The organism is Bacillus sp. KICET-3, assembly GCF_033261025.1.
Classification (GTDB): Bacteria; Bacillota; Bacilli; order Bacillales; family Bacillaceae; genus Bacillus; species Bacillus sonorensis.
Genome location: NZ_CP137345.1, coordinates 403,700 through 461,370, shown reverse-complemented (window position 1 = coordinate 461,370; position 57,671 = coordinate 403,700). Strand labels below are relative to the sequence as shown.

General features: G+C 48.3%; 33 protein-coding genes, 2 pseudogenes and 1 riboswitch (2 of these 36 running past the window's edge). Of the genes and pseudogenes, 8 read left to right on the top strand and 27 right to left on the bottom strand.

The features are described 5' to 3' along the window. The 11 genes and pseudogenes from R5H20_RS02325 to R5H20_RS02275 all read right to left on the bottom strand — a co-directional run. Positions 1-3,456, bottom strand: the 5' portion of a protein-coding gene (locus R5H20_RS02325; RefSeq protein ID WP_006638624.1) for a non-ribosomal peptide synthetase. The gene continues 390 nt to the left of window position 1, outside the view; only the first 3,456 of its 3,846 coding nucleotides appear in the window; it begins with the start codon at positions 3,454-3,456; its stop codon lies beyond the left edge, outside the window. Positions 3,457-3,516: 60 nt separating this feature from the next. Then, entirely contained in the window at positions 3,517-14,283 is a 10,767-nt protein-coding gene (locus R5H20_RS02320) for a non-ribosomal peptide synthetase (protein WP_224254452.1), read from the bottom strand. A 20-nt stretch (positions 14,284-14,303) separates the two neighbouring features. Then, positions 14,304-25,055, bottom strand: coding sequence for a non-ribosomal peptide synthetase (locus R5H20_RS02315; RefSeq protein ID WP_088273096.1), 10,752 nt, complete (start codon positions 25,053-25,055; stop codon positions 14,304-14,306). A 183-nt stretch (positions 25,056-25,238) separates the two neighbouring features. Beyond that, positions 25,239-25,325: riboswitch (cyclic di-GMP riboswitch) on the bottom strand. A 367-nt stretch (positions 25,326-25,692) separates the two neighbouring features. Continuing rightward, positions 25,693-26,877, bottom strand: a complete 1,185-nt coding sequence (locus tag R5H20_RS02310) for an MFS transporter (RefSeq protein WP_006640177.1) — start codon at positions 26,875-26,877, stop codon at positions 25,693-25,695. Between the two features lie 11 nt (positions 26,878-26,888). Next, positions 26,889-27,689 (bottom strand): TrmB family transcriptional regulator, encoded by an 801-nt coding sequence (locus R5H20_RS02305; RefSeq protein WP_029419411.1) that lies wholly within the window; start codon positions 27,687-27,689, stop codon positions 26,889-26,891. 142 nt (positions 27,690-27,831) lie between these two features. Then, positions 27,832-28,647, bottom strand: coding sequence for an ABC transporter permease (locus R5H20_RS02300; protein WP_006640175.1), 816 nt, complete (start codon positions 28,645-28,647; stop codon positions 27,832-27,834). Then, the gene (locus R5H20_RS02295; RefSeq protein ID WP_006640174.1) at positions 28,634-29,506 is read right to left on the bottom strand and encodes an ABC transporter permease; all 873 of its coding nucleotides are present in this window, start codon (positions 29,504-29,506) and stop codon (positions 28,634-28,636) included. Before R5H20_RS02295 ends, R5H20_RS02300 begins: the two co-directional genes overlap by 14 nt. Beyond that, positions 29,493-30,620, bottom strand: a pseudogene (locus tag R5H20_RS02290) (ABC transporter ATP-binding protein). The gene R5H20_RS02295 and the pseudogene R5H20_RS02290 overlap by 14 nt, the downstream one beginning before the upstream one ends. A gap of 9 nt (positions 30,621-30,629) precedes the next feature. Further along, positions 30,630-31,551 (bottom strand): annotated as a pseudogene (locus R5H20_RS02285) (extracellular solute-binding protein). Between the two features lie 2 nt (positions 31,552-31,553). Then, the gene (locus tag R5H20_RS02280) at positions 31,554-33,548 is read right to left on the bottom strand and encodes a hydantoinase B/oxoprolinase family protein (protein ID WP_224254449.1); all 1,995 of its coding nucleotides are present in this window, start codon (positions 33,546-33,548) and stop codon (positions 31,554-31,556) included. Beyond that, on the bottom strand, positions 33,548-35,608 hold the full coding sequence (locus R5H20_RS02275; RefSeq protein WP_006640171.1) for a hydantoinase/oxoprolinase family protein: 2,061 nt from the start codon (positions 35,606-35,608) through the stop codon (positions 33,548-33,550). Before R5H20_RS02275 ends, R5H20_RS02280 begins: the two co-directional genes overlap by 1 nt. A 416-nt stretch (positions 35,609-36,024) precedes the next feature. On the opposite strand from R5H20_RS02275, the gene R5H20_RS02270 reads away from it, so the two are divergent. Beyond that, positions 36,025-36,789, top strand: coding sequence for a T7SS effector LXG polymorphic toxin (locus tag R5H20_RS02270; RefSeq protein WP_006640170.1), 765 nt, complete (start codon positions 36,025-36,027; stop codon positions 36,787-36,789). A 171-nt stretch (positions 36,790-36,960) separates the two neighbouring features. Here the strand turns inward: R5H20_RS02270 and R5H20_RS02265 are convergent, their stop codons facing one another. The 10 genes from R5H20_RS02265 to R5H20_RS02220 all read right to left on the bottom strand — a co-directional run bounded on the left by R5H20_RS02265 (position 36,961) and on the right by R5H20_RS02220 (position 46,668). Further along, positions 36,961-38,475, bottom strand: a complete 1,515-nt coding sequence (locus R5H20_RS02265) for an FAD-dependent monooxygenase (RefSeq protein WP_006640169.1) — start codon at positions 38,473-38,475, stop codon at positions 36,961-36,963. Positions 38,476-38,494: 19 nt separating this feature from the next. Beyond that, on the bottom strand, positions 38,495-39,307 hold the full coding sequence (locus R5H20_RS02260; protein WP_006640168.1) for a serine/threonine protein kinase: 813 nt from the start codon (positions 39,305-39,307) through the stop codon (positions 38,495-38,497). Positions 39,308-39,313: 6 nt separating this feature from the next. Continuing rightward, positions 39,314-39,481, bottom strand: a complete 168-nt coding sequence (locus tag R5H20_RS02255; protein WP_167373806.1) for a hypothetical protein — start codon at positions 39,479-39,481, stop codon at positions 39,314-39,316. 319 nt (positions 39,482-39,800) lie between these two features. Next, positions 39,801-41,237, bottom strand: a complete 1,437-nt coding sequence (locus R5H20_RS02250) for a glycoside hydrolase family 1 protein (RefSeq protein ID WP_006640166.1) — start codon at positions 41,235-41,237, stop codon at positions 39,801-39,803. Positions 41,238-41,298: 61 nt separating this feature from the next. After that, on the bottom strand, positions 41,299-42,021 hold the full coding sequence (locus tag R5H20_RS02245; protein ID WP_006640165.1) for an AAA family ATPase: 723 nt from the start codon (positions 42,019-42,021) through the stop codon (positions 41,299-41,301). A gap of 89 nt (positions 42,022-42,110) precedes the next feature. Next, positions 42,111-42,935, bottom strand: coding sequence for an ABC transporter ATP-binding protein (locus R5H20_RS02240; RefSeq protein ID WP_034326611.1), 825 nt, complete (start codon positions 42,933-42,935; stop codon positions 42,111-42,113). A 10-nt stretch (positions 42,936-42,945) separates the two neighbouring features. Continuing rightward, positions 42,946-43,944 (bottom strand): FecCD family ABC transporter permease, encoded by a 999-nt coding sequence (locus R5H20_RS02235; protein WP_006640163.1) that lies wholly within the window; start codon positions 43,942-43,944, stop codon positions 42,946-42,948. Continuing rightward, the gene (locus R5H20_RS02230; protein ID WP_034326564.1) at positions 43,941-44,939 is read right to left on the bottom strand and encodes a FecCD family ABC transporter permease; all 999 of its coding nucleotides are present in this window, start codon (positions 44,937-44,939) and stop codon (positions 43,941-43,943) included. The genes R5H20_RS02235 and R5H20_RS02230 overlap by 4 nt, the downstream gene beginning before the upstream one ends. Positions 44,940-45,005: 66 nt before the next feature. Beyond that, positions 45,006-45,947, bottom strand: a complete 942-nt coding sequence (locus R5H20_RS02225) for an ABC transporter substrate-binding protein (RefSeq protein ID WP_006640161.1) — start codon at positions 45,945-45,947, stop codon at positions 45,006-45,008. Positions 45,948-46,116: 169 nt separating this feature from the next. Continuing rightward, positions 46,117-46,668 (bottom strand): NAD(P)H-dependent oxidoreductase, encoded by a 552-nt coding sequence (locus R5H20_RS02220; protein ID WP_006640160.1) that lies wholly within the window; start codon positions 46,666-46,668, stop codon positions 46,117-46,119. 243 nt (positions 46,669-46,911) lie between these two features. Between R5H20_RS02220 and R5H20_RS02215 the strand changes: the two genes are divergently transcribed. The 4 genes from R5H20_RS02215 (at position 46,912) to R5H20_RS02200 (ending at position 49,829) form a co-directional block, all read left to right on the top strand. Then, complete coding sequence (locus R5H20_RS02215) at positions 46,912-47,745, top strand: transporter substrate-binding domain-containing protein (protein ID WP_051056709.1); 834 nt, start codon at positions 46,912-46,914, stop codon at positions 47,743-47,745. A 12-nt stretch (positions 47,746-47,757) separates the two neighbouring features. Next, on the top strand, positions 47,758-48,441 hold the full coding sequence (locus tag R5H20_RS02210) for an amino acid ABC transporter permease (RefSeq protein WP_006640158.1): 684 nt from the start codon (positions 47,758-47,760) through the stop codon (positions 48,439-48,441). 100 nt (positions 48,442-48,541) lie between these two features. Beyond that, entirely contained in the window at positions 48,542-49,312 is a 771-nt protein-coding gene (locus tag R5H20_RS02205; RefSeq protein WP_006640157.1) for a hypothetical protein, read from the top strand. Positions 49,313-49,397: 85 nt separating this feature from the next. Beyond that, complete coding sequence (locus tag R5H20_RS02200; RefSeq protein WP_006640156.1) at positions 49,398-49,829, top strand: hypothetical protein; 432 nt, start codon at positions 49,398-49,400, stop codon at positions 49,827-49,829. Here R5H20_RS02200 and R5H20_RS02195 read toward each other — a convergent pair. The 3 genes from R5H20_RS02195 to R5H20_RS02185 form a co-directional block, all read right to left on the bottom strand. Then, the gene (locus R5H20_RS02195; protein ID WP_006640155.1) at positions 49,816-50,145 is read right to left on the bottom strand and encodes a DUF3147 family protein; all 330 of its coding nucleotides are present in this window, start codon (positions 50,143-50,145) and stop codon (positions 49,816-49,818) included. The two genes, R5H20_RS02200 and R5H20_RS02195, sit on opposite strands and share 14 nt — an antisense overlap. Further along, positions 50,136-50,558 (bottom strand): MarR family winged helix-turn-helix transcriptional regulator, encoded by a 423-nt coding sequence (locus tag R5H20_RS02190; protein ID WP_006640154.1) that lies wholly within the window; start codon positions 50,556-50,558, stop codon positions 50,136-50,138. Before R5H20_RS02190 ends, R5H20_RS02195 begins: the two co-directional genes overlap by 10 nt. Before the next feature lie 103 nt (positions 50,559-50,661). Further along, positions 50,662-51,618, bottom strand: coding sequence for an acetylxylan esterase (locus R5H20_RS02185; protein WP_006640153.1), 957 nt, complete (start codon positions 51,616-51,618; stop codon positions 50,662-50,664). 101 nt (positions 51,619-51,719) lie between these two features. Here R5H20_RS02185 and R5H20_RS02180 point away from each other — a divergent pair, with 101 nt between their 5' ends. From R5H20_RS02180 to R5H20_RS02170, 3 genes are all read left to right on the top strand, one after another. Next, a complete protein-coding gene (locus R5H20_RS02180) occupies positions 51,720-52,340 on the top strand; it encodes a flavin reductase family protein (RefSeq protein ID WP_006640152.1) in 621 nt (206 codons plus the stop codon). A gap of 123 nt (positions 52,341-52,463) precedes the next feature. Next, positions 52,464-53,351, top strand: a complete 888-nt coding sequence (locus R5H20_RS02175; protein ID WP_006640151.1) for a permease — start codon at positions 52,464-52,466, stop codon at positions 53,349-53,351. Positions 53,352-53,355: 4 nt separating this feature from the next. Next, on the top strand, positions 53,356-54,201 hold the full coding sequence (locus tag R5H20_RS02170) for a TIGR03943 family putative permease subunit (protein ID WP_006640150.1): 846 nt from the start codon (positions 53,356-53,358) through the stop codon (positions 54,199-54,201). A 77-nt stretch (positions 54,202-54,278) separates the two neighbouring features. Here the strand turns inward: R5H20_RS02170 and R5H20_RS02165 are convergent, their stop codons facing one another. From R5H20_RS02165 to pruA, 3 genes are all read right to left on the bottom strand, one after another. Next, the gene (locus R5H20_RS02165; RefSeq protein ID WP_006640149.1) at positions 54,279-55,523 is read right to left on the bottom strand and encodes a PucR family transcriptional regulator; all 1,245 of its coding nucleotides are present in this window, start codon (positions 55,521-55,523) and stop codon (positions 54,279-54,281) included. A 122-nt stretch (positions 55,524-55,645) separates the two neighbouring features. Further along, entirely contained in the window at positions 55,646-57,055 is a 1,410-nt protein-coding gene (putP, locus tag R5H20_RS02160; RefSeq protein WP_236836449.1) for a sodium/proline symporter PutP, read from the bottom strand. 151 nt (positions 57,056-57,206) lie between these two features. Next, positions 57,207-57,671, bottom strand: the 3' portion of a protein-coding gene (gene pruA / locus R5H20_RS02155; RefSeq protein WP_006640147.1) for an L-glutamate gamma-semialdehyde dehydrogenase. It continues 1,083 nt past the right edge of the window; the window shows 465 of its 1,548 coding nt (coding positions 1,084-1,548); its start codon lies beyond the right edge, outside the window; it ends in the stop codon at positions 57,207-57,209.

Below are 57,671 nucleotides of genomic sequence, written 5' to 3'. Positions count from 1 at the left end.
GTACGAATCGATCATGATCAGCTTGCCGACTTTACGGCCGCTTCTTTCAAGCTGCTGGGCCACTTCAAAGGCAAGACCGCATCCCGCGGAATACCCGAGCAATGTCAGCGGCCCTTCAGGCTGAAGCGTCATGATCGTTTCCGCAAAACGTCCGATCCGATCTTCGCTTTCGATAAAATCAAAAGCATACAGCTTGTATTCGCGCAGCTGTTCGGCCAGTTTGCCGTACATGATCCCGTACCCGAGAACGGGCGGGAAAGCAAATACATTTTGGCTGCCTTCCGGATTAAACACGGTTTTTCCCGCTTTATTCGCCATGCCGCCGTCTATATAAGCGGCGATTGCCGCTATCGTCGGAGATTCAAACATGACGTTCACCGGAACTTCCACGCCGAGCTCCTTCAAGATCCGGGAAGTGACGGCCATCGCCTTCAATGAATGTCCCCCGATTTCGAAAAAGTTCTCATCTATGCCGATATGGGCCCGGCCCAGCACCTCTGACCACATTTTTCCAAGCTTTGCTTCCGTTTCATTTCGCGGCTTCTTGAGCTCTGTTCCTGCTGACGCTTCCTCCCCTGCTTCCGGAAGAAGGCGGCGGTTCACTTTTCCGTTCGGTGTCAGCGGCAGCTCATCCAGCATGATATATACCGGTGGAACCATGTAAGCCGGAAGCTTTTCAGCCAAACGGCCGCGAAGCGATTCTTCCGTGACGGCGGCTTTCGCCATAGGGACGACATAAGCGGCGAGGGCGGCATCACCGCTCCCGTTCCGTCTGGCAAGGACAACGGCTTCTTTCACGCCGGCGCACTGGAGAAGCTGTTCTTCAATCTCGCCGAGCTCGATCCGGTGTCCGCGAATTTTCACCTGATCATCAACGCGTCCGATAAAATCGATATTGCCGTCAGGCAGCCAGCGGGCCAGATCGCCCGTGCGGTACATATTTTCTCCCGGAATAAACGGATGCCGGACAAACTTTTCCGCTGTCAGATCAGGCTTGTTCAAGTATCCGCGCGATACCCCGGCTCCGCTCAGGCACAGTTCGCCGACCGCTCCCAGCGGCTGAAGCTGGTCATGTTCTGTCAGAATGAAAGCCGAAGTCTGATTCAATGGCTTGCCAATCGGTATGGAAACGGCTGTGCCGCTTACATTGTCAACAGGATAAAATGTCGCAAACACGGTCGTTTCCGTCGGACCGTACACATGGATGAGCTTGCCCGGCCCCATCTCAGCGAGCGCCTTTCTGACATGGCTGACGGAAGAACGCTCACCTCCGAACAGCACTTTGCGCAGACCTTTCATCCAACTTGTCCCGGCATCGACGAGAAGATTAAACAGCGCCGTTGTCACAAACATGACCGTAATCTTTTCTTTCTCAATCGTTTCGGTGAGCTTTCCAATATGAAGAATGGTTTCCTTGGCGGCAATCACCAGTTTTCCCCCGTTCAGGAGCGCACCGTATAAATCAAACGTAAATCCGTCAAAAGCGTAGTTTGAGAGAGACAGCAAGGTGTCCTCCGGGGAAATATCAATATAATTCGTCTGTTTGACGACCCTTGTAATGTTGGCGTGGGTTGTCAGATTGCCCTTCGGTTTTCCGGTCGTGCCCGATGTATACATGACATACGCGAGATCATCAGGGTGAACGTCCGTCTCAAGGTTTTCCCCGCTTTCATCGGAAACGGCGGGATCATTGATCAACACCGTTTCTTTTGAAAAAGACGCACCCTGTCCGGCGAGCTTCTCCTCGGTCAGCAGGCACACGGCACCGCTGTCTTCAAGCATATATCGAATGCGGTCCTCCGGATATTCCGGGTCAATCGGCAAATATGCCCCTCCCGCTTTTAAAACGGCGAGAATGGCGATCACCATATCCGGAGAGCGGCGGAACAAGAGTGCGGCGACATCGCCCCGGCCAAACTGTTTTTTCCGCAGGACACGGGCCAGTCTGTTGGCCTGTTCATTCAATCTGCGATATGTAAGCGTGCTGCCTTCGGCTGACACGGCCGGTTTATCCGGCATTGATAAGGCATAGTGCTCAAACCATTGCGGAATGGCCAGTCCTGCTTTTGCTCCATCCGCCTGGGGATTAAAGTCAAACAGCAGACGCTTTCTTTCTTTTTCCGGAACGATGGAAATCTCGTCAAGCGGCTGGTCCGGATGTTTGACAATTTGGCTGATCGCTTCAATGAGCTGCTCTTTTAAGCGGCCGATGAATTCCGGATCATAGACATTCCGATTGTACGCCAGCTTGAACAGCATTTCTTCACCGGGTGATGCAAGCAGATTCAAATCATAATTCGATTTTTCAAAAACGCTGACATCGCCCATTGAAAAGCCGGGATTCTCTTCCTCCTGCTGTTTGTTCGCCTCCTGAAGCGGATAATTTTCAAACACGATGATATGATCGATTAAATCCGGCGATGCAGTTTTGCTTTGTATGTCGTACAGCGGTACATACTGATGCGGTTCGGATTCGAGCGATTGCTTCTGCAGGCCGGCGATCAGCTCCGTAAAGCTCGTTTGCCCGTCAATTGTGACCCGTTTGGGAACAACATTGATAAATAAGCCGACCATATGCTCCACACCTTTAATGGCAGCCGGACGCCCTGAGACAACCGTTCCGAAGATTAAATCCCTGGAGCGCTGATAGCGGCTTAAAAGCACCGACCATACTGCCTGAAGCGCCGTGCTCAGCGTGGTATGGTGCGTTTTTGCGAGCTGTGCGAAAGCTGCTGTTTCCTCTTTTGGCAATGTAAACAGCAGCTCTTCGGGCCGATGCCCGTTTTGATTTGTTCTGTTGCGCTGTTCGCTGAATGTCGTCTGTCCTTCAAAGCCGTCTAAATATTCTTCCCAATATGCCAGTGATTTTTGTTTATCCTGTTTTTCGAGCCATTTGATATATTCTTTATAAGGCTTGACCGGGTTTAGCTGGTACGGCTTGTTTTCTCGGAGTGCATTGTAGACTTGAAACAGTTCCTGAACGACAACGCCGAAACACCATCCGTCAAGGAGGATGTGGTGATAGCTCCACACCCATTCATACGTATCCGCTCCCGTTTTGAAAATGGCGGTTCGCATCGGGATGTCTTTTGATAGGTTAAAACCTTTTATTTTATCCTTTTGTTTATAATCTTCGATATGTTTTTTCTGCTGTAGTTCGGGAAGCCCCGATAAATCGGCCTCCTCTACTTGAAAAGACCTTTCTTTTAAGACGACTTGCACCGGCCGTTTCATTTTTTCATGAACGAAAACGGTCCTGAAGATGTCATACCTGTCAATGATCACGTTCATGCTTTTTTCTAATAGATCTTTTTGAAAAGAGCCTTTCACCTGCATGCTGATCTGTTCGATATAAAAGCTTTGTCCCGGATGAAGAAGGGTATGGAACAGCATCCCTTCCTGCATCGGAGATAAATAATAAATATCCTGCACATGCTCTTTCTTAAACTGGCTCATGGCTGGTTCCCCCTTTCAAGAGGTTCACCCGCTTGATCAGCGGGTGAATCCTGCAGATGCTTATTTCAAATTTTCTTCTAGTACGTCAAACAGGTCTCCCATCTCTTCCATTTCCAGATCGCCGGCGCTGAAGTCGCTTGGCGTGAATTCACGTTCTTCTTTAGCCGTGCAATGGTCAATCAATACAAGCAGATAATGCTTAAACCGTTCGATTCTTTCCTGCACGGTCTGTCTGTCAAACTCCCTCGTATTAAAGGAGCATGACATGATCAGCTTTTCTTTGCTGATGATGCCGCTGAAGCTTAGGGCGTAAAGGGCTTCCGACTCTACTGAAACCTGTCGTCCCATATCATATGGGGACAGACCGAAACATTCCGTCTGTATGTCACTGTCAATCTGCCCAAGGTAGTTAAAGCTGATCTCAGGCTTGATTGAGAAATCAATAGCGGCTGTTTGCCGGTTTGTTAAATAGCGAAGGATGCCGTAGCCGATTCCCTTATCAGGAATTTGGCGGAGGCTTTCCTTGACGGTTTTAATCGTTTCAGGCAAGCCTCCCGTTTCAGCGCCTTTTAGAACAACCGGATATTGCGCGGTAAACCATCCCACTGTTCTCGAAATATTCATATGCGGCATGATTTCTTCCCTTCCGTGCCCTTCCATATTGATGCAGACCTCCGGATCATTCGTCCATTCCCTGATCATCAGACTGAGGGCGGACAGCAGAATATCATTGATATCCGTTCCATATGGCTTATGGACATCCGTCAAAAGCAGCCGCGTTTCAGCTTCACTCAGTTCGAACGAAACAGCAGCCGAGTCTTTGATTTTTCTTTCAGCGACGGCGCGGTCTTTCGGCAATTCAGGCACAAGCTCTTTTTCAAGCTCGCGCCAATAGGTGCATGTCTTAAGGAACGGTTCGGATTGGGCATAAGATTCAAGCTCCCGGGCCCAATCTTTAAACGAATTGGTTTTGTCAGGGAAGACAATCTCCTTCTGCTGTCCGGCTTGCTGATAACCGGATGCAAAATCTTCGAGCAATATCCTCCATGACACACCGTCGATGACTAAATGGTGAATGACGATCAGCAAATGATCCCCTTCGGCTGTCCGATACTGCTCCGCCTTTATTAACGGCCCTGCTCCGATATCAAGGCTTGCCTGTAATCGCTCCGCTTGGGCGGCGATTTCCGTTTCAATGTCGGCGACATATTGAAGATTGACAATTCTGAAGGCAAAAGCCTTTTCATTCACGCCGCGGTTATATTGAATCACGCGGCCGTTTTCCCGCCTGTACACCATGCGCAATGCATCATGATGCCGAGTTAATTGTTCCAGCGTTTGTTCAACAAGATCAGGATCAAATCCTGACGGCGCATGAAGCATGACCGACTGGTTCCAGTGATGCTCGTTTGTAAAGCGGCGTTCGAAGAACCAGCGCTGGATCGGCGTCAGCTCGACTTCACCTTCGACAGGTCCTTGATCAATCGGTTGGCCGTCCGTCCATTCGATATATGAACTGATGTGCTCGATCGTCGGGTGCTGGAACAGATCTTTCATTTCAAGCTTCCAGCCGTGCTGCTGAAGGCGGCTCGCCATTTGAATCCCTTTGATCGAGTCCCCGCCGAGCGCAAAGAAATTGTCGCTGATTCCGATTCGGCCAATGCCGAGAACCTCCTGCCAAATATCGGCAAGCAGCTGTTCAATATCCGTTCTCGGCGCTTTGTATTCAGCTGTCTGCGCTTTTAGGTCAGGCTGCGGAAGCGCCCGTTTATCGACTTTTCCGTTCGCCGTCATCGGCAGCTCATCGAGCTGCACCCAATAGGCGGGCACCATGTAGTCCGGCAGCTTCTTCGCCAACTGGCCGGCGAGGCTTTCTGTGTCAAGCCTTTCAGCTGATGTGACATAGCCGCAAAGCGCTTTGTTGCCGGAGGCGTCCTCAATGTCAGTGACGACCGCTTCCTGTACGCCCGGAAGCTTGGCCAGCTGGACTTCGATTTCTGAAAGCTCGATCCGGAAGCCGCGGATGTTGACCTGCTGGTCGATCCGGCCGATATATTCGATCCGGCCGTCCGGAAGCCACCTGACCGCATCACCCGTCCTGTACATCCGCTCGCCCGGTGCGAACGGGTCCTCTGTAAAACGCTTCTCCGTTTCCTCCGGTTTGTTGAGGTAGCCGCGCGCAAGCCCCCGTCCGGCGATGCACAGTTCACCCGTCACACCGGCAGGCTGGACTTGATTGTGCTCTCCGAGCACATAGACGCGCGTGTTGGCAATCGGCTTGCCGATCGAAAGCATTCCTTCATCAGGATCAATCGCACCGCTTGTGGCGACGACCGTGTTTTCCGTCGGACCGTAGTTGTTGACGAGCGTATAGCCGCGCTTTTCCACCCGTTTCAGCCTGTCACCGCCCGTCAGAAGCACGCGCAGTGACCGGTTGTCCAGCTCCATAAACTGCTCGCACAGCTGTGTCGGCAGGAATGTGATCGTGATGCCGTGCTCTTCGAAATATCGATTCAGGCGGACGATGTCCTTCCGAATCGCTTCATCGATGATATGCAGCTCGGCTCCGGCTATCCAATACGGGAACATTTCCCACACAGATGCGTCAAAGCCGAAGCCGGCGTATTTCGCGCTCTTGTCGTGTTCTGTGACGTTGAACGCGTCATTGTGCCAATAGCACAAATTTACGAGCGACTGGTGCTCGACCATGACGCCTTTCGGCTGGCCCGTCGTGCCTGATGTGTAGATTAAGTACGCGAGATTGTGAGGCTCAGCTCCGGACTGAGGGTTGACATCGTCTTCAGGCGATATATCCCCGCTCAGTACAGAATCGAGTAGAATCGCTTCCCCGCAGAAGCCGTCAGGCACGGCTACACCCGTTTGCGTCAGCAGGAGCTCCGCCCCGCTGTCTTCCAAAACATATTTGATTCTTTGTTCCGGATAGCCAGGGTCGATCGGCACATATGCCGCTCCCGCTTTTAAAACCGCCAGCACGCCGGACGCCATGTCAAGGGACGGCTTAAGCATGATGCCGATCCGCTGTTCCGGACGCGCACCTTTTTCGATGAGCAGGCGGGCCAGGCGGTTCGCGCGGGCGTTGAGCTCCCTGTACGTCCAGCGGCGGCCGTTGTACACCGCTGCCCCGTGGTCAGGAGTGCGGTTTACCTGCGCTTCAAACAGCTCATGAATCGTTTTGTCCGCCGGCACTTCCAGCTCCGTCTCATTCCACACTTCAACGATGCGGCGTTTTTCCGCTTCATTGAGCAGGGAAAGGTCTGAAAGGGGGACATTCGGGTTTTGCGCAACCGCTTCGAGCAGATTGAGCAAATACCGGCTCCAGCGCTGTATCGTTTCTTTCTTAAATAAATCTGTTGCATATTCGAATTGGAGACCGATTTCGTCCTCTTTCTCAAATGCCCCCAATGTCAGATCGAATTTAGCGGCGGCATGTGTGATGTCATACGGCCTGATCGTTACATCATCCAAATCAAGCGTCTCTTTATCAGGATCTTCCACTGTTAGCATGACATTGAACAGCGGATTCCGGCTCATATCACGGGGCAAATCAAGCTTTGCGATCAGCTCTTCAAACGGATAATCCTGCTGATCGAGTGCTGCCAGGCTTGTGTTTTTGACGCTCTCAAGAAACTCGCTGAATGTCGCCTTATGCGAGACATGGTTTTTAAGAGCCAATGTGTTGACGAACATGCCCGGCATGTTTTTCAATTCGGCCTTTGTTCTGCCGGCTGTCACCGTGCCGATGACAATCTCCTTCTGACCGGTGAGGCGGCTTAAGAAGATGTTGAATACAGCCAGCATGACGATGTTCAATGTTGTTTGCGTTTTCGCCGTTAATCCGCGGATTTTCAGCGCCGTGTTTTTCGATGTTGCAAAGCGGATTTGATCACCTGTAAAGCTTTGCACCGGAGACCGCGGGAAGTCCAGCGGAAGGTCGAGTTCCGGAATGGTTTCCTTGAACTGGTTCAGCCAGAATTCTTCCTGTCTCCGAATGTTTTCCTGCTGTGTGAGCCCTCTTTGCCAAACGGCGTAGTCTTTGTAATGAAGCCTTGGCTCAGGCAATGCTTCACCACGGTAAAGCATCGCGATTTCTTTGATGAAAAGGCTCCTTGATACGCCATCGGCAATAATATGATGCGTATCAATCAACAGCAGGTGGCGCTGTTTGCTGAACGAAAGCAGCTCAGCCCGGATGAGCGGTGCGCTGCCTAAATTGAACGGCCTGATAAAGCGGCTGATTTCTTTTTCTGCTTCATCTTCGCGAATCGCCGTAACCTTTAGCTCGATGTCCGCATTTTCATGGATTTTTTGGACAGGACTTCCGTCGATGTCCGCAAATGATGTGCGCAGCGCTTCATGGCGGTCTACCAGCGTCTGAAGCGCCCGTTTTAAGCGATCGACATGAAGATCCCCTTCCATCATGAACGCGGACGGCATATTGTAGCCGGTCCCGTTTTTTTCGATCTGGTGAAGAACGTACATCCGTTTTTGGGCGGATGATACAGGATACCAGTCGCTTTTTTCGGCTGGCTGCATCTCGCTTTCAATGGATTGTTTTTCAGACGACTCGATATAACGGGCGAGCCGGCTGACCGTAGGACAGTCAAAGAGAGCTTTTAACGGTACTTTTTTCTTCAGTGCTGATTGAATATCGGCGATCAGCATCATCCCTTTCAAAGAATGTCCGCCCAAGTCAAAGAAATTGTCTTCAACACCGATCGGCCTGATGCCAAGAACGTCTTCCCACATGAAGCAAAGCGTTTTTTCCAGCTCTGTTGACGGAGCCTGATAAGAATCGCTTTTTTCGTTTACAGCCCCGGGCTGCGGCAGCGCATTACGATCCAGTTTGCCGTTGGCCGTAAGGGGAATCTCATCCACCGTGATAAAGTACGACGGCACCATGTATGATGGCAGCCTTTCAGAAAGATGCTCCCTCAGTACTGAAGAAGCGGCTTTGCTTTTCGACTGGATATAAGCGCACAGCTCCTCCATTCCGGAAGCCGCCGTAAAGGCGAGGACGACCGCTCTTTCAACATCCCCATGCTCTTTGAGGGCGTCTTCGATTTCCTTCAACTCAACCCTGTATCCGCGGATTTTCACCTGATCATCTGTGCGGCCTACAAATTCAATTTCCCCATTGGGAAGCCGGCGCACAAGATCACCCGTCTGATACATGAGTGCGCCCGGCGCATAAGGATTTTCGATAAACCTTTCGGCCGTCAGCTCCCTCTTGTTTACATATCCTCTCGCAAGCCCTTTTCCCGTAATATAAAGCTCTCCTGGGGCCCCGACCGGGACGAGGCGGCGTGAAGCATCCAATACTAAGGCTCCCGCGCCTGGAATCGGCCGCCCGATCGTCGGACGTTTGATAAATTCGGCCATCTCCTCCGCGACAATCTGCTTGGCGATTGTGCCGATCGTTGTTTCCGTCGGTCCGTAATGATTGATGAACCGGGCATCCGGATAGCGGGAATGGAACCGCTCCACGTCATCCGGATTGATTTTCTCGCCGCCGAGTACGATCAGCCTCAGCCGCTCAAGCTCCTTTGTAAAAGCAGAGCTTTGCGGCTGTACAATCGTATGGAACAGCGACGGCGTCAGCTTGATGTATGTGATTCCTTGTTCATATATATATGTGCATAACCGGGCAGGTTCTGTGTATGTTTCCTTTGGGACGAGATGAAGCTCCCCTCCTGCAAGAAGGATCGGGAAAAGGCTTGTGTACCCGAGATCAAACGCATAAGATGACAGGAGCATCGTCTTATCAGACGCCGTCAGCCTCGTTTCATCCCTGAACCAGGAAACATAGTTCACGAGATTGCGATGCTCCAGCTGAACACCTTTCGGCTGGCCGGTCGTTCCGGATGTGTAAATGATATAAGCGAGACTTTCCCCATCATTGATCGAATCCGGGCGGGCCGTGGATATATTCGGGTCTATATCTTTCTCGATATCTATGACTGTGCCCTTGTATATGTCAGAAAGAAAAGCTTGCCGTGCCGATTCGGCCACCAGCCAGCGGGCTCCGCTGTCTTCAAGCATGTATTGAATCCTTGCCGCCGGCATCTCGGGATCTATTGGCAAATAAGCGCCCCCGGCTTTCATGACACCGAGAATAGAGACGATGACATCTGCAGAACGATCGAACATAATACCGATGATATCGTCTTTGCCGACCCCTTTCCGTCGAAGAACATATGCAAGCTGATTTGCTTTTTGATCAAGCTCCCGGTATGTGAGCTTCGTATGTCCGTATACAACGGCGGCCCGATCAGGCGTTTTTTCGGCCTGCTCTTCAAACAGCTCATGAAACGGCACATCTTTCTGCTGAACTGTCCGGCGGTATTCTGTTTCAGCCAGCAGCAGCTGCCGTTCGGATTCAGAAAGCATGTCAATGTCCGCCAGCTTGACGTCAGGGTGTCTACAGATCGTTTTGATCACGTTCAGAAGGTGGCCGCTCCAGCGTCTGACCGTTTCTTCCTTAAATACAGCAGCAGCATAGTCAAAGCTCAAGCCGATTTCTCCATCATGTTCAACAGCTTCAAGAGACAGGTCGAACTTTGCCGTACGGTGGCGCACAGAATAGGAGGAAATCTGCAAATCTCCCAATCTCAAAGAAGGAACGTCCATATTCTGCATGTTGAAAAACACGCTGAACAGCGGGTTTCGACTCGTATCTCTCGCCAAAGGCAGCTTTTCAATCAGCTCTTCAAGCGGATAGCTTTGCTTGCTAAACGCCTGCAGGCTCGTTTCTTTCACTTCCTGTAAAAATTGCCTGAATGTTTTTTGCCCTTCAGGCCGATTGCGGAGCGCAAGCGTGTTGACAAACATGCCCGGAATGTCATTCAGATCCGAATGGGTTCTTCCCGCAACCGGCGAGCCGACGATGATATCATCCTGTGCCGCATACTTTGATACAAAGATATTGAAGGCCGCCAATAGAAACATATAAAGCGTTGTATCAGATGCAGAGAGCAGTTTTTGAATCTCGCCCGCCAGCTTCTTGTCTATCCCAAAGACGACCCGCTCACCTTCAAAGCTCCGTTTTGCCGGACGAGGAAAGTCGTACGGCAGATCAAGCACAGGCAGCTCTCCTTTGAACACATCAAGCCAATATTGCTCCTGTTCTTTCAATGCTCCTTTTTGCTCTCTGTCGTTTTGCCAGACGGCAAAATCTTTATAGTGCAGCCGTGGAGCGGCTAAACCTGCGCCTTGGTACAGCTGTGCGAGATCGCGAATAAAAATGCCCGTCGAGCTTCCGTCGGTAATAATGTGGTGCATATCGATCAGAAGCAGATGGCGCTTTTCTTCCAATTGAACGAGTTCCGCCCGGACGAGCGGCGCCTGATCCAATTGAAACGGCCTGATAAACCCGCTGATTTTCGCTTCGGCTTCAGCCTCTTCCGCTTGGGATACCGTTAACGCAAACGGCACATCCTCATGAATGTGTTGGACAATTTCCCCGTCTATTAATTCAAATGAGGTCCGGAGTGTTTCATGGCGGCAGATTAAAGCCTGAAACGCAGTTTCGAGACGATTTTTATCCAGCTCTCCTTCCAGATGCAGCACCGCCGGCACATTATAGCTTGTGCTTGCTTCTTCTAGCTGATTAAGAATGTACATGCGCCTTTGCGCCGAGGATACCGGATAATAAGGCTTTGACGGCGCAGGTTCTATCGGCTGTACGTCCTCTCTTGACTCCCCTTGGAGAAATTCGGCAAGCCCCCTGATCGTCGGCTTTTCAAACAGTACTTTGATCGGAACGTCTTTTTGCAGCTGCTCCTGAATTTTTGCCGTAAGCATCATCGCTTTCAGCGAATGCCCGCCGACAGAGAAGAAATTGTCATCGATTCCCGGACGCTTGATGCCGAGAACCTCTTCCCAGATCGCGGCCAGGATTTCTTCCGTTTCGTTTTCAGGCGCTTTGTATGCGGCGTGCGTTTCCTCTGCGGCCGGTACCGGGAGCTTGCGTTTATCCACTTTTCCGTTTGCCGTAAGCGGCATTGCCTCAAGCTGAATGAAATGAGACGGAATCATATACTCCGGCAGCACCTTTGAAAGCTCTGTCCTGAGCTCTGATGCTGTTCTCTCCCTGGCGCTCGTATAATAGGCGCAGATTTCGTTTTCGCCCGCACTGTTTTCTCTTATGATGGCGGCTGCTTCAATCATGCCGTCTAGCTGAGCGATCCGGGATTCAATTTCACCCAATTCGACCCGGAACCCGCGCACCTTCACCTGATGATCGATCCGTCCAAGAAATTCGATGGTTCCATCTGGAAGCCATCTTGCCAAATCGCCTGTCCGATAGATTCGTTCCCCTTCGGCAAGTGGAGAGCTGATGAATTTTTCCGCAGTCAGCTCAGGCTGGTTCAAATAGCCTCGTGCCACGCCGTCTCCGCCGACGCACAGTTCACCGGGGACGCCGATTGGCAAAAGCTGATCTTGGCTGTCAAGAATATAGGCCGTTGAATTGCCGATCGGTTTCCCGATAGGTATCGCATGTTCATATTCTTTGTCGATTAAAAAGCATGTTGAAAAAGTCGTGTTTTCCGTCGGGCCGTAGCCGTTCCAAAGGGAAAGGCCCGGGCACGCGCGCCTCACCTTGTTGACGATGGCGGGAACGAGAGCATCTCCGCCGATAATAACGTCTTTTATGCTTTGAAACATGGACGGATCCTGATGGGCCAGCTGGTTGAAGAGAGGCGATGTCAGCCACATCGTCGTAATCCCGTTTTTTTTCAAAAATGATTCGAATTTTCTGCCATCGAGAAGCGTTTCTTTCGGCACAGGATAGAGAGTCGCCCCATTCAATAACGCGCCAAACACTTCGAACGTGCTGGCATCAAAGCTGACTGCCCCCGTCTGCGCCATGTTCACTTCCTTGTGAAGCGGAATGTAGCCGGCGTTTTTGACGAGGCGGACGATATTGCGGTGCTCGACCATCACGCCTTTTGGTCTGCCTGTTGAGCCTGATGTATATATGCAGTACGCGAGATCATCCGGCTTCAGGGTGTGCTTAAGATTGGCGGAATCCTCATGTTCAAGCGACTCCGCGTCGAAAGCAACCACTTCAACCCCTTCCAAAGAACGCTTTGCACCTTGTTTGATGATGACGATTTCCGAACCGCTGTCTTTCAGCAAAAAGCGGATTCGCTCTTCAGGGTAGTCTGGATCAATCGGCACGTATGCACCGCCCGCTTTCAGCACCGCCAGCATGCTGACGGCCGATTCAAGCGACCGCTCCATCATGATCGCGGCAGCACCGCCGTGTGCCAGTCCTTTTTTCTTTAATGTTCGCGCAAGCTGATTCGCTTTTTCATTCAGCCTGCGATACGTGATGCTCGACCCGCCATATACGACAGCCGTTTTTTCAGGCGTCCGTTCCGCCTGTTCTTCAAACAGCTCAGGGATCGTTTTTTCCCGCGGATATACCGTCTTTGTATCGTTAAAGGCAAGCAGGGCTTGTTGTTCCCGTGTTGATAAAAGTCCGGTCCTGGTTGCCGGCGACTCCGGATTGGAAACGGCGATCCGGGCAATTCTTGTCAGGTGCTCCGCCGCCTTTTCAATAAAGGCTGCGTCATAAACCGCGCTGTTGTATTTCAGTTTGATCGTCCATTCCGTCCCCGGATACACAATCAGATTAAAATCGTAGTTCGTTTGTTCAAAGGCGCCCGCCGCTTTGATGGAAAAACCGAGACGCTCTGTCATCGCACCGCTTTCCAGCTCTTTATCCAATGGATAATTTTCAAACGCAACCAGATGGCTGATAAGGCGCCCATCTAAAGCGGAGCTCTTTTGAATCTCATAAAGCGGCAGATAATCGTATTGTTCCGCTTCGATCGCATGCTGCTGCGCCTGCTTGAACAGTTCGGCAAAAGATATCTGATCTCCGATTTTCAAACGGACCGGGATCGTATTGATAAACAATCCCGCCATATGTTCAATACCGTTGATGTCCGACGGGCGTCCGGACACAACCGTGCCGAACACCACATCATCAGCGGCGTTATATTTAGATAAAACCGTTGCCCAAATCGCCTGAAACAGATTAGGCGCTGTGACATGATAGCGGTTCGCCGCCCTTTGGACGGCATCCACCATTTCTTGATCCCAGACCAGAGCGAACTCTTTGTTTTCGTAAGGCTCTCCTTCCGCCGATGCTTTCCGCCCAGGAATGACGCTCGGTTTTTCCAGGTCGGCAAGACGCTTTTCCCAATAAGCGGCCGCTTCGTCCTTATCCTGGCGGCCGAGCCATTTGATATAGTCCGCATACGGCCTTCCCTGATCAAGCGGAACCGGGCGGTTTGAACGGTACGCTTCGTAGTTTTGAAACAGCCGTTTCATCAATATGCCCATGCTCCAGCCATCCATCACGATGTGATGATTGCTCCAAATCAGGTGGTATTTTTGATGGGCGAGCCTGAATACCGCCACTTTAAAGAGCATGTCTTTCGCCAGGTTAAATCCGGCTGCTTGAACGTCCCGCTTATATTGGCTGATCCGCATCTTTTGCCGGAGTTCATCCCATGCGGAGATATCCTCAACATGAACCTTCGCCTCCCGCTCAGCCAGGACGACCTGGCGCGGCTTCTGCAACTGCTGATGAACGAAAACCGTTCTGAGAATATCATAAGAACGTACAAGCTGATTCACGCTTCTTTCAAAGATCTCTAAATCAAAATCCCCTTCTATGAAAAGCTCAAGCTGTGTGAAATAAGAGGACGATTCGGGATCAAGCATGGCATGATACAGCATTCCTTCCTGCATTGGTGTCAAAGGATATACCTTTTGGATTTTTTGTTTCCCCATAAGCCACCTCGTATATTTTGTTAGAAAATTTCCATCAATTTATCAAGTTCTTCGAGTGTCAGATCATCATCACCAAGATCGCTCGGGGTTAATTCGTCTCCGTCTTGGGTCAGACAATGATCAATCAATTGCAGCAAATAAGCTTTAAAGCTTTTGGCGACATTTGAGATTGTGCTTTCTTTGTATTCCAATGAATGATAAGCGATCGACATCGTCAGTGCGCCGTCTTCAATAAAGCCGACAATATCAAGGTCGTTCGGCTTCTCGGTCTCAGGGCTCAGCGGATCGCCGGACGGCATCTGCGATCTCGTAAACAGACCCGATTCCGACATCTCCGTGAACTGGCCTAAATAGTTGAAGCTGATCTCCGGTTTGACCTGCTTGTGTTTCTTGCCTTCCTCTGTTAAATAACGATAGATGCCATAGCCGACCCCTTTATTCGGAATATGGCGCACATCTTCTTTGATCTGTTTGATTTGATAGCCCATATCATCGGAATGGCGCATCTGGATCAGGGCCGGGAACTGGCTTGTAAACCAGCCGACGGTCCTTGAAATGTTCAAGCCCTCGATGATGTCTTCGCGTCCATGCCCTTCCAAGGCCACGAGAATGTCATCTTGGCCTGTCCATTCTTTTATCGCAAAGCCCAATGCCGTCAGTAAAATATCATTCATCTCCGTGTTGTATGCTTCATGGACTTTTGTCGTCAGCTGTTCTGTTTCTTCTTTCGAAAGGGAGAATTCCGCCGTTTTTGTATGACGCATCCGCTTATCGTCTGCTTCCATATCTTTCGGCAGCGGCGCTGTCACCGTCTTCTCTATTTCCTCCCAATAGCCGATTTCCTTTGCAAAGGACTTGGAAGCGGCATACGCTTTAAGACGCGCAGCATATTCCGCAAAGGAATGAGATTTTTCCGGAAGGACGATAGATTCCCCTTTTTCAGCCTGAAGGTATCCAGATGCAAAGTCTTCAAGCAGAATCCTCCATGATACCCCGTCAATAACGAGATGGTGGATAACGATCAGCAAATGGTCGCCTTGGCCGGTTTTAAAGATCGCCGCTTTCAGCAAATGTCCGTGTGCCAAATCGATGCTGCCTTGAATTCGATTGGATTCTTGCAAAATAGCAGCTTTCAATTCGTCTCCTGATTGATTGAGGTGAATGACCTCCGGATAAACCGCGGTATCCTCAAGTCCCCTGTTGTACTGAACAATTCGTTCCCCATCTTGTTTATAAACCATACGCAGGGCGTCATGATGCTCGATTAATTTGCTTAAAGCCTGTCCGGCAAGCTCAGGGTCAAATCCTGACAGCGCATGAAGCATAACTGACTGGTTCCAGTGATGCTCGTTTGTAAAGCGGCGTTCGAAGAACCAGCGCTGGATCGGCGTAAGCTCGACTTCACCTTCGACAGGTCCTTGATCGATTGTGGTTTCATCAGCTGCCTGTACATATGAGCTGACCTGCTCGATCGTCGGGTGCTGGAACAGGTCTTTCATTTCAAGCTTCCAGCCGTGCTGCTGAAGGCGGCTCGCCATTTGAATCCCTTTGATCGAGTCCCCGCCGAGCGCAAAGAAATTGTCGCTGATTCCGATTCGGCCAATGCCGAGAACCTCCTGCCAAATATCGGCAAGCAGCTGTTCAATATCCGTTCTCGGCGCTTTATATTCAGCTGTCCGCGCTTTTAGGTCAGGCTGCGGAAGCGCCCGTTTATCGACTTTTCCGTTCGCCGTCATCGGCAGCTCATCGAGCTGCACCCAATAAGCGGGCACCATGTAGTCCGGCAGCGTCTTCGCCACCTGGCCGGCAAGGCTTTCTGTGTCAAGCCTTTCAGCTGATGTGACATAGCCGCAAAGCGCTTTGTTGCCGGAGGCGTCCTCAATGTCAGTGACGACCGCTTCCTGTACGCCCGGAAGCTTGGCCAGCTGGACTTCGATTTCTGAAAGCTCGATCCGGAAGCCGCGGATGTTGACCTGCTGGTCGATCCGGCCGATATATTCGATCCGGCCGTCCGGAAGCCACCTGACCGCATCACCCGTCCTGTACATCCGCTCGCCCGGTGCGAACGGGTCCTCTGTAAAACGCTTCTCCGTTTCCTCCGGTTTGTTGAGGTAGCCGCGCGCAAGCCCCCGTCCGGCGATGCACAGTTCACCCGTCACACCGGCAGGCTGGACTTGATTGTGCTCTCCGAGCACATAAACGCGCGTGTTGGCAATCGGCTTGCCGATCGAAAGCATTCCTTCATCAGGATCAATCGCACCGCTTGTGGCGACGACCGTGTTTTCCGTCGGACCGTAGTTGTTGACGAGCGAATAGCCGCGCTTTTCCACCCGTTTCAGCCTGTCACCGCCCGTCAGAAGCACGCGCAGTGACCGGTTGTCCAGCTCCATAAACTGCTCGCACAGCTGTGTCGGCAGGAATGTGATCGTGATGCCGTGCTCTTCGAAATATCGATTCAGGCGGACGATGTCCTTCCGAATCGCTTCATCGATGATATGCAGCTCGGCTCCGGCTATCCAATACGGGAACATTTCCCACACAGATGCGTCAAAGCCGAAGCCGGCGTATTTCGCGCTCTTGTCGTGTTCTGTGACGTTGAACGCGTCATTGTGCCAATAGCACAAATTTACGAGCGACTGGTGCTCGACCATGACGCCTTTCGGCTGGCCCGTCGTGCCTGATGTGTAGATTAAGTACGCGAGATTGTGAGGCTCAGCTCCGGACTGAGGGTTGACATCGTCTGCAGGCGATGCATCCCCGCTCAGTACAGAATCGAGTAGAATCGCTTCCCCGCAGAAGCCGTCAGGCACGGCTACACCCGTTTGCGTCAGCAGGAGCTCCGCCCCGCTGTCTTCCAAAACATATTTGATTCTTTGTTCCGGATAGCCAGGGTCGATCGGCACATATGCCGCTCCCGCTTTTAAAACCGCCAGCACGCCGGACGCCATGTCAAGGGACGGCTTAACCATGATGCCGATCCGCTGTTCCGGACGCGCACCTTTTTCGATGAGCAGGCGGGCCAGGCGGTTCGCGCGGGCGTTGAGCTCCCTGTACGTCCAGCGGCGGCCGTTGTACACCGCTGCCCCGTGGTCAGGAGTGCGGTTTACCTGCGCTTCAAACAGCTCATGAATCGTTTTGTCCGCCGGCACTTCCAGCTCCGTCTCATTCCACACTTCAACGATGCGGCGTTTTTCCGCTTCATTGAGCAGGGAAAGGTCTGAAAGGGGGACATTCGGGTTTTGCGCAACCGCTTCGAGCAGATTGAGCCAGTACGCGCTCCAGCGTCTGATCGTTTCATGCTTGAAAAGAGCTGTATTAAATTCCATTTCAAATCGCATAAGGTCGTCCTCTTCTGCTGCGGTCAGCGTCAAATCAAACTTTGCCGTCTTGTGGGCAAATTCATGCGGTTTGAGGGTGATGCCTTCCATTGTCAATGCCCGCAGATCGGCGTTCTGCATGGAGAAAACGGCATCAAATAATGGATTTCGGCTCATATCTCGCTGGACACCCAACTGTTCAATCAATTCTTCAAACGGATAATTCTGATGCTCAAACGCTTCAAGCACTGTTTCCTTGACTTCCTGCAAAAAGGCGGCAAATGTTTTTTCTCCTTGCGGATACGTTCTCATTGCCAATGTATTGACAAACATCCCGATGATCTTGCTTACATCGGCATGAGGTCTTCCCGCAACCGGAGAACCGACCACAATGTCGCGCTGTCCGCTGAGTTTGGCCAAAAACGCGCTGTAGGACGCGAGCAGAACCATGTATAATGTTGTTCCCGTTTCCTGGGCAAGCTTTCTCAAGGATCGCAAAAGCTTAGGCGACATCGCAAAGGCGAGGCGGTCCCCTTCAAACGTCTGAACAGCCGGACGGGTGTCGTCAGTCGGCAGCGTGAGAACCGGCAGTTCGCCGCTCAGCTTCTTGAGCCAATACTCTTCATGCTTTTTATCATGTTCCGTTTGAAGCGATTTCTGCTGCCAAACCGTGTAATCTTTATACTGAATCCGAAGCGGCGCAAGCGTCTCCCCGGCATAAAGCCGTGTCAGTTCATCGATCAAAACGCTGACGGATGCTCCGTCTGAAATGATATGGTGCATATCGACAAGCAAAAGATGCTTCTCTTCTGCAAGCCGGATGAGATTCATCCGGAAAAGCGGCGCTTTTGTTAAATCAAACGGCCTGATGAAATCATCAATCAGCTGTTCGGTTTCACGTTCCCCGGCGTCTATCACATCAACCGTAAAGCCGACGTCCTTCCAAATCCGCTGTACAGGCTCGCCATCCTTCATTTCAAATGAGGTCCGGAAAGCTTCATGGCGGTTGATGAGCCGGCGTGCGGATTCTTTCAGCCGTTCCACATCAAGCTTGCCTTCAAGGTGAAGTACAGACGGCATGTTATAGCTTTTCTCGGCGCCTTCAAGCTGCTGAAGGACATACAGCCGTTTTTGAGCTGATGATACGGGATATGTCTCTTGTTCTTCGGCGGCTTCAATATAGACGGATGATTTTCTCTCCGCCTGCGCCGCAGCCTGGGCCAGGCTTTCAATTGTCGGCGATTTGAACAAGTCTTTCAGCTGAAGATCGACATTCAGCTCTTTCTGAATCCGGGCGGTGAGCGTCATCCCGATCAAGGAATGTCCGCCAAGTTCAAAGAAATTGTCATGGACGCCGACCTTCGGAATATTGAGGACTTCCCGCCAGAGCTCAGCAAGCTTTGCTTCTGTCTGATTTCTTGGCGCCGTATATTCCGTTTGGCCGATTTGCGTGACATCAGGCTCAGGCAATGCCCTTTTGTCAACCTTTCCATTTCCAGTTAGTGGAAGCTCATTCAATTGCATAAACACGGACGGAATCATATAGCCTGGCAGCCCCTCCGCTGCATGCTCGCGAAGCTCGCGGTTTGACAGCTCTCGATCTGCAACAATGTACGCACAGATCATGTTGTCGCCCGCTGCCGTGTCGGTTGCTAAAACCGCGGCTTCCTGAATCATGTTATGTGTCAGCAGATGATGCTCAATTTCGCCAAGCTCGATTCTTTGCCCGCGAATTTTCACCTGATGATCGATCCGGCCGATAAATTCGAGCCGTCCGTCAGAAAGCCATCTTGCCAGATCGCCCGTGCGGTACATCTTTTGATCCTTTTTAAATGGATGGGCGACAAATTTTTCAGCCGTCAGCTCAGGACGATTAAAATAACCGCGGACAAGGCCGTCTCCTGAGACGCAGAGTTCTCCTGCAACACCTCTCGGCTGGACGTTTCCAAACGAGTCAAGAATCAAGACTTCCGTATTGCTGACAGGCTTTCCGATCGGCACGGACTGCGCATCGTCCGGCAGCTCATTGACCGGATGGCAGGTCGTGAATACTGTGCTCTCAGACGGCCCGTACATGTGAAGAAGCTTTCCTTTTCCGACGGCTTTCAGCGCTCTTCTGACATGGCCAACCGATGCGCGTTCACCGCCGAACAGCACTCCGCGAAGGTTCTTCATGCTGTCGGGACGCATATCTGTAAGCAGATTGAACAAGGCCGTCGTGATCATTAATACCGAGACTTTTTCTTTTTCAATTTCATTGGCAAGCCGCCCCATGTCAAGTATCGTCTCCTTAGGAGCGATCACCAGCTTGGCTCCGTTTAACAGGGAACCGAACAGATCAAACATGAACGCGTCAAATACATAGTTGGATATGGAAAACACGATATCCGTTCCCATGATCTTCATATAGTTCGGATTTTTCACAGTACGCAAGATGTTTCGATGGGTTACCATGTTGCCTTTCGGCATGCCTGTCGTGCCTGAAGTGTACGTCAGGTTCGCCAGCGTTTCCGGAGAAATTGGAACATTCAAGTTGTCCGCATCTCCCTGATAGAGCTGTTCATCATCAAGGATGATCACCTCGCCCGCAAATCCTGCTGTTTCGGCAAGCGGCTTCATCGACATTTGCGTTAATAGCACGGAAGCACCGCTGTCTTCGAAAAAGTGTTTGATCCGCTGTTTTGGATGATCGGGATCGATCGGTACATATGCAGCTCCGGCTTTTAACACAGCAAGAATTCCGACGACCATTTCAGCCGATCTGGCGGTGAGAATAGCGGCTGTCGCACCTGTTTCAACCCCGCATTCACGCAGTCGCCTTGCCAGTTGGTTCACTTTAGTGTTGAGCTCCCCATAAGTGAATACATTGCCTTCAAATTGAAGGGCAGGACGGTCTTTTGCTTGTTCCGCCTGTTCTTCAAATTGCTGCACAATCGTCCGCTCTCTTGGATAGTCGCTTTCTCCAGGATTGAACGCAACAATCTGCCGATTCATCTCTTCCTCTGTCAACAGGCTGTACTCCCCCAGCCTTTGAAAAGGGTCGGCTGTTATTTCCTCAAGCAGATGGATATAATGCTTCAGCATTTGTTCAGCCGTTTCTTTTCTGAACAGCTTTGTACTGTAATCCAAATCGATGATGATTTCTTCCCGCTCTTCTTTTGCCTGAAGCGTCAGGTCAAATTTGGCGATCTTGACATTCGTCTCTTGAACTGAAAGGCGCAAATCGCCGATCAGCGGAATCTCTTCTAGTGAATTTTGCAGAATGAACACCGTGTCAAATATCGGATGGCGGCTTAAATCACGCGGAACATTCAGCTTTTCGGCAAGCCATTCAAACGGGTAGTTCTGATGTTCAAATGCATCAAGCACCGTTTTCCGCACATGATCAAGCAACTCGGTGAAAGTCTGCTCAAGCTCCACCTTTGAACGGATCGCCAGCGTATTGACAAACATCCCGACGATGCCTTCCAGGTCAGAGTGGCTGCGGCCCGCCGTCGGCGTCCCGACAATGATGTCTTCTTGTCCGGTGTATTTAGCAAGCATTGTATTGTAAGCGGCAAGCATCACCATGTACAGGGTCGCCCCGTTTTTCTCCGCAAGTCTGTTCAGTCTGTCCTTCATCGCTTTTGGCAGGACGGCTGACACCCTGTCTCCTTCAAAACTTTGGACGGCTGGTCTCGGCTGATCCGTCAGCAGCTGCAATACCGGCAATTCTCCGGAAAAAACGTTCTTCCAGTAGCGCTCTTCTTTTTGATATCCGCCTTCAGCCTGAATTCTTTGCCAAGAAGCGTAATCTTTATAGTGCAAACGCAAAGCCGGCAGGTCTTCGCCTTTATACAGGCTTGCCAGCTCATGTAAAATAATCGAAATCGACACTCCGTCAGAAATCAGATGGTGCATGTCAAACAAAAGCATATGCCTGCTGTCATCAAGGCGGACGAGCCCGACTCTCATCAGCGGAGCTTTTCCGATGTCAAAGCGGCGGACGAAGGATGTCAAAATCTGATCTTCAGCCATGCTTCCGGCCTCGATCAGTTCAATATTGAACTGAACCTTTTGATGAACTTTTTGCCTCGGTTCACCATTGACTGACACAAAGGAAGTGCGCAGCGCCTCATGTCTGGCGATCAGCTTGTGAAAAGCGGTTTCCAGCCGCGGAAGATCAAGCGCCCCCTCAAGCATTGCGGCGGCCGGCATATTGTAGCCGATCCCGGCGTCCTCAAGCTGGCTGACGATATAGATCCGCTGCTGAGCCAGTGACAACGGATAGTCTGGACTTTCTGCCGCCGGCATGATTTCGCTGAACTCTTTCCGCCCGGCTTCAGATACATACTGGCTAAGCGCGGCCACAGTCGGCTTTTCAAACAGGACCTGCAGCGGAACTTCGACGCCGAACGCTTTGTGAATTTTCGTCAGCATCGTCATGGCTTTCAGCGAATGGCCTCCCATTTCAAAGAACTGATCATATATTCCGACCTGCCCGGCACCGAGCACATCCTGCCAAATATGCGCGATTTTTTCTTCGCACTCGTTTCTCGGCGCGGTATATTCGGCTCCGCCTATGGCCGGCACTTCATGGCAAAGCAGTGCTTTTCGATCCACTTTGCCGCTCGGTGACAGCGGCATATCATCAATCTCGACAAAGTAAGAAGGCATCATATAATCAGGCAGCCGCTTTGACAGGTGCTCCCTTAATGCCGGAACTGACACCGTTCCGGCTTTTTTCGGCACGACATAGGCGCAAAGCTCAAGACTGTTGTTTTCTCCAGGACGGGCGAGCACAGCCGCTTTTCCGATATTCGTCGCTCCCTGCAGAATCGTCTCGATTTCGCCGAGCTCAACCCGATAACCGCGGACTTTTACCTGGTCATCTTTACGGCCGATAAAATCAACCGTGCCATCCGGGAGCCATTTGGCAGCATCACCTGTTCGATATATCATTTCTCCTGGTACAAACGGGTTCGCTGAAAATTTTTCGCCGGTCAGCTCCGGAAGATTCAAATATCCCCGGCCAACACCGGCGCCAGCTATGTACAATTCGCCTTCCGCACCGTCCGGCAAGAGGGCCCCGTTTTCGTCCAAAATGTAAAAACGGTTGTTGCCGAGAGGCTTGCCGATCGGGACATAGGCTGTTTCATACCGTCGTGGCCCGTCGCCTGGAATTGTAAATGCCGAAGCATCGACACAGGTTTCTGTCGGTCCGTAAACATTTGTGATCAGCGGCGCCGGCGCACCCGTTTTTGCAAATAATTGAAACAGCTTCTCCACCACGACCCACGAGAGCGCTTCTCCGCCGACGAGGATATGCTTCAGGCTGATTCCGCGGAGATCATCAGCCGCAATCAAAAGCTGTAAATGAGACGGTGTACAGTCTGTCATGTCAATGCGGTGACGGCGATAATAGGCAGCCAAAGCATATCCGTCGGAAACGGTCTTTTTTGGAACGATATACAGCGATTGGCCAAGTACGAGAGATGTGAAAATCTGCTGCACTGAAGCATCGAAATGAAACGGAGCCAAAAGCGCCAGCTTCAAATCCCCGTGCTTCAATGTATCCACCGCCTGCCGAAGCCCCCTCACAAGATGGTGAACCTGTCTGTGCTCAATCATCACTCCTTTTGGGCGGCCGGTTGTTCCGGATGTATAAATGATATATGCGAGATGTTCCGCTCCGGCCAAAGAAGGCAGATTTCCGCTCTCTTCCGTTTCGGCGACCGCTTCGTCAAACCGCAGTGTTTCAGCCGTATCAATATGAAACGCGCTGTCGGTAATGACCACTTTGGCATTTGAATCCTTCAGCATAAATCGAATTCTCTCTTCCGGAAAAGCCGGATCGATCGGAACATAAGCTCCTCCTGCTTTGAGGATGCCCAAAATGGCCGTCAGCGTCCGTTCTGACCGCTCCATCAACACGGCAGCCGGGATGTCGGGACCGATCCCCCTTTTGCGGAGCGCCCTTGCCAGTCGATTGGCCTGCTGATTTAACTCCCGGTATGACAGCTTTTTCCCTTCATAGAACAGCGCTGTTTTATCAGGAATCTCAGCTGCTGTTGATTCGAACAATCCGTGCAGCGTCATCTCCTGTTCAGCTTTTAAAGAAGAGGCGGATGCCCTGTTTAACAGCTGTTGTTTTTCTTCATTCGACATTACATCAAGATCAATGATTCGTTTATGGGGCGTTGTCAAGGCATCTTCCAGCAGTGTCATCAGCCGCCCGGAGAAGATGACCATTTCCTCGCGGCTGAATAATTCGCTTCTGTAATCAAAGTCGATGGCAAGTGTCCCCGTATCCCATCTTTCCTTTATATGAATGGAAATATCGTTAACCTCGCATCCGCTGAAAATCGGCTCGGTTAAAAATGAAACCGTTTCTTTTTGCTGCCATTGCATGACCTGGTATTCAAGAGAGACGGCAAACAGCTTATTTAGATTCGGCTGCCTGTCCCGCAAATCATTGATCAGGAGATTATACGGATATTTTTGATGCCTGATGACTTTCAGCTGATCTTTCATCCTTTCCTGCACAAATGCAGTAAAGTCTTGATGCGGATCAAGGTGCGCTTTCATCGGAATCGTCGAAACAAACATTCCGAGCATGTGCTTTTCCTTTGCATTTGTCCTGTTCCCCATAAATGTGCCGAGCACGACATCTTTATGGCCTGTTACTCTATGCATATAAATGTGCAAGATTGATAGAAACAAGGAGAGTGCACTTACATTGTTTTCCTGACAATACGCTTGAATTTTTTGATAAAGGGAAGGAGAAATCTCTTTTGAAAGGCGAGCAGCCTCTAAACGGATTTGATATGAATCGCTTTGCTTTAGAGATACGGGTTCCGGAATCGATTCAAATTGGGCATTCCAATATGCTTTATCTTTTTGGAACCGTTTGGAATGTTCATACTCCAATTCGCTCTGAATATGCTCCGTAAATGAAGCCTGTACGTCAGGGACATGTTCTCCTTTAGCCAGTTTCAAGTAGATGTCTGTGATGCGGTTGCCCAGAAGCGTCATAGAAATACCGTCAGCGATGATATGATGAACCTTTGCGAAAAACCAGCTTTCAAAAGGATTGATGCGAATGACGGCAAAGGTAAACAACGGGCTTTCATAAAGCGGCAAAGGCTGCTGCGCCTCAGCTTGTCCCCATTCAAGAACCCGGTTTATATCACCGGTCTCTGCAGCATCCATATATTTGATATCGAAAGGTTCATACTCGGCTATATACTGTTTTGGTTCGTCCCATTCACCAAGCTTCAGTCTAAAACGCATTGTTTCATTCGTGCGCACAAATTGCCGGATCGCCTCAGCCACTAAGTCTGTATCTATTCTTGACTCCGATTTCAGCTTTCCAAAACCGCTCAAATTTGAAACGCTTGTACCGGGATAAAATGTCTCTGTATACCAAATTCGTTTTTGAGCATGTGTCAGCGGATAATAAGTAGTGTTGTCCATTATCTTATGTTCCTCCTTCGTATGTTTGATTTGTGATGGCCTTACGCTTATCCGCAATACAGAATTGCGGCTTTGCAATGAATGAAACAGCGCTGTCACAGATTTGTCATTTCCAATAAAAAGTTATACTGTAAAAAAATTAAAAAGTCCACCCGAATAAAAACCGGGTGGACTCCCTGTCTATTCGGCAACCTGTCAACCGTAGCACTATCCGTGCCTTAGGCCATGGCTTTGCGTCCCTGCGTTTCCGCAGGTTTGCCTTTATCGTTTTTACTGAAATAAATTCATTTTCTGTCCATAGTTCACTTTAAATGAAAAAATTGTTTTTTTCACCGAAAAATAGGTGAAAAGATTCATGCGGGATGCCGAAATCCAGACGGGAATAATATGCGCGATTCCGAAATTTCAAAAAAAATATGCGGAAAAACGAAAAAATATCGTTTACATCCGCAATTTTTTAAGTGGAAAGTTAATAGTTTATTAACATTTTATAAATTTTTTAGAGGGATTATGATTTTAATATATTTTATAAAAATTTTATTTCAAAAAAATATAAAGATTGTTTACATTTTTTCATAAATCCTCAACATACTTCATCAAAAAATAAATTATTTCGATATAATCAAAAATATGCCGCTTAGCTTGCCGTTTGTACGGCTTTTGATTTCATATTGATGAGAAAGGACAGAACAATACTGAAGCATAGCACCAGGCTTAAAACAAGGAAAAGCAGTGATGCTGCGGCCGTTTTCAACAGAACGGCTGTAAAAATCGGTCCCAGGCTTGCTCCGATAAATAAGATAAAGGTATATATGGAGACGGCAAGCCCTCTGACTTCCCCGCCAAGCTGTCCGATCAAAGAAATCAATGACGGCGTAGCAACGGCGATTCCAAGCACAAATACGATGCTCATGACGATGAGAAGCGCCAATCCGCTGCTGAAACTCATCAAAAGCAGCCCGGCCGCGGCCGTGATTAAACCGAAGCGCAGAACAGGAAGACTCCCATATTTGCCGATGAACCGCCCCGCTATCGGCGAACAGATCATTCCGAGAATGCCGGCTGAACGAACCGCTAACAGCTGGTTGCCGGAAAGATGATACGATGAATGGGTCAAATAATGCCCAAGCGCTGAATACATACCGACGAATGTAAAGAGGATGGTAACCGTGATCACATAGCCGAACATTAAGGAGCGGCTGCCAAGCACGTCACCTATTCGACTGAAAGAAGAAAACATATGCCCGTCATGCCGCTTGACATCCCCTTTCGGCAAAAGAAACATGTTCAAAAACAAAGTCAGTACATAGACGGCGGACATTAGCAAAAAGATGGCATTCCAATTCCAAACCTCGCTGATATAGCTTGAAACGACCTGACCGCCAATCCCGGCCATTAAAAATCCGGTGCTAATAAACCCGATGGCCGTTCCCCGTTTTTCCTGAGGGAACATTTCCCCGGCATAAGCCAGGGCAACCGGCGAAAATGATGCGGCTGCTGCGCCTTGCAAAGCGCGAAATAGAATAAGCGCAGACAAGTTCTCTGCAAAACTGATCATCAGCGTAAAAACGGCTAAAAAACCAAGGCCGATGACAATGACGTTTTTACGGCCAAATCGATCAGAAACAGGCCCGTATATTAAACAGCCGAGTGCAAAAAAGATTGAAAAAATGCTGCCCGTCCAAGCCGCCTGATCCGATGACACCGCAAACTGATTCATGAATACCGTTGTCAACGGTATGGTGATGTATAAGCTCGACATCACGGCAAACCCCGCCCAAAAAAGCAGCAGCGTCATCAATCCATATTTTTGTTTGGTCATGTTTTCCCCTCCTAAATATCCCAGCCTTTTTCTTTGGCATAATAATCCATTAATTGTTCATAATCCTTGCCGTATTTTTCGGCAATCTTATCACCGAAATCTTTTTCGATATGCATCATCACGAGATCATCGAAAAATGCATTTTTCAGCAGCTCAATCACTGAAGGATGATTCGTCTCTACGCCCGACGGCTTTAATAGGCCGTCAAGGCTGCAGACAATCGCATTCCTGCTGTCCGCCAGCACGGAAACCTTTTTCGCCCCATACCGCGGCCAAGACTTCTCTAAATCTTTGCGCCGGTGAACAAAAACATGTTGCAGCGGTGTTTCACATTCTCCTAATGTAATGACAATAACCGTGACTCCGCGTTGCTCCGCGGCTAACAGCTCATCTTCAACCTTGTGCAGATTTTCTGCCCAAATATCGACGACAAGCGTTTTTTCCGCATTGGCAATCATCCTTTTAATCGCCGTATTCAGATGCTTTTCACCTTCCCAATGATAAAAAGACGGCGCCGGCTCGGGCGGCGTGTTCAATTTATCAACCAAAACGCTTGAGGTTTTTTCAAACTCCCTCTGCAAATATTTGACCACTTGCCTGATCGGAACAGCAGCATACTTATCGGTATCTCCCTTCGTCACCCGGCAAATTCCTTTGTCAACAAGCGCCCGCAGTGCGGCATACACGTTCGACCTGGATGTTGAAACCCGTTTGGCCACTTCATACCCCGTCATATCAGGCTGCTCGTGCAATGTCATATAACAGCGGGCTTCTAAATCTGACAGCCCGAGTTTTTTCAATTCTTCCATAATGTCCGCTCCCTTCTTAGTAGTTCTAAAAAACACTACTAGTATTTAAAAATACTACTACTGTTCATGCGAGATTGTCAACACTTAATTAACAAAAAAAGACAAGCAGGCTAAAAAAAGCCTGCTTGTCTTATAACATAACATCCTACATCGTTTTTGACAGCCCGATCGTCCGCTCAATGATGACGAGGGCGATCACAGATACCGCAATAAATATGACAGAAATGGCATTGACGCTCGGATCAAATGTCTGTTCAATATAGCTGAACGTCCTGACCGGAATGGGTGTGACCATTGGAGAAGATACAAATAGACTGATGGAAATCTCTCCAAATGACGTTACGGCGGAAAACACGGCCCCGGCAATCATTCCCGGTTTAATCAGCGGGAGAGTCACCTTAAAAAAGGTATGCACGGGACCTGCGCCAAGGTTCATTGATGCAAGCTCAAGCTTTGGGTCCAAATTTGCCACACTGACGCCGACCGTGCGAACGACATACGGAAGACTGATCAGCATATGTCCGATTACCAATCCCGTTATCGTTCCGTTGATCCCCATCATTGTGAATAAATAGAGCAGCGCCACTCCCAGCACAATTTGGGGAATCATCAGCGGCGAGAGAATAAAAGATTGGACAGCGTTTTTCCCCGGAAACTGCAGTCTTGCCAAAGCATATGATGCCGCTGTTCCGAGTATGACTGTCAGCGGCGTCACGATCACCAGCAATACCCCGCTGATCCAAATCGATTCCATCCATTCCGGACTGTTGAAAATCCCCTCAAACCAGCGAATCGAAAACTCTGTCGGAGGAAACTTTGGATATGCTGTCGGGCTGAACGCCGACAGAACAATCACACAAACGGGCAGCGTCAAAAAGAGGTAAACAAAAAGACCGGTCGTCCAAACGCACATATCAATCCACTTACCGGAAGATGTTCGGCGGAATTTATGACCACCCATTCATCCTCGCCTCCCAGCGTTTAAGAATGATTCCGAGAATACCGACAATCAAAAATACTGCGGCCAATAAAGTAAAGGACATGGCGGCGGCAAGCGGTAAATTAAACACTTGCAGCACCTGCTGATAGATCGACAACGGCAGCAGAGGCTGCATCCGTCCCCCGACTAAAAGTGGGGTGATATAACTTCCGGCGGCAAGCGAAAATACAATGACCGCACCGGTGGCCGTTCCGGGGATTGTCAGCGGCAGCGTAATAGAGAAAAACGTCCGCAGCCTTCCCGCCCCAAGGCTCATGGAAGCATGCTTCAAATTCGGTTTGATATCGTTCAAAGAAGTGGCAATCGGCAAAACAGCAAATGGAAGCATAACCTGGACGTACGCTATAATGACCGCATTCATATTCCATAAAAGCGGCAGCGGCTTTTCGATCAATCTCATACTGATCAGCGCCTCATTGATCAGCCCGTTTTGCGAAAGCAGCACAATCCAGGAAAACGTCCTGATGACGACGCTGGTCAAAAGAGGCGATACGAGCAAAATGTAGAATAATGCACGCCATTTCCGGTTTGGTGCTTTAACCAGCAAATAAGCGGCAGGATACGCCATCAAGAGGCATAAGACGGTGGTTTTTAATGCCGTCCACAGCGTTGTCCCGATCGTTTTCAAGTAAACGTCTGACGCAAATACCTCGATATATTGGGAAAAGCTGTACGAATCCAGCGTATTCATCATCCCGTCAACATCCTTGAAACTTAATATCAGTAAAAGAACGAACGGAAGTACGAGAAAAACCCCAAAAAACAACAGAGCCGGAATCAGCAAAAACCAATAAAACCGCTTCTGACTATCGACAGCCATGTTTATCCTCCTTTATCTCAAGAGGAACAAGGTCTTCCGGCTCCCATGCTATATACATCTCGTCTCCCGGCTTCGGCAGCTTCGGAAAGTGCGGATCAGGCACCTGAATGATCAGCTCTCCCTTTGCAAAAGCCGCCTTTAGTCTAATGGCATTTCCGATATAGCTGACATCTGTCAATGTTACGCGTCTTCTATTCTCCGAACCTTCCGGAGGATGATTAAGCCAAATCGAAATTCGTTCGGGACGCAGCATAAATAATACAGAGGAATAAGGCTTCTTCAGAATATTCCGGCTGACCTCAAAAGAAAGCGGAACACCTTCCCGCACTTCAAAACCGGGAACCTCATAACGATATGCGCCTGTTGAATCCTGCCTTTCTTCCGCCCGGGCCTCGAGGAGATTGACCTGTCCGATAAACTCTGCGACAAACCGGTTGGCAGGCTTGCGGTATACGTCCAAAGGAGCTCCAAGCTGCTGAAGCCTGCCATTGCCAAGCACCCCGATCCTGTCTGATAAGCTTAACGCTTCCTCTTGATCATGTGTCACCAGAATCGTTGTTATGCCGACGCGTTTTTGAATGCGGCGCAGCTCAAACTGCATTTCTTTTCGAAGTTTTGCATCCAGATTGCTTAACGGCTCATCAAGCAGCAATACCGAAGGCTGTACCGCCAAAGCGCGTGCGATCGCCACCCGCTGCCGCTAGCCGCCGCTAAGCTGATGGGGCATGCGTTTTGCGTATTTTTCAAGGTGGACCAATGAAAGGCTTTCCACCACCCGCTCTTTGAGCTTTTGCCGAGGCATTTTTTGAATTTTTAAACCGTATGCTACATTTTCAAAAACATTCAAATGCGGAAATAAAGCATAATCTTGAAAAACCATTCCGCAGTTTCGATGATAAGGCGGCAAATCAGTTACATCCTGTCCCCCTATAGATATAAAGCCTGAAGTCGGTTTAAGAAATCCGGCTATAATATTAAGGAGCGTAGACTTTCCGCAGCCGCTCAGGCCAAGGAGCGAGAAAAACTCTCCTTCCCTGACTTCAAGCTGTACGTCTTCTAATGCGATGTTATTCCCGAAATGCCGGCTGACATGCTGAATCTGAATTGCGCTCATGATTGCCACCTATTTTCCGCCAAGTACTTGATTCCAGCGATTTGTCCAATCGCTTATTTTTGTCGTTGCAATTTCATAATCAACCCATTTTAAATTGCTGTAATAAGCCGGCCCAGCTTGCGAGGGCTGCAACCGCGCCTTCCTCAGGGTAGGCAAAACCTACGTCCAGACCGGCATCCTCAAGAGAATAGGCCCGGCCGTCCCAAAAAGGAACAACCCACGCGTCCCCGCGCTCTAGAAGCGTTTGAATCGAACCGGGGTTATCAGGATATGCCGTCACATTTTTCTTCAAATCCGCTAAACTATTGAACGCTTTATCCACATCTTTTTTATTCGATTCCAAGCCGCCTTGCGCATTAATTAAACCGGCAAAAAATTGGAGGCCGGCCGAATAAGTCGGGGAAGAAACGGCGACATGCCCCTGATAGCTGCTGTTCCAAAGGTCGGTCCATCGTTTCGGCTCTTGCGGAACAAGATCCTTTCGGTACGCAATACCGAGCTGCCCCATGCTGAACCCTGCCGCATATTGCTTACCGTCAACAGTGAATCGCTTTTGAACGGAATGATACAAATCTTTTATATTCGGAACTTTCTTCTGGTCAATCGGCTGCAGCAGCCCTGCTGACTGTGCCCGCTGAATTGAATCCGGCTGCAAAATCAAAAGATCATATGGAGCATTTTGTCCATTCGACGCTTTAAGCTTTGTGAGCCACTCAGAGTCTGTCCCGGAAACAACTTTGACTTTCAGCCCCGTATCTTTCTCAAATCCTTCAATGCTCGGCTTGATATGTTTTTCCCAATCACCGCCATATACGCCGATTACAACGGTATCGGATTTTTTATTCCCCTGGCCGCCGCTGCCGCCACATGCCGAAAGAAGCAGCATACTGATAAGAGACAGAATAAACAAAGCAGATATTTTTCTTTTCATTGTTATCTCTCCATTTTCGCATTATTTTTTACTCCCAGTTTCTCAAAAACAGCTGCAACAGCCTCTTTGCTGACCGGGCTGCGGCCTTTTTTCAAAACATAATCATGGACCAGATGTTTAACATGGGATCTTTGATTCGCCGGAAGCTTTCGCAACATTCTGGCCAGAGCTGTACTGGCCTCTTCGGTCCAGCGCTGTTCGTATTCCTCCCTTGCCCTGCCAAAATCCCAATGCTTCCTTGCTCTTCCTGCTTTCTCTCTTCTGATTTGATTCGTTTTTTCATCATCTATGCTGAGACGGCCGCTTTCATTTTTCCTCAGTGCCACGCCGTAGCGCTGTAAAGCGGCCTCCTCACTCAGCAGTTCTTCTTCAACTTCTTTCAACACCAGTTCGGCCTTCCGGATGAACGGATCACCCCATCCGCCGCCCCCGGGAGATTGAAGATTGACGATGTCCCCTTGTTCCAGCTTCAATACATCAATCTTCGGCATCATTTTTTCATCGGACTGACCCGGGTGAAGCCGGACGCGGCCCAGAGACCCTGCCTTTCCTCCGGCAAGTCCCCAAGGCTGAAAACGCAGGCGCTCCATTCCTCTGGCGGTTACGATCGATTCGGGTGCAACCGCTTCAAACTCCAGTCCAATCGCATGGCCGCCGCGGTGCAGGCCCGCTCCGGCAGTGTCTTTGACGAGCTCATAACGGTGAACATAAATATCAATATGCTGTTCCAAGCTTTCTATCGGCGTGTTTTTTAAAAATCCAGACGCATGGTCGATTCCGTCGGCTCCGTCCATATCATGCTGTCCGCCTCCTCCGCCGCCCATCGGTTCGACGACAGACATCTTTCTGCCGCCTGAAGATTCATCAGGCACAGACAGAACAACAATGGCCGACTGGCCGGCACCGGCTGCGGGCACCGCTTCAGGAAGCGCTTTTGCCAGCGCGCCAAGAACAGCATTATACAATCTCATCGTGATGGAGTGACGGATCCCTACCGCTGCCGGATATTCCGGATGAACCAATGTTCCTTTCGGAGCGATGACCTCAATCGGTCTCGTAAGTCCGCCGTTAACCGGAATATAAGGGTCTTCACTAATGATATAATTAATCAAACCTTGGTATAAAAACGAATGTTTTGTTCCGTTTGTTACAAGATTAAAAGCGGTTTGCACCTGCGGGTCGCAGTCAGAAAAATCAAGGGCGATTTTTTCAGCGGCGACTTTTGCCGAAACAGCAAGCCGAATCGGAACGTCCGAGATCATGTCATCATCAAGATAATCTGAAAAGCTGTACGTTCCATCTGGAATGCGGCCGATGACTTTGCCGGCTCTCATTGACGCCTGTTCAAGCAAATCATCCATTCCCTGACGGACGGCATCTTTTCCAAATTTGCCGATCATCGCCTTCAAACGGCTTTCGGCTGTCTTGACCGCCGCAATCATGGCGTTGATGTCTCCTTCATTTAAGTCCGGAACCCTGCTGTTGGCCCGAAGGATTTGCAATACTTCACGATTTTCCTTACCCGCCTTGTAAATTTTCACCGGGGGTATTCTCAAACCTTCCTGGTGAATATCAGTTGCAGTAGGCGAAATGCTGGCCGGAACCATCCCCCCCACATCGCTGCAATGGACGAATGCCCATGCATAGCTGATAATCTCCCCATCGATAAAAATAGGCTTAAAAACGTGAATATCAGGCAGATGAGTCGCCAATCCGTCGGTTGTATAGGGGTCATTCGTGATGACGATGTCCCCGGGTTCAAACGGGCCGCTTTCTTCAATTGCACGCTTTAACGACAACCCCAAAAAGATCGTCACACCCACTGTCTTCGGATACACGAAAAATTCTCCATCAGGTGTAGCCAAAGCAGTCGCAAAATCGGCAGATTCATTTACAAATGTTGTAAAAGAGGTCCGTTCGATGACATGGCCCATTCCCGAGGCTATAGCGTTGAAATAGCTTCTCATCATTTCCAAACGTGCAGGATCTGTACGCATTATCGTCCGCTCTCCTTCCGTTCAATGATAAGGTTTCCCGCTTGATCAGCAGTAACCTGCCAATTTGGCAGAATCAGCGTCGTTGAATCATCCTGCTCAATAATGGCGGGGCCATCGATGCTCTGCCCGTTTGCAAGGGCGCGTCGGTCATAAACATCAGCCTGATATGTTCGGCCTTTTAACATGATCGTCCTTCTGCATGCCGGCTCCGCATTTGAGCCCGTGCAGCGGCTGATTTCTTTTAGTGGCGGTTTTGGCGTTTTTCCTATGATCCTCACGCGCATATTCATCAGTTCAATGCTCGTTTTTTCGTCGCTGTGTCCGTATTGGCGTTCATGGATCAAATGGAAGGATTCTGCAATTTCCGCCTGACTGCTGCTTTCAAGCCATTCCGGTGAAACCGGAAGCTCTATCTCATACGCCTGTCCTTTATAACGGGCGTCAAGCAAGAATAGGAGGGACGTGCCCGCCAAAGACTGTACACGCTGTTCATCAAGCCACTTTTCGGCTTGCTTCGTCAGCTTTGCAAATTCCTCTTTCAATTCGCTCATGGTCATATCTTCAAGCAGCACCTGTCTTGAATAAACAGCATCATAGACAAAGTCTGCAGTCAAAGCCCCCAAAGCCGATAATGTACCGGGGCTCGGAGGAATGAGCACGTTTTTCGCCTGAATTTCCTCCGCCAGAAAATTTGCCGTCACAGGTCCGGCTCCTCCGAATGCCAACAGGCTGAATTCTCTCGGATCAAATCCCCGCTGTTCCATCACATTGCTTAACTCCGTATACATATTGGCAACAGCCACCTGAATCATTTGATCCGCTGCTCCCCGCACATCCGTACCTAAATAAGCGGCGATCGGCCGGAGCGCCTCCTCTGATTTTTCGCAGTAAAGCTTCATTTTCCCGGAAGCAAACCGGGCGGGATTTAAATAGCCGCAAACGAGAAACGCATCGGTAAGAGCGGCCTTTTCCCCTTTTCCATAACAGGCCGGCCCAGGGTCTGATCCGACCGATTCCGGTCCAACTTTCAAAAGTCCCCCTTTATCGATCCAGGCAAAGGAACCGCCGCCCGCTCCAATCGAATACATTGCAACGGACGGAATGGCCACCGGGAAACCGGAGATTTGGTTGGACTGTGTAAGCGCAGCTTTTCCTTCTTCAACGATTGAAATATCTGCGCTTGTCCCCCCGACATCAAACGTGATCACATTGCGTATTCCGGCAGATTCGGCAGCCCGAATCGCCCCGATGACTCCTGCGGCCGGCCCGGAAAAAAGCGTTTTGACAGGCGCCTTTGCAGCCGATTCAATATCCATTAAGCCCCCGTTTGACTGGGTAATAAATGGGGTCGCCGGAATTCCCGCTGTGGCGAGCCTCTCTTTCAGCGTGTCGAAATAGTGCCGTACATTTGATTTTATATATAAATTGGCGACAGACATGACCGTACGTTCATATTCTCTCATTTGCGCCCAAAGCTCTGAAGATGTCACTACCTCCAATTCCGGCGCTTTCTGCCTGATTCGCTCTGCAGCTTGATGTTCGTGCAAAGGGCTGCGGTAGCTGTGCAGGAAGGATATGACGATGCCTTCAAGGCCTTCTTCCAAAACTTTGTCGACTGCTTCATCAACCTCTTTCAAATGGAGCGGAATTTTTTCAGATCCATCATAAAGCATTCTCTCTTTAATCGGAAAAACGTATTTGCGGGGAATAAGCGGCTCAGGCATTCGCGATCTGAAATCATACGGAATCGGAAGGCGCAAACGCTGAAGAGAAAGAATGTCGCGAAAACCTTCGGTCACAAAAAGGGCGATTCTTGCCCCCTTCCGTTGCAGCAGCGTATTCAAGCCAATCGTCATGCCATGCACAAAATAATGAATGTTCGAAGGGTGAATCTCCTTCTCCTTTAACAGAGCTAAACCATTTATAATGCCCCGTGCCGGATCATCCGGAACTGTCGGCGTCTTTACCGCGGTCAGGCTCCCATCTTCCGGATTCAGCAACGAAAGGTCGGTAAAAGTTCCTCCAATATCGATTCCAAGGCGGTATCTATCTGCACTCAAAGCCCGTCTCCTCCCTCTACAAGACAAATTTCGACAAAAATCCCTTATTTTCTAAAATATGTGACTATAATATTAATAAAGTGAAACAAAGTAGTCAAATTTATTTCCTTCATTTTCCCAGTCTTTTTCTCTATCATTTTTTGATTTTAAGATAGCATAAAACACCAATTCTATTATGGTTGTTCACAGTATTTCACATTTTTAACGAATAAAGATACTCTTTCCTAAAACCTGTTTCGGAAAATTGGCCTTCAAAATAACCAGTCTGATAGCTCTCCGGCCAAACAACAGGACAATCGAACCTGTAATTCCTGATCTAAAGGATTCATTTTCATAAAATTTTAGGATTTATTCACCATCTCCCTTTTACAAAGTGGTAAACTCTTCACTAAAAAGATGAGGGAAGGGGATGAAGAATGAAAGTTTATGAAGCAAACTCCCTATTAGCAGCGATGAAGGAGCGGCTGGAAGAGTACAAAAGGTTTAGAGAAGATCTTGTCAGCCTAAAAAAAGCTTTTCAGGGCATAGCCGATTTGGACGACGACTTTCAGGGAAGAGGCGCGGACAACATTAAAGCGTTTTACAAGGATCAAGCCGGTATTGTCGACGACTGGCTCAATCTGGCCGATATGCAGATTCAGTTTTTGAACGGGGTCTCAGGCATGATGGCCGATGCCAATCTTTCGGGCGACACGTTTGTGGACATGGAGTTTCTTGAAAATCAGCTGGCTCACGCCTATCTGAATTCGAAAACGATGGTTTCTGAACAGAAAAAGGAACTCAAAAGCATATTAGAGGAAATCAATGACTTAATTTCCTTAGAGACATTTTCAGCCGCTGAATTCAAACATTATTTAGATGCCGCAAACAAAGTGCTTACAGACACCATTCAAGCGGTCAATGATCTTGACCACTTACTCAAGAGAGAATACGAAGCATCAGAAATCGCACAGCAATTAGCCGCCGCAGACTACTCTGCTTTAATCAGCGCAACCGGCCGGGGAAAAAGCGCCGCTCCCATTCGCTACAATGCCAAAGCTTATCAGGGCAGTGAAGCCTATCAACTGAAACAAAACATACATAAACGGGTTGAAGTCTATATCAAATTAAAAAAAGACCAGGCCGAAGCCCGGAAAATGGCAAACATACATAAAGAACAGGCAAGTCAGACAATCGTTTGAAAAAGACTTGAAAAGATGACTAAATGGCAAATTGAAACCGCAAGTCGCAGGCCTGCCAGAGGAACAGTTTGCCGCAATGGAGGTGACAGCCTCCGCAGTAAGCATGTAGAAATAGCCGATCATCTGCATCGGATCATTTAAATAAAAAGCTGCCGTTATCCCGGCAGCTTTTCATTTTTGTCCGATTCCAAATGATGATAAATAATTGGACAGCTTAGGAATATCCTGTCTGCTGTCTGCAAGTCCTATGTGTCCATCCGGCCGTACAAGGTAGAGGGTATTGCGCAGAAATCCCGCCTTCCCGCAGGCCGGGTTCCATTTAAACTCATACAGTGCAAGGTTGTGTTTTCCCGCAGTTTCACGCATCTCCTCGGTTGCCTCACCATAGATGTGAATCTGCCAATCAGCGGATATGAGCGGCGCGAAGTTATCAATCCCATCACCGCTGACCCAAGGGAGACGGTCCCCACCTTGAAGCTTCCCGGCCTTTCCCACGCTCAGCGCACTGTCTCGATAATGGATGCGAATTTGTGAGACAGTGTTGAATGCGGCCTTTTTCACCGTTGAAAAACCCAGGAGAAACGGCGCGACATGAGGAATAAGAACGGTCCTGACGAGCCTTCCCGTAAGGTTTTGACCGATGATGGCATGAAAAGCCTTGTCTGTCGTATTGACAAGCTGCCGGGCAAAAGCACGCCGTTCCGTTTCATAGCTGTCCAAAACCGCTTCATTGGCCCGCCCATGAAGAACCGCCGCCAGCTTCCATGCTAAATTAACGGCATCACCGATGCCCGTATTCATCCCTTGGCCGCCCACCGGACTATGAATATGTCCGGCGTCTCCTAAAATAAAAACCCGCCCTTTGCGGAATTTACCGGCCACACGATGATGAACGCGATACGTCGAAAACCAGTTCACACCGTGAATTTTGACGTGGAGCAGATTTTCTATAAATGGAGCAACATCTTCGAACGCCGGCTTCCCGCGGTCTTCCAAGGCCGGGGGGAGAATGCCGATGAATCGGTTTAAACCCGTGCTCCTTACTGGGAACACAATACAAAATCCGTCTTCACCAAGGCACATATTCAGATCATGTTTTGAAGCGGCGTCACCTGATGCTTCCGCATCAGCGACATAAAAGGTGTGCTCATACGTGCCTCCGTGAAAATCGAGGCCCAAACCGCGCCGTACGGTGCTGTGGGCGCCGTCGCACCCGCATAGAAAAGCGGCCTTGACCGTTTCCGTTTTGCCGTTTTTCTTTAGCTCAGCCGCTACATATCCGCCTTCATCAATAAATGAGCTGAGCTCTGTTTCCCATTCAACCTCGATCCCGGACTCCTTTAACTTTTCAAGCAAAAACTGCTCATGTTCATCCTGGGCAAAGCTAAGAACAAAAGGATAAGGGCTTAGTCCTCCTCCCATATCCCCAAGTTCGGCGCGTCCCTTTTCTTTACTGCCTCCGCGAATATGAAGCTCATTGACCTTAATCCCTTTTGCAACGGCTTCATCGGCGATGTCAAGCTGCCGGTAAAATTCAAGTGTACGGGCATGAACCGCCATTGCCCGGGATGTCCGGCCCGGGCCTGAATTTTTGTCAATGATGCGAAGCGGCACCCCGCGCCTTGCAAGATAAAGCGCAAGCACCAATCCTGTCGGTCCCGCCCCGGTGATCAAAATTGAATTCATTCATGACCATCCCTTTTGATTACATATTTTCTTTTATTGCCTGCCCGGAGGTTAAACAGAAGGACTTCAGGTCGGCGATGATATCTTGGGCACTTTCATACGGAGGATCAATCTGCAGCATTTTTCGTAAAACGGCTTTTAGCCCGGGAGATACAGAAAGCTCTTCTTCCCAGCTTTTTTCATCTTTTGTTATAGGTGTATATCCTGAATACAAAAGAAACAGCGTAAAATGCCCCAATGCATAAAAATCGCTTTTCACAGAAACGGACCGCATCAGCCTTTTTTCCGGGTGCCTGTAAACTATCCTTTCACGGTCTGCCAGACTGCAGGCAAGCCCGTAATCGATAATGCGAATGCTTCCTCCCGCGTCAAGAATATTGGGTATTCTCAAATCGCGGTGAATCAACCCGCAGCCATGAATCGAAGAGACGATTTGAAGAACCTCAAGCAATCTTAAAACAGTTTGCCGTTCGTCAAAAATACGGCCTTCATAAAAAATCAAATCTTCGAACGTTTTTCCGTCAATATATTCCATCACGATAAAGCGGTTCCGCCCGATTTTCAATACATCATACAGGCGGGGCGCTGCAGGAGGGGCCAATTTGCTTAAAATCCCCGCTTCCCGGGCAAAAGACTTCCGGCCGCCTTGTGTCCATCCTTTTGTTTTTCGCAGCTGTTTGACGACACAAGGGCCTCCGCCGTCAAGCCGTTCGGCTAAATATGTGATGCCGTAGCTCCCCATCCCCAGAACACGTTTGATGTGATATCGTCCGGCAATTTCTGTTCCCTTTTTTAACGGGCGGTCAAATACCCATCTTAGAACCGTTTTCACAGGAAATCAGCTGCTGTAAAATTTCTTATGTTTTCTTTTGTAATGATGATGACCATAGCCTTTTTTTCTATAATCGCTGCTGCTGTACTTTTTGTTCGGGCGCCTTCCATAGTCGCTGCTGCTGTATTTGCGGTAACTGCTGTTTTTTAACGATTTCAAAAGTTTGCGTAGCACATCCATCCACTCCTTGTCAGGTTATTTTATAACATTCGTTGGGTAAGCTCCTGTATAGGGGTTCCCAGAGGTATAACATTTTTCTTTGTTATGGGAAAATTAGATTTTTCATCTTAAAAACCTTCTTTTCACCCAAAGAAATTTTCAAATCCTCAGCAAATTACATTAGCTATTCTATTTTTTACAAGGGAAAACAAGATTGTCTTCACTTTATATATCGGATCATCTGTAATATCCTCATCTTGTGTTTGATTCGAGTTGCTGCGCCCCAAAATAATGAAGGCGCTGATGCTGTTCAGCGCCTTGCTTTCTCTTTGCTTTAAAGGTTATCTCCGTTCGTCTTAATCACGTCCTGATACCAATAAAAGCTTTTCTTTTTGATCCTCTTTAAGTCTCTTACATGTTCTTCATCTCTGTTCACATAGACAAATCCGTATCTCTTTTGATATCCATTAAGCCAGCTCAATAAATCCGTAAACGACCAGCTGCAGTAGCCGATTAAATCTACTCCGTCGCTCACAGCCTGTTTGCATTGTTCCAGATGGGCGCGCAAATATGCGATTCTGTAATCATCCTGAATCGTGCCGTCTTGTTCAACTTTATCAAATTCTCCCAATCCGTTTTCCGTAATAAATACAGGAAGGTGGTAGCGGCTTGAAATTCTGCGCAGACCGATTCTGAGGCCGATTGGATCAATGGCCCAGTCCCAGTTTGACGTTTCTAAATGAGGGTTCCTTTTCGTTTTATACAAACCCGGCATTCCTGTTTCCTGATTGCTTCCTTTTTGGCCGGTTGTGTTCATTTTCCCTTCTGAAACACCGTCCAGCGGATTCATTTCATAGGTGATGGTCTGATAGTAATTCACTCCCACAAAATCAGGTTTCCCTTTTGCCAACAAATCCATATCTCCATCCGCTATCGTCGGTGCCCAGCCTTTTTCCTGCAAATACTGAAAAGGAATAGCCGGATATGTTCCCCGGCAGTATACATCAAGCCACCAGTGATTTGTGAATTCCTCGGCGTTTTCGAAAGCGAGGATGTCGTTCGGATGGCTGGATAGCGGATAGGCCGGCGAATAAGCAAAGCTTGGCCCGATTTTTCCGTCCGGAACATACCGGCGAAACGAATCTATCGCCTTGGCATTGGCTAAAAATGCGATATGATTGGCTTCATAAAACCGTTTTCTGTCCTTTACTCCCGGAGGATGCATGGCCGTAATAAATCCGTGGTTAAAGTTGTAGTTTTGCTCATTAAGGGATACCCAATGTTTCACCCTGTCTCCATACCGCTTGTAGAGCGCCACGCAGTATCTGTCAAAATCCTCGATGATCCGCCTTGATTCAAATCCCCCGTACTCTTCCATTAAAGCTTGGGGAAGGTCCCAATGATAAAGCGTTAAAACAGGTTCGATGTCATGCGCCAGCAATTCATCAATCAAGCTGTCATAAAATCTTAAACCGGCTTCATTCACCTCTCCCCTGCCTTTTGGAAAAATCCGCGGCCAGCTTACTGAAAAGCGGTATGCCTTCAATCCCATTTCAGCCATCAAAGCGACATCTTCTTTAAAACGGTGATAATGGTCGACTGCAATATCTCCGTTGCTGCCCTTAAACGTTTTACCCGGAATTTTTGTGAATACGTCCCAGACCGAGGCGCCTTTCCCATCCTCGTCCCAAGCTCCTTCCACTTGGTAGGCGGCAGAGGCAGAGCCCCACAAAAAATGTTCGTGAAATGATCGCAAATCCTGATGAATCATATGGTTTCACTCCTATTTGAATTGTTTGCATCTTATCATATCCTATGAAACGCGTTTCACATCAAACATCTTCTGAAAACAGATCGGCAAGAAGCTTTTCGCGATGCTGAAGGAAATATTTTGTCAGCATATAGTGATCGGTATTCTCATAGCTCACTTCAGCAATGTTTTCACCGTCAAAGCTGAAAATCTGCGCTTCCGGATATCCGAGCAAAATCGGGGAGTGGGAAGCAATGATGAACTGGGCTTTCCTGCTGCGGGTCAAATCATGGATGATTTTCAAAAAAGTCAGCTGCCTTGCCGGAGATAATGCAGCTTCAGGCTCATCGAGAAGATAGATCCCTTTTTCGTCAAAACGGTGTTTGAAAAGCGATAAAAATGATTCGCCATGTGACTGTTGATGGAGGGACCGGCCACCATAGCCCCTTAATCCCGGATTTACTTTCTCAATATAAGTCGCAAAATGATAGAAGGATTCAGCACGCAGGAAAAAGCCGTTTGTTGCTTTTGGAAGCCAGGAAAGCCTGATATAGTCTCCCAAGGAAGAGCCTGATGCATGCACTTTATATGTATGATTCCTTCCACCGCCTGCCGTGTTGAATCCGGATTTATCAGCGATTGCTTCAAGCAGGGTCGATTTCCCGGAGCCGTTTTCCCCGACAAAAAACGCAACATTTTGTTCAAAGGTTAATTCATTCAAGTGTCTGATAGCCGGAATTGAAAAGGGATATGTTGAATCATCAGAAATGTTTTCTTGCAGCAAAGTCAGTTTTTTTAAAAACATATGGCATCACCCGCTTAGGCTTTTACTTTTACTGTAACACGACTCTTCTGTTAAAACGAAAAAAGAGGTTTGGCCTGTAAGCTCAAACCTCATCCGTTCATATTTCGCGTTGTTTTTACAAGCGCTCTGCCGCATAATCCGGTCGGCAGACACATCGGCTTTTGGTCGACCGGGCTTTTCATAATGCAGCATTCAAGGCCAAAAACGTCTCGGAACAGCGCTGGTGTAAATACTTCAACAGGAGCTCCGGCGCTGTATACTTTCCCGTCCAATATGCTGATTAAATAATCGGCGTACTGTGACGCCTGATTCAAATCGTGCAGTACCATGACAATTGTACGGCCATGCTCCCGATTCAGTTGTTTTAACAGCTCCAATACTTCGATCTGATGCGCGATATCCAAAAAAGTTGTAGGTTCGTCAAGCAGAAGCAGATCCGTGCCTTGCGCCAAAGACATGGAAATCCAGGCTCTCTGCCTTTGTCCGCCGGAAAGGGCATCAAGCGTCCGATTGCGCAGCTCCTCCATTCCCGTAGCTTGTAAAGCCCAGTCAACCATGTCATGATCTTCTTTTGTATGCTTGGAAAGCAGTTTTTTATGAGGATGTCTTCCGAAGTAGCAAAGCTCCTCCACGGTAAGCCCTTCCGGCGCCTGGGGCGATTGGGGCAAAATCGCCATTTTTTTCGCGATTTCTTTTGACGGCTGCCTGTGAATTTCTTTTCCGTCCAGATACACAGAACCCCTTTCAGGCGTCATGATCCTTGCCAAGGCTTTCAATATCGTTGATTTCCCGCAGCCGTTTGAGCCGATCAGAACGCTGATCTTGCCCTCTGGTATTTCCAAATCAATCTCGTTGATGATTGTCGATGTGTCATAAGAAAGAGTCAGCTTTTCCGCCGCTAGTTTCACCGTCATCATCCTCCTCTCACTTTTTTCCCGCTTCCTGTTTTAGTAAATAAAGAAAATAAGGAGCGCCTATAATCGCAGTCAATATACCGGCCGGTATTTCTACAGGCGGCATCAGCCCTCTTCCAAGGCTGTCAGAGGCCAGCAGTATGATCGAACCCGCAAGCCCTGAAGCAGGGAGCAGATGCTTCGATTTTGTTCCGACAAGCCTTCTGGCAATATGCGGAGCTATTAAACCGATAAATCCGATTGAACCGACGACTGCCACACAGCTGCCGGCAAGGCCGACAGCTGCAAATATTAAAATAAACCTGAGACGGGCCGACCGCTCTCCCAAACCGTCGACAAGCTCATCCCCAAGGGACATTAAATCAAGCTTGGACGCCAAAAGGAAGAGAATCGGCAAAAATATCATCAGCCATGGAGCAAGGAGCTTGATCTCATCCCAGTTCCTTCCCCACAAGCTCCCGGTTACCCAAATCAAAGCGGCATTGACATCCCCCGGAAACTTGACCATCATATATTGCATGCCCGCGTGGCAAACCGCGCCCAAGGCGATTCCAACCAACGCGATCGTTGAAGGCCTGGCATTTTTTTTACGTACGAATATCATTAACAATACAGCAACCAGACCGGCTCCGGCAAATGCAGACAACGGCAAAACGATAAGAGGCGCAGCGGGGAAAATCAGGATGACGATCATCGCCGCCAGGCTGGCGCCCTTCGTTATTCCAATAACATCGGGGGATGCAAGCGGATTTCTGATCACCCCCTGCAAAATCGCACCAGAAACGCCAAGACCGGCTCCGGCCAGAACCGCCAAAACCACCCTTGCAAGCCGGTATTTTTGAATAATAAACTGATATTCGCCGCTGATCCCGAACAGATTTTTCACCACGTCACCAGGTGCGATATAAAGCGCCCCATATCCCATGCTGATGATGACGCAGGCAAGCATGACTAGAAAAAGAAGAATGATCATCATGTAAGGATGTTTAATATGGAGACTCTTTTTCACCTTAAATTCCTCTCTTTCCTCGCCAAATATAAGAAAAACGGAGTTCCAAGAACGGCTGTCACAATACCGACGGGAGATTCATACGGAAAGGCGATAAACCTTGCGAGTACATCGGCGTACACAAGCAGCAGGGCCCCGAACAAAGCGGAAAACGGGATGACGAATTTGTAATTTTCGCCTGCCAGTTTCCGGACGATATGCGGCACCATCAGACCGACAAATCCGATCGGCCCGGCAACGGCGACGGAAGAACCGGCAAGGATCAGGATCAATATGCTGACGAGCGCTTTGATTCCTTTTGTATTTTGGCCAAGCCCTTTTGCCGTCTCATCACCCAATCCAAGAATGGAAACCGCTCCGGAGAAAATGACAGCGAGTCCGATGCCGATGATTGTGAACGGCAAGACAACCGATACATCTTGCCAATTGCTCCCGTCAATCGCCCCGGTCATCCAGTACAGTACATCACCCGCTGATTCGTTCAGGATGATGATCCCCTGTGTAAATGAAGATAGAAAAAGGTGGACGGCCATACCGGTCAGCGCCAGCTTTACCGGCGTCATTCCCCCTGAGGAAGAAAAAGAATACACAATGAAACCTCCGGCTGCCGCACCGATGAGGGCAAAACCGACAGAAGAAAAAGCGTTTAGATGAGGGAACAAAACGATTGAAGCCACCACAGCCAATGATGCCCCCGCATTCACTCCAAATAGCTGCGGAGAAGCCAGCGGATTTCTCGTCATGGCCTGCATCAAAGCCCCTGCCACAGCCAGGTTCGCTCCGACAAAAACGGCGAGCAGCGTTCTCGGAAGCCGAAGGGTCGTGATGATCAGCTGTTCTTTCGAATGATCCCAGACCACCAGCGATTTTAAAGCGGTAGCAAAGCTGATGTGTGATGCCCCGACGGACAAGTTTAAACCGATGCCCGCTATGAATAAAATAAAAGCAGTGATAAAAATAAGAAATCTGTTTGCTGAAACATTCAAATGGCCCACTTCCTTATTGCACCCTTGATAAAACAAGAAGAAGCAAGGAATGGCTCCCGCTTCTTGTTATTTTGATTATTTGCCGTACACTTTTTGGATCAAGTCTTTTGACAGCTTTTCGCTTGAACTGATTCCCCTGAATCTTGTCCAAAGATCGCGGTCAGCGTCGTAAACTTGACCATTTTTGACGGCTTTCAGGTTTTTCCAAATCGGATTGTTCTTCCAGTCATCAACAATCGTATGCCCTTCATTGCTGGATATAAACAAGATATCCGGATTGATTTCGCTCAGTTGTTCCAAGCTGACATCTTTATACGCTTCTTTTGATTGGACCGCATGTTTAAAGCCGAGCTCCTCCATAATCTCCCCGTCATAGGAGGATGACGTATGAATGTTAAAAGAATCAGTCCGGGCAACACCGAGCAGAATCGTGCGTTTTTCGTTTTTAGGCAATTTGCTTTTCAGCCCGTCCATTTGCTTCTGATGTTCGGCTAAGTCCTGTTTTCCCTCTTTTTCTTTATTGAGGGCTTTAGCGATTGTTTGGAAGCCGTCAATCGTTTCTTGATACGTCGCCTCTCTGCTCTTTAGAACAACCGTAGGCGCAATCCCCTTCAGGTCCCGATACACATTTTTGTGGCGCTCAGCGTCTGCAATGATTAGATCGGGTTGAAGAGAACTGATGATTTCCAAATTCGGCTCACTGCGGGTTCCGACCGATGTATATTCGATCGGTCCGCCGACAAGCTTTTCGATCATGTCTTTTTTCTTGTCATCCGCTATTCCAACGGGCTTCACACCCAATTTTGTTACCGCGTCAAGAAAGGACAGCTCCAAAACGACAACCCTTTTTGGGGTTCCGTTTACATGGGCTGTTCCAAGCTCATGCTTAATCTCTCTTCCTTCTCCTTGTGATGCTCCGCTGTTCTCCTTTTGGCCGGAGGAACATCCGGACGCAATGATCAACATCACGGCCAAAATGCCGAACAATATGGATAATTTCTTGCTGTATGTCAACATCCATCTCTTCCTTTTCCGTTTTAATTTAAAATGAGAATCATTATCATAAATAAAAAATATCTAAATTTTTATTAAAAATCTAGGTTTTTTTATTAAAAAAATTAAATTCAGCTGTTTTTGTGCATGAATAAAAGCGGCTGCCAATAGCAGCCGCTTTTCGTTGACCCATTCAAATGGAAAATACTTCTTTTAGGTGAGCATCCAGATCCTCAAGGTATTGGTCAATGTCCGGATTGCTGATGACGTCGTGGACAGAGAAGGTTTTTAAAGGCTTCATTCCGACGAATTCCTGCATTTTATGAAGATGGAACAAAGCTTCATCAAGGCTTTTCCCTTCAAAAAATGTTCCCTCTTTTGAGAATACTTCCTCAGGCGCGTTCCATGTCGTTGAAAACATATATCTTTTATCTATAAAAAGCCCGCCCCGTCCGTAATCTTCCGTTCCTTTATAAAAGAGGCCGTATTCGTATATTTCATCAATGTATTTTTTAAATAATGCAGGCAGACTGAACCAGTAGATCGGCGTCTGATAAATTACGGCATCCGCCCACTTGAACTTTTCATGCTCCTCTGCAATGTCGTACCCGTCTGTGACAACTGTTTTTTTAATATCATATTTTTCGCCAAGCTTGTCCGCCATCGCTGTAAAAAGCGTATGGTTCAGCTTCCCCCTCGCATGCGGATATGCTTCATGTCCGTTGATGATTAAAATGTTTTTCATCATTTCTCATCCTCCTTATTTGCTTATATTGCCCGATATCTTTATGATTCACCTTCGGTTTGCAAAAGTAAAGCGACATGCATTCAGCCTCCCTGTAAACCAAATGATTTTATTTTTTCCCAATACAAAATATCTTATTGCCTATTGCCGGCTTCAGTGCTAAGGTTTACTTGACTAAAGGAATGGCAGGAGGATTTTTCAGTGAATAAAGTTCGCATTTATAAGCCTTTCACATTGCTTTTGATGATGATGGCGTTTGTTTTTATAACGGCTGCATGCAGCACGGCTCAAAACGGAACCCGTGACCAAAAAACGGCCTGGGAGCAACTAAAAGAAAAAGGAAAAATCGTGGTGGCGACTTCAGGGACCCTGTACCCCACTTCATACCATGACACTGATACCGGTAAAGACAAGCTGACCGGCTATGAAGTCGAAGTCGTCCGCGAGGCGGCAAAGCGGCTCGGATTGGATGTCGAATTTAAAGAGATGGGCTTTGACGGCATGCTGACGGCAGTAAACAGCGGACAAGTTGATGCGGCCGCCAATGATATTACCATGACAAAGGACCGCCAGAAAAAGTTCTTGTTTTCCAAGCCTTATAAATATTCATACGGCACAGCGATCGTCCGCAAAAAAGATTTATCAGGCATCCGCACATTAGATGACTTAAAAGGGAAGAAGGCGGCCGGAGCCGCAACGACTGTCTATATGGATATCGCCCGTAAATACGGAGCTGAAGAAGTCATTTACGATAATGCAACAAATGAGCAATATTTAAAAGATGTGGCGAATGGCCGAACAGATGTGATTTTAAACGACTATTATCTGCAAAAGCTGGCGCTTGCCGCAATGCCCGATTTGGATTTGACGATCCACCCGGACTTTAAATATTATCCGCACCAGCAGGGACTGATTATGAAAAAAGGGAATACCGGGCTCAAAGAACAATTTGACCAAACTATCAAGGATATGCTCAAAGACGGTACGATTAAGAAGATATCAAAAACATTCTTTGGCGGTGCCGATGTTTCAAAAAAACAGGATATCGACTTTATTGATGTCGATGTGAACCAATAGAGGGATCTAAGCGTGGGATCTATTCAGTGGGAATACATTTTCAACGCAGAATTAGCCGCTAAATCGTTCCCTTATGTGATGCAGGGTATATGGAATACGCTTTTGATTTCCTTTGCCGGCATGTTTTTCGGCCTCGTTCTCGGCTTTTTCATTGCGCTCGGCCGCATGTCCCGGCTCGCTCTGCTCAGATGGCCGGCGAAGATCTACATCTCATTTATGAGAGGCGTGCCGATATTGGTGATTTTATTTATCCTTTATTTCGGCTTTCCATACATCGGGATTCAATTTACAGCATTGACGGCTGCCCTGATCGGCTTTAGCATTAACAGCGCCGGCTATATAGCCGAAATCATCCGTTCAGCCTTATCTTCCGTTGACAAAGGCCAGTGGGACGCCGGAAGATCGATCGGTTTTTCCAATTGGCAGACGATGCGGCATGTCATCGTACCTCAATCGGTCAGAATCGCCCTGCCGCCTCTGGCGAACGTTATGCTCGATCTTGTGAAGGCGTCTTCTCTCGCAGCCATGATTACCGTGCCTGAGTTATTTCAGCAGGCTAAAATCATCGGCGGCCGGGAATTCGACTACATGACGATGTATATTTTGGTTGCCTTGATTTACTGGGGAATTTGTTCGGTGATCGCCTTGTTCCAGGATTACTTGGAAAAACGGACAGAGGCTTACTTGAAAAAATAACAGCCGCCGCCAGGCCCAAAGCCGGCGGCCTTTTTTATGCTATAATCGAAATACAGGAAAAGGAGGCGGTTTTATCAATAAGATCAGATCGACTTATTTTTTGGCCGAGGACCCCTATACCATTGACCGCAGCAAAGTGCGGTATAAAACCGACCCGTCCGGCCATTTTCAGGCGCGGTACATATACTGCAATGAAACGGATGAGACAGACCGCATTCACATCTCTGTGTTGATTGAGGGCCGCCCGAAACCGGCGCAAACCTTCCAATTGACAGTCCCTCCCCGTTCATCCGAAACCATCCATATCAGCCTGCATATCCCGTCAGGAAGCCATATCGTTTATATCATCTCCCAGACCTACATGTTCGATGAAACAGATAAAGAAGATATAAACCGGCATTGGAATGCCGATTATGCTGCCGCCTACTATTTTGAAATCGCATCTAACTCAGCAGCTGCAGATCAACAGGCAGCCCCTCTTTTGCTTGAACCCGTCCATCATAAAACCATCACAGAAGAACGAGAAAGACCTATTTATCTATCTGACAGGGAAGGGAACAGGGTTGCAAACATTGTCCATGAAGACATGTATCTTTCGTTCATAAACGAAGAGACATGTAAATTAAAAGGATATTTATATCATTTTCAAAATGGAGCTTTTAGAGAGTTTCAGATGAATCATCACTCGGCCGGAGCATGTATAGTTGAGCTTAAGCCTGAATCGGTACAGACCTACCGCATCAGTTTAAACAGCCAACAAAGCGGCTGCTTCAGATTTTTAGCGACATCCATTTTGCCAGCTCGTGCTGATCAGGACATTCCATTTCCGCCAAGGATGTTTTCTTATTCCGGGCTTTATACTTTCGGTTAAAGAAACAAAACAATCGCCTTGCATTTTTTCCATCTTTTTCAAATCTGTCTATGCTACAATAAAATGGAAAAGGAGGGGATATTTGATGAAACGCTTTTTGCTGATCACGGTTTTGGTTTGTGGATTTTTAAGTTTTGGGAGCAGCGCCGAAGCTTATACGTTTCCGCACAAGCTGAATATTACACTTACGGGAACCCATGAAGAACCTATTCCTGACATCGACTTTAACTCAAATTGGAACATAGGTTATAAGTTTACGATTTTTAATGCAGAAAACTGTAAAACGACTATTAAAATTCAGATGATGCACCTTTCCGGCAGATTTATGAGTCTAAGTATAAAAGATTATGACGGTGACTGGCCGGATCGAACCGCCCAAGATGTGATGACGGGAATGCCCCGGACTTACAGGCTTTATTTTGAAAATACCAAAGGCGAATGTAAAAACATTCGCATTAAAGGAACATATGGAGCCATTCCCGAAACTTTTGATTTCTCCGCCTTCAGCCAAAGATAGCTTTTTGGAGCAGCAAACATCCGCCCCATCCGCATATCCCGAACATCATAGAAACCGCCAGCGGAAACGATGATTTTAAACAGACGGCTACGATCAGAATGAGAACCGCGGTTGCCGGGAACCCCCACAGCACGCCCGCCGCAAACTGGCTGATATGCTGTGGGGACTCCCCTTGAAGGGATAGCCAGCATAAACTGAGCAGACTGACCAGCGGAAGCGCTGCAATGATTCCTCCAGCTTCCGGCGACCTTCTGGCAATTTCAGTGATGATGCCAATAAGAACGGCGGAAACAGCGATTTTGATGATTAAAAACATGATTTTGCCTCCCGGCTTAATATAGAAAATGCCGTTTTTACCATTTTGACTTCATCCTCTTGCAATTGTTCCAGCACCTTCTTCAGCTTGTCCGGATCAAGCCGGGTATGCTGTTTTACGGCGGCCTCGCCTTCAGCGGTTAATGTCACATAAACCTTTCGTTCGTCCTTCCCATCCCTCTTTTTTTCCACCAGCTTCTTTTGAATCAGCCGTTTCGCGTGTTCTGACGCGGTATTATGGGATACCTCCAATAGATTGGCCAAATCTCCGATTGTGACATGCCGGTTTTTTTCGAGATGCTGCAGCAGACGGACAGCCTGGTGAGACAAGCCGTCATGGTGTTTATGGTGTAAATGGTAATAGATGTCAGTCCAATCTTGATTGATTGCTTCGATGAATTCTTCTTTATGCATCAACATCACCCTCTCCTTTATATCTTAATATACGATATAATCTTTAATCAAGATATAAAAAAAACATCCGGCTGAGATTTCGCCCGGATGGTTGTCCCATACATCATTTTAATTGCTTTTTCAAAAACGCCAGCTTTTCCATTTGAAACGACGGAATAAATTCGTGGCCAAAATATCTGTATACTTTAAGATCTTTTTCAGTGTTTAAATGATTGTATGCCGCGAAGACGGTGGATGGCGGCGTAATGGTGTCGACTAAACCGATTGACATGAGAACAGGCGCTTTCACCGATTCAGCGAGATTCATAATATCAAAATATGCCAGCGTATTCATCGCTTTCCGCTCAATATCCGGGCTGCTGTTTCTTCTGAAAAAGGAGTTGATCTCAAGGTATGGCTGTTCTATCGCCGTATCGATCGCTCTCTGAAAATTGCTTAAATACGGGTACTCGGAAACGGCTGCTTTCGGAATATCAGACAATGCCGATACCGCGATGGCCAATCCGCCTCCCTGGCTTGCGCCGATGACACCGATCCGCTTTTCATCGACTTCGGCGAATCCGCTGACAACCTCGAGCGCTCTTACGGCATCAAGGTAAACCCATCTGTAGTAATATGTTTTCGGGTCAAGGATTCCTTTTGTCATCCAGCCCGGCACATGTCCGTGCGGGGAGCCGCTTGTATCTTCGCTGCCGTTCTGTCCGCGGACAAGCATCCCAAATGCCGCATAGCCATGGAGCGCCCAGTTGACGATATCGTGAACGTCTCCGTCATAGCTCGCGTTATAGCCGTGATATTTCACGATTGCAGGGTGCGGGCCGTTCCCGTCGGGAACCGCATACCAGCCTTTGATAAGCGCCCCGCCTATGCTCCGGTATGTCAGCCAATAAACGCTGACCCCGTCAGCCGGATAATCGAAGCGCTCAAGCTTGGGCTCCGCCTCTTCTTCTGCAAGCTCTGCGAGTGATTCCTTCCAAAACTCCTTAAAATCCCGGGGCGCCGTCCGCTCGGGTTTATATGAATATAATTGGTCAAGCGGTAAATCATAAGGCTGCTGCATATTGTTTCGTCTCCTTTTCTTTTAGTTGTGCGAATATTCTACCATAAATCTATCGCCTGCTGCGTTATAATGGAGCAAGAAAAAAAGAAAGGGGATCTGACATGTTTACTCTCTTGCCAAAGCATCTCTCCAGCAAAGAAACGTACAAACTGTTGTCCGGGGCTGTCGTTCCGAGGCCGATCGCATTCGTGACAACGGTCTCGACTGTCAACGGAGCTGTCAATGCCGCGCCGTTCAGCTTTTTTAATGTGGTCAGCTCCGACCCTCCGCTGCTTTCTATATCTGTCGGCAGAAGGAATGGCGTGATGAAAGACACAGCCAGGAATGCAGCGGAAATGAAAGAATTCGTCGTTCACATTGTAGATGAAGATCTTGTGGGGGATATGAATAAGACGGCCGCTTCCCTTCCCGCACATGAAAGCGAGCTCGATTTGACCGGTCTTCACACTATTCAAAGCGATCATATTTCAGTTCCCGCCATCCGCGAAGCGCGGATTCGGTTTGAATGCAGACTGGAGCGCCACCTTACATTTGATCATGACGGCGGAGAAACGGTCAATGATCTGTTAATTGGAAGGGTCGTCTGCATCCATTTGGCTGATGAAGTGTACGATCCTGAAAAAGGCTATATCCGCACAGAAGCATTGCGCCCTATCGCCCGGCTTGCGGGAAATAACTATGCCTCATTGGGTGAAACGCTGTCTGTTGAACGGCCCACTTAAAAGACCAAAAGCGGACCGGCTGTCGTCAGTCCGCATTTCTCATGCCATCACAAAGATTTTGCGCCGTCCCCGCCGCCGTTTCTGTTTTATGATATAATGCTAGACTGAAACGGAGGTTTTTTTGTGGCTTCACAATCTTTTCTGCAGCTCAATTCCATCTTTATCAGTATATTAATAGAAGCCATCCCATTCGTGTTAATCGGGGTTTTTATATCTGGTTTGATTCAAATGTTCGTGACAGAAGAAATGATGGCGAAAATCATTCCGAAAAACCGGTTTCTTGCCGTTCTGTCTGGTACATTTGCCGGTATATTGTTTCCGGCCTGTGAATGCGGCATCGTGCCGATTGCCCGCCGCTTGATTCTAAAAGGCGTGCCGCTCCATGCGGCTGTGGCCTTTATGCTGACGGCTCCGATCATCAATCCGATCGTTTTGTTTTCTACTTTTATCGCTTTCGGGAACAAATGGGATGTTGTATTGTACCGCGGAGGATTGGCCATTGCGGTTTCTCTGATCGCGGGAGTCATCATCTCTTTTCAATTTAAAGGAAATCAGCTGATCGAAGGGGAGTCTCACCGCCATCACCATCACGGCCATGCCGGGCAGTCTTTTCTGAGCAAGCTTGGAGGGACGCTCCGCCATGCGGTAGACGAATTTTTTTCAGTCGGAAAATACTTGATCATCGGCGCTTTTGTGGCAGCTGCGATGCAAACATTTATTAAAACATCGACCCTTTTGGCGATCGGCCAAAATGACGTATCCTCATCGCTCGTCATGATGGGTCTGTCATTTGTATTATCCCTTTGTTCAGAGGTTGATGCCTTTATCGCATCATCCTTCAGCAGTACATTTTCACTGGGCTCTCTGATCGCATTCCTTGTTTTCGGGGCAATGGTTGATGTGAAAAACCTGCTGATGATGCTCGGAATCTTTAAAAAACGCTTTGTCTGTTTCTTGATCATCTATATCGCTGTCATCGTTCTGGCCGGATCACTTTTGGTAAAGGGGTGAGATCATGTTTCGCACACTGATTTTGATGTTTTTTACGTTTTTCTTTTTTCATCTCCACGCTTCCGGGAATTTAACCAAATATATTAATATGAAATATGCTTATCTCTCTTATATTGCGATTTTTCTGCTGGCGATTCTGACCGCGGTGCAATTCTATCTCTATTTGAAAGGGGCGAATGAGACAGAATGCGGACATGACTGCGGGTGCGGACATGATCACAGCCATGAGAAAGATCAGCCTTTTTTCAAAAGAATGTTTATTTACTTTGTGTTCCTCTTCCCTTTATGTACAGGGCTGTTCCTTCCGGTTGCCACGCTTGATTCCAATATCGTCAAATCGAAGGGCTTTTCGTTTAAAGCGATCGAACAGCCTGAGCATTATTCCCAAACGCAATATTTGCGTCCTGATACAAGCATCTACTATGGGCAGGACGGCTATGACGAGCTCATGGAAAAAGCGCTGAAAAACTATAAAGGAAAAAAACGGATCGCTTTGCAGGACGAGGACTATTTGAAAGGGATGGAAGCCATCTATAATGCTCCCGGAGAATTCCTCGATAAAACGATCGAATTCAGCGGCTTCGCGTTTAAAGGGGAATCGATTCATGACAGGCAGCTGTTTGTGCTTCGTTTCGGAATCATCCATTGTATCGCCGACTCGGGCGTCTATGGCATGCTTGTGGAGTTTCCCGATGATATCAATATCAAAAATGATCAATGGCTCCATGTAAAGGGCACCCTGACATCGCAGTTCTACCAGCCGTTTAAATCGACGATTCCGGTTCTGCAAGTGACAGAATGGTCCAAAATCAAAGAACCGAAAGATCCTTACGTTTATCGCACATATTAAAAAGCCGGTCCAAGATGTACCGGCTTTTCCTATTCAATTGTAATGGCCCGGGAGCGCGTTTCCGGGCAGAAGCGTTTTCACGATTTGTAGCCGGCTTTTTTCATCAGCATCAAATCGATGAACAGTTGGCATCTCGTGTTAAAGTCATTCAGGTCGATCGAGGTCATGTCCAATATTTGCTTAATGCGGTAGTTTAAGGTGTTTTGGTGGATAAACAGCTGTTCTGCGGATGGTTTGACTTTGCAATTGTTGACGAGATAAATTTCAAGCGTTCTCAAAAATTCGGTGTGGCTTTCTTTGTCTTTTTCTTTCAGCAGCATAAGATCGGGATTTGAATATTGCAGATGGTCGTTTTTTGCGGCGATTTGATCAAGATACCTGAAAAGACCGAGCTTTTGGTACTCATAGGGAATATGCTCCTGGCTTCCGGTGATTTCCGCTGCTTTTGTAACTTGCAGAGCCTCTTTGTAGCTTTTGCCGAGCATCAGCGGACTGCTGTATTCATTGCCGACCCCGATGAAGATAAGAGGCAGCATTTGTGAGCGCAGATGGGTTAAGAGCCTGTTGATCAGCTCAGACGCCGCGGCAATGGCGGAGCGCTTCCGCGACACGCTGCCGACAATAATGGCGATGTTGGAATGATCCTCCAATACGTGGCTGATATTGTCCTTCAGATTTAAATATGATCTGATCGTTTCTTTCAGATCATCAAGCAGCTCATTCTCCCCGTCGACGACTTGAAGCACCATCACGGTAAATATGGAGGGCAGCACAACATTCGCTTTGTCGGCTGCGGCTTTCAGGTCTTTTTCCGTTTGGAACTGGTCATTGATCGCCTGCCTGTAAAGCTCTTCGACCCGCTCCTCTTTTTCCTGCTTCAGCCGTTCTTTCTTGTAGATGATCTTTCCAACATGAAAAGAAGCCCTATATAAGAAATCAAGCTCTTCATCCGTCAGGTTGTTTTCAATCTCCTGAATCCAAATGTAGCCCATGATTTCACCTTTGTGTTTGGCGCTGACCACCACCCGCTGGTTCAGGCCGATCTCTTCAATCTGTTTTACCCGAAAAGGAGTCGGAATGGTTTTCAATTGATCAATGATTCCTTCTTCGACAAATTTTTCGAAAATCGGCAGCGGACATTTTTTGGAGAAAATGGTTTGCTGGTTTGCCGCATCAAAGTGGTTGATATAATAGGAATTGTAAGCTAATAGGAAAAAATCCGCGCTTTCCAGTATGACCGGTTTTTTCAGCTCATCGCTGATAAAATCAATGATCTGGTTAATATCTGAAAGAGAAACAACTTGTTCTAATAGCTCTTCCATATCCTTTCTCCTACCCGTTTTTAACTTAATCATACTTCTCCTTTGCATTCTTGTATAGATGTTACTTTTTGAAAATTTAGACGGCCTCTGTCCATTGGACAGAGGCGTTTTTAAGAGATGCATCACATTTTTATATTTTCAAATTGCTCGGCGACCTTCTGATTCGGTTTTGAAGTCAGGATGCTTGCGGCATATACAGACAATAAGCTTGCGGCAAACCCCGGTATCATTTCATAAAGAAAATCGGAAAGCCCTGCTGCAGCCCATATAACGACAGTGACTGCCCCTACAACAATCCCGGCAAGAGCCCCCCATTTTGTCATCCGCTTCCAATACAAGCTTAAAATGATGACGGGGCCGAATGAAGATCCGAATCCCGCCCATGCGTAGCTGACAAGCCCCAATATTGAATTGTTTTTTGACCAGCCGAGCCAAAGGGCGATAATCGAAACAACAAGAACGGCCAGGCGGCCAAAGAAGACCAGTTCTTTATCAGAGGCGGAGCGCTTGAAAATTGTTTTGTATAAATCTTCCGTTAATGAGCTTGAAGTAACAAGCAGCTGCGAGGATATTGTACTCATAATTGCAGCTAAAATGGCTGAAATCAAAAAGCCGGTGATAATCGGGTGAAATAAAATATTGCCCAATTGAATAAATATCGTTTCCGGGTCATCCAGATGAAGTCCTTTTTGGGAATAGTAAGCAAGACCGATCAATCCGGTCAAGAGTGCCCCGATGCTTGAGAATATCATCCATCCCATGCCGATCCGGCGCGCTTTTTTGATTTCTTTTACAGAGGAGATCGCCATAAAGCGCACAATAATGTGAGGCTGTCCAAAATAGCCGAGCCCCCAGGCGAATAGAGAAATAATGCCGAGAACACTCGTCCCGTTAAATACGTTGAGCAGATCCGGGTCAATCGAGCGGATTTCCGTAAAGGCTTCAGACGGGCCGCCGGTTTCAATAATCGTCACAAGCGGAACAAGAATCAGGGCGGCAAACATAATGATTCCTTGTACGAAATCGGTCCAGCTCACGGCCAAAAATCCGCCGAAAAGCGTGTAGCATACGACAACGGCCGATATGATCCATAAGCCTGTATGGTAGTCCAAATGCAATATACTGTTAAATAAAACCCCCCCGGACACCATTCCGGATGATACATAAAAGGTAAAAAACGTGATGATGACAATACTCGAAAAAATCCGGAGAATTTTCGTGTTATCGCCAAACCGGTTTTCTAAAAATGACGGTATCGTAATTGAATTGCCGGCGATTTCCGTATAGCTTCTTAAGCGCGGCGCCACATAAATCCAGTTTGCCCAAGCCCCGAGCACAAGCCCGATGACGATCCACGCCCCGCTTAAACCCGTGGCAAACATTGCCCCCGGCAGACCCATCATCAGCCAGCCGCTCATATCGGATGCACCCGCGCTGAGCGCTGTGACCGCAGGGCCTAGCGCGCGTCCGCCAAGCATGTAATCTGAAAGATTTGATGTTCGTTTATACGCGTAATACCCGATCAAAAGCATGCCAACCATATAAATTGCAATCGAAATGATCAATTGTACGTTTTGGATAAGAATCCCCCCAAGGTGCCGTTTTGTCTAAATTTTTCGACTCTTTTCTCTTTATTGAAGGCAGCCTTAAAAGACTGCCTTCTCTCCCCTACTTGATTGTCATTTAAAACATTTCACTGATTGTTTTCGCCTGCATGTGGAGAGCCAAATAATCCGGGCCGCCCGCTTTTGAATCCGTTCCTGACATTTTAAATCCGCCAAACGGATGGTAGCCGACGATCGCACCTGTACAATTCCGGTTAAAATACAGATTTCCTACGTGGAATTCCTGTTTTGCCCGGTTGATATGATCGCGGTTATTTGTAATGACCGCGCCGGTCAACCCGTATTCCGTGTTATTGGCAACTTCCAAAGCTTCGTCAAAGTTCTTCACCTTTGAAAAAGCAACGACTGGTCCAAAGATTTCCTCCTGCATCAATCTGGCTTTCGGGTCCAGATCGGCAAAGATGGTCGGATCGATGAAATACCCTTTTGCATCATCGCCCTTACCTCCGCTGACCAAGCGGCCTTCTTGTTTTCCGATTTCAATGTAATCCATGATTTTGTCAAATGACGCCTGATCGATGAC

Excerpts from the sequence above, each read along its gene's own strand:
- R5H20_RS02265 (WP_006640169.1), bottom strand. The coding sequence starts at position 38,475 with ATGAATTCAATTTTGATCACCGGGGCGGGACCGACAGGATTGGTGCTT.
- R5H20_RS02240 (WP_034326611.1), bottom strand. The coding sequence starts at position 42,935 with ATGACGGTGAAACTAGCGGCGGAAAAGCTGACTCTTTCTTATGACACA.
- R5H20_RS02315 (WP_088273096.1), bottom strand. The coding sequence starts at position 25,055 with ATGGACAACACTACTTATTATCCGCTGACACATGCTCAAAAACGAATT.
- R5H20_RS02215 (WP_051056709.1), top strand. The coding sequence starts at position 46,912 with ATGATGATGGCGTTTGTTTTTATAACGGCTGCATGCAGCACGGCTCAA.
- R5H20_RS02200 (WP_006640156.1), top strand. The coding sequence starts at position 49,398 with ATGAAACGCTTTTTGCTGATCACGGTTTTGGTTTGTGGATTTTTAAGT.
- R5H20_RS02170 (WP_006640150.1), top strand. The coding sequence starts at position 53,356 with ATGTTTCGCACACTGATTTTGATGTTTTTTACGTTTTTCTTTTTTCAT.
- R5H20_RS02245 (WP_006640165.1), bottom strand. The coding sequence starts at position 42,021 with ATGTTTTTAAAAAAACTGACTTTGCTGCAAGAAAACATTTCTGATGAT.
- R5H20_RS02225 (WP_006640161.1), bottom strand. The coding sequence starts at position 45,947 with ATGTTGACATACAGCAAGAAATTATCCATATTGTTCGGCATTTTGGCC.
- R5H20_RS02220 (WP_006640160.1), bottom strand. The coding sequence starts at position 46,668 with ATGAAAAACATTTTAATCATCAACGGACATGAAGCATATCCGCATGCG.
- R5H20_RS02165 (WP_006640149.1), bottom strand. The coding sequence starts at position 55,523 with ATGGAAGAGCTATTAGAACAAGTTGTTTCTCTTTCAGATATTAACCAG.
- R5H20_RS02250 (WP_006640166.1), bottom strand. The coding sequence starts at position 41,237 with ATGATTCATCAGGATTTGCGATCATTTCACGAACATTTTTTGTGGGGC.
- R5H20_RS02280 (WP_224254449.1), bottom strand. The coding sequence starts at position 33,548 with ATGCGTACAGATCCTGCACGTTTGGAAATGATGAGAAGCTATTTCAAC.
- R5H20_RS02270 (WP_006640170.1), top strand. The coding sequence starts at position 36,025 with ATGAAAGTTTATGAAGCAAACTCCCTATTAGCAGCGATGAAGGAGCGG.
- R5H20_RS02300 (WP_006640175.1), bottom strand. The coding sequence starts at position 28,647 with ATGGGTGGTCATAAATTCCGCCGAACATCTTCCGGTAAGTGGATTGAT.
- R5H20_RS02180 (WP_006640152.1), top strand. The coding sequence starts at position 51,720 with ATGTTTACTCTCTTGCCAAAGCATCTCTCCAGCAAAGAAACGTACAAA.
- R5H20_RS02310 (WP_006640177.1), bottom strand. The coding sequence starts at position 26,877 with ATGACCAAACAAAAATATGGATTGATGACGCTGCTGCTTTTTTGGGCG.
- R5H20_RS02185 (WP_006640153.1), bottom strand. The coding sequence starts at position 51,618 with ATGCAGCAGCCTTATGATTTACCGCTTGACCAATTATATTCATATAAA.
- R5H20_RS02320 (WP_224254452.1), bottom strand. The coding sequence starts at position 14,283 with ATGGGGAAACAAAAAATCCAAAAGGTATATCCTTTGACACCAATGCAG.
- putP (WP_236836449.1), bottom strand. The coding sequence starts at position 57,055 with ATGCTTTTGATCGGGTATTACGCGTATAAACGAACATCAAATCTTTCA.
- R5H20_RS02295 (WP_006640174.1), bottom strand. The coding sequence starts at position 29,506 with ATGGCTGTCGATAGTCAGAAGCGGTTTTATTGGTTTTTGCTGATTCCG.
- R5H20_RS02190 (WP_006640154.1), bottom strand. The coding sequence starts at position 50,558 with ATGCATAAAGAAGAATTCATCGAAGCAATCAATCAAGATTGGACTGAC.
- R5H20_RS02195 (WP_006640155.1), bottom strand. The coding sequence starts at position 50,145 with ATGTTTTTAATCATCAAAATCGCTGTTTCCGCCGTTCTTATTGGCATC.